Consider the following 54318-nt stretch of genomic DNA (forward strand, 5'->3'; position numbering starts at 1 on the left):
GTTTTTTCTACAGCCTTTATTTCTCCAGAGATAACTATTTGACCTGGACTATTATAATTGGCTATTTCAACTTCTCCGAAATTTTTACCTAATTCTAGTGCTTCTACTATTTTCTCCTCTTTTAGAGCCAATATAGCAGCCATTCCTCCTATGCCTATTGGTATAGCTTCTTGCATAAATTTAGCCCTTTTTACTACTACTTTTAGAGCATCTTCAAAGTCTAAAGCTCCTCCATATACTAAAGCAGTATACTCTCCTAAACTCAATCCTGCTGTATAATCTGCTTTTATACCATGTTTTTCTATTATTTTAAGCATAGCAATACTAGTTGCCAGTATTGCTGGTTGTGTATTTTCAGTTTTTGTCAAATCTTCTTTGGTTCCATTAAAACACAGCCCACTTAAATCCATAGAAAGTATACGATTTGCCTCTTTATAGACTTCCCTTGATTCTTTAAAATTTTCATGAAAGTCTTTTCCCATGCCAACATACTGAGAACCTTGACCTGGAAATATAAAGGCTATTTTATTCATCTACTCCACCTGCTTTGAGTAATGACAGCCTATCTAAGGTATCTATACCTGATTTTACCATGGATTTTAAAATATCTTCACAGGATTCCATCTCTTTTATAAGTCCTGCAATTTGTCCTGCCATAAGGGATCCATTGTCTATATCTCCCTTTGTAACTGCCAATTTAAGCCTTCCAACATTTAATCTTTCCAAAGTCATTTTATCTTCATTGCTTTTTTCCAGATCTATAAATTCTTTAGAAAATTTATTTTTTAAAACCCTAGATGGGAATCCCAAAGTTCTTCCTGTTACTACAGAATCTCTATCCTTTGCCTTTATTATTTTTTCTTTATAGTTTATATGGACTGTAGAATCTGTAGAGCATACAAATCTAGTTCCCATTTGAACAGCTTCAGCTCCTAGAGCTAAGGCGGCAACCAAACCTCTCCCATCAGCTATACCACCTGCCGCTATAACAGGTATATTAACAGCATCTACAACTTGAGGTATCAGGGCCATAGTAGTAAGTTCTCCTATATGACCTCCTGCCTCTGTTCCCTCTGCTATGATCGCATCTACTCCTTGCCTTTCTAATCTAAGGGCTAAGGACACAGTAGGTACTACAGGTATGACTTTTACATTATGTTTTTTAAACTTTTCAATGTATTTACCTGGATTTCCTGCACCTGTAGTTACAACAGAAACTCCTTCGTCACATACTATATCTACAATATCCTCAGCATAGGGAGACAATAACATTATATTTACTCCAAATGGCTTATCTGTTAATTCTTTTGTCTTTTTTATTTCTTCTCGTATTACATCTCCAGGAAGACTTCCTCCTGCTATTATTCCTAATCCTCCTGCATTTGAAACTGCAGCAGCAAGTTCATGTGTTGCTACCCAAGCCATGCCACCTTGTATGATTGGATACTTTATATTTAGTAATTTTGTTATCTTAGTATCAAACATCCTATTCCTCCCTGTTCCATTTTATGATAAGTGATCCCCAAGTTAGACCTGCACCAAAGGCTACTAATAAAACATTGTCCCCTTTTTGGATCATTTTATTTTTTAATGCCTCATCTAAGGCTACTGGTACAGAGGCGGAAGACATATTTCCATATTTATCTAAATTCACATATGCTTTTTCCCCTGGAAGTTTTAATCTTTTTCTAGCTGAATCTATTATTCTCTTATTTGCCTGATGTGGAACTAAAAAATCCAAGTCTTCTATATCCATATTTGCAAGTTTTAAAGCTTCAAGGGATGAATTTTCCATTGCTCTTACAGCAAATTTAAATACTTCTTTTCCATCCATTCTTAGATAATGTAGTCTATCCTCTAGACTCTTTAAACTTGCAGGGGTTCTAGAACCTCCACCTGGTTGTATCAAATTATGAGCTCCAGCTCCATCAGAACCCAATTGAGAAGAAAGTATACCTAAACCATCTTCACACCTTTCTAATACACAGGCTCCAGCTCCATCTCCAAATAATATACAAGTACTTCTATCTTCCCAGTCTATAACTTTTGATAATACTTCACTACCTATTATCAACACTCTTTTATACATTCCTGACTGGATAAATTTAGCTCCTGTTACCATCCCATATACAAATCCTGTACATCCAGCACCTAAGTCAAAGGCTGCTGCTTTTGTAGCCTTTATCCTATCTTGTATGATACAGGCTGTAGAAGGAAATGCATAGTCTGGGGTTATTGTAGCTACGATAATAAGGTCTATATCATCTGGATTTAAGTTTGCATCTTTCAAAGCCCGCTTAGCAGCAATAGTTCCTAAATCTGCAGTTGACTCTTCTTCTTTTGCAATCCTTCTCTCTCTTATACCAGTTCTCTCCACTATCCACTCATCTGAAGTATCTACCATTGTAGATAAATCTTCATTGGTCAATATCTTTTCTGGGACATAGCTACCTATTCCAGAGATTCCTACAGAATATCCTCTCAATATTCCACCTCCATATTTTAAAATAGTTTTTATCCTTCATAAATCACCACCTAAATAAAATTTATTGCAAAATAAGCTTATTTAGATTATCATTATAATATGATAAAGGAACTTATGAATTAGTATATATTATTCTCAAAAAATAATCAATCATAAGAGTTCTTTTTAAAATTTAAGGAGGTGTTTAAATTGAAAAAAACTTTAAATATAGAAGAGATAATGGTCATTATACCACATAGACCCCCATTTTTATTTGTAGATAAAATTGAAATCTTAGAAGATGGAGTTAAGGGAATTGGATATAAAAATGTCACTATAAATGAATATTATTTTAAAGGTCATTATCCAAATATGCCAGTTATGCCTGGGGTTATAATCGTTGAAACCCTTGCTCAAGTCGGTGCTGTTATTTTATTGTCTCAAGAAGAGTTAAAAGGAAAAACTCCCTACTTTGCAGGTATAAATAAATTCCGATTTAAAAAGAAAGTTAAGCCTGGAGACACCCTTAGAATGGAAGTAGAAATTATTAAATCTAGAGGCTCAATAGGTATAGGAGCAGCAAAGGCATATGTAGATGACAATGTAGTTGCCCAAGGTGAATTGATGTTTGCAATAAGTTAAAAGGAAAGGTGATGTAATGGATCTACCACAAATTAAAATAGGAGATAAGATAACTAAAGTCCCTATTATACAAGGTGGTATGGGAGTAGGAGTGTCTCTATCTAAACTTGCCTCTGCAGTTGCAAACGCAGGAGGTATAGGCGTTATATCTGGTGTACAAATAGGATTTAGAGAAGATGACTTTGAAACCAATACAAAAGAGGCTAATTTAAGAGCTTTAAAAGAGGAAATAAGAAAAGCAAGAAAATTAAGTCCCAATGGTATATTAGGTGTAAACTTAATGGTGGCCATTAAAGAATACAAAGAAATGGTTAAAATTGCAGTAAAAGAAAATATAGACTTGATAATTTCTGGAGCAGGTTTACCTAAAGAATTGCCTGGACTAGTTGAGAGTAGTCAAACTAAAATTGCCCCTATTGTCTCATCAGGAAAAGCTGCTGCAGTAATTACCAAGCTGTGGGAAAAAAGATATGACTATATACCTGATTTAATCATAATTGAGGGACCAGAAGCAGGTGGCCATTTAGGTTTTTCTCAAGAAGAGTTAAATAAGGATAATATGCCAAATTTAAAAGATATATTCTTGGAAGTATTAGAGATTATAAAGCCTATAAGAAAAAGAACTGGTAAGGAGATACCCCTTATTGCAGCTGGTGGTATATACGATGGAAAAGATATAGCTGAATTTTTAAAACTAGGAGCAACAGGTGTGCAAATGGGTACTCGATTTGTAACTACAAAAGAATGTGATGCCTCTTTAGAGTTTAAGAATGAATACATTAAAGCCCAAGAGGAAGATATTGACTTTATCTTAAGTCCTGTAGGCATGCCTGGTCAGGCTATTATAAATCCATTTATGAAAAGAGTTAAAATAAATGGTGAGAAGATAGATAAATGTTATAATTGTCTAACTCCTTGTAATCCAGCAAAATCTCCCTATTGTATCTCAACAGCCCTTATTAATTCTGTTAAAGGTGATGTTGATAATGGACTTATATTCATTGGCAAAAAGGGATATAAATTAAATGAAATAACTACTGTAAATAATTTAATAAATGAATTAATAGAAGATACAAAAAAAGTTAGGTTTTAAAACCTAACTTTTTTCTTATTTTACTCTTAATCCAACAGTTATAAACTTAGGAGATATATCTTCTAATATGGCTCCTTCTATTTCTTCAACCTGAATTTCAACCCTATGATTTCCTTCTTCTAATCCATTCAAATCTATATATTTTACTATATTTTCTTCTGTTATTTCGTCTAGTACATTTTTAGTTCCCTTTAAAGTTATCTTGATATTATCAATTTCCTCTATAGATTCTACTGTGAAGTTTGTATCTATATTTCTAATATCTATATCTTCTGAGCTTACAGTATATTCTTTTTTAATTAATTCCTCTACATTGTAGGATATCCTTACCTTTTGATTTGGATCTAATAATTCTACTCCTTGTGGCAAGCTTAATTCTGCCTCTATACTAGATTTATCTAGAAGTATATTTATATCTATAGGTTTAGTCTTTATATTGGTTAAATTTAATATTGAGCTATCTCCCTTTATTCCTACTGTACTTGGGAATACTTTCATTTCAGTTATTATATAATTATCTGGCAATTCATTTTCTGTTTGTATTTCTACTGGTAAAGATATACTTCGCTTTATAGGTAAATGAACATCTATTACACCTGGTTCTTTATCAATTCCTCTTATGTCCCTGCCTTTATCGTCTAGTAATTTTACTGGAACAGTTACATCTGAAGTATAATTTCTATTGCTTATATCCACTATGCCTACTACTTCAGAAACTTGATTTACCCAAGACCTAGGTCCCCTTATTAGTATAGTGCTTGGCTTTGAGCTTATATCCTCAATTATAAAGTCTTCTGAAATATTTCCTGCTGTTTTTATAGTTACAGTCTTTTCTTTTGTTATATATTTATCTATATTAAATAATATATTTGTAGGTTCGTAGCTTACAACATCAATACTTGAAAGTTCATCAAACAACTCTACTTTTACAGGTATTTTCACATTTCCCTCTTGATAACCATTTAAATCTACACTTGCTTGTATATTTTTTGAAGAAAATCTATCACTATCCATATCAGATTTTTTTCCTCTGACCTTTACATCTATACTAGCTTCTTTAGGATCCATTACTACTAGATTTTCTCTCTCCAAAGATTCTATATTAGTTAAATCCACCTTTATATTTTTATATTCTCTAGTTATCACAGGGTTTTCTCTCCCCATTACATAACTCCACATAATTATGGCTATTAATAGAGAAAGAACTTTTAATGTAAAATTATTCTTTATTCTGTCCATTTTTTAGCCTCCATTTTGTCAATAATGATTGCTTATCATCGCTTGGTTTATACATATCTGTCAATATAGTCTTCAAGGTCTTTATATCTAAATGTCTTGCAATACTACCATTTTCAGCTATTGATATACCTCCCGTTTCTTCAGATACTACTATGGAAATACTATCTGATCTTTCTGATATGCCAAGGGCTGCCCTATGTCTAGTTCCAAGTTCTTTACTTAGACCTGAATTTTCTGTAAGAGGTAAAAAACAAGCTGCAGCTTTTATCTTGTTTTCTTTTATTATGACTGCTCCATCATGAAGAGGGGTATTAGGTATAAATATATTTATAAGTAAATCACTTGATACAAAGCCATCAATACTTGTGCCTGTCTGAGCGACTTCATTTAATCCAGTTTGCCTTTCAAGTACAATCAAAGCCCCTATCTTTTGTCTAGATAAAGATGCTACAGCCTCTAAGAGTTCTTCTACTACTTCAGTCAAACTCTCCCCTTTTATTTCTATTAAGGATTTACTTAAGAGTCTACTTCTTCCAATATATTCTAGACCTCTCCTAAGTTCTGGTTGAAATACTATGAGGAGGGCTAAAGTACCAACTGTCATAGCATTGTTTAGAATCCAGTTTATAGTAAATAGCTGTAACCATTCACTTATCTTAGTAAGCACTAATAATACCACTATACCCTTCGTAAGCTGTTCTGCTCTAGTTTCTTTTATAAGTGTAAACAATTTATAAAATACCAATGCTACTATTACAATATCTATTACATCTCTCATTCTCACATTTGATAAAATTCCACCTAATTGCAAAGACATCACACCTTAAATTTATTTTAGTAATTAATCCTTTTCTACCCTTTCTAAAGTATCTTTAAATGACTTTTCTACCCTAGAAAGATCTTTTTGGTTTAGTTCCAATTCTAAATCTCCATTTACTACTTCCCTGGCAGGAAGTATTCTATATTCATATCTATTATCTTTAAAATATCTATAAACCCATGTTGGAGTATATGATATCTCCTTTATAATAGTTTCATTTTTTTCAAAATCTTTTTCAATGTTTAAATTCACCATTACTCCATCTTCTGTATAGGAATTCCCCATTGTCTCTAATCTTTGATTAGATAAAAAGTTTCCAATTGAATAAATTATAAAATTATCTTTTCCATTCCTTTGTACTATTTCTGACTTTTGAATTACATGGGGATGGCTACCAAATATAATATTTGCTCCCCAATCTACCATTTTATGTCCAAGATCAATTTGAAACTCAGAAGGTTCTAATTGATACTCAACTCCCCAATGTATAAACACTACTACTAAATCTACTTGTGTCTTTATATTTTCTATATCTTGTTTTATCTTATCTTCATCTATTAAATTTACCATATAGGACAGTTCTTCTTTTGTAAGCTTATAGTCCATTCCATTTAGTCCATATGTATATGATAAAAATCCTAGTTTTATATCATTTTTTTCTTCTATTAGTATTTTCCAATCTTTAGTCCTAGATGTCCCTATAGACTTTAAGTTTAACTCCTCTATTTTGTTTAAAGTGGATATAATTCCAGTTTTCCCTTTATCTAAAAAATGATTATTTGCGGTAGATAAAATATCAAATCCTGCATTCTTTAAAGCTTCCAAACTAGATTCAGGACTATTAAATTCAGGATATCCTGAAAATCCCAAATGATCACCAGCCGTTACAGTTTCAAAATTGGCAAGGGATATATCTGCATCATCTATATAGGGCTTTACATATTTAAACACAGAGTTAAAGTCATATACTCCATTTCCTACATAGGCAGATCTAATTTGCGGCATATGAAACATTATATCTCCACAAGCCAGTATATCTATATTTTCTATCCTTGGTTCCTCTTTTATAGTATCTATGTCTTTAGGTTCTTCTATAAAATTCTCTGTATTATCCTTGTTTTTACTGGATTCTCCCATTATATCCTTTACTTCATAAATATTAAATAAAACAATACTAAGAGAAAATAAAAGTATTATAATAATTATAGATTTTTTTATCATAAACACTCCCTTAACAATAAAAGCATGTCCCACCTTACTACATTCTATTTTACACCTTATCCCTAATTACTGCAATAAAATACAAGTATTATTATTTTTATTTCTCCTTATCTATTTTTATCCTATTTTTAGAATCAAAAATAAAAGTAGATAGCTTTCTTTCATTTAACCACCATAAAAATACCACATAAGGTACAAACAATAAAGTAAGCTCTGGTATGCCTGCCATCAATATAAAGTCAAATAGACCATGAAGTATTATTGGCATTATTAAAGATTTTCTTAGATTTTTCTTTTTTCTTGATTTATCCTTATCAAATCTGGCTAAAGATATATAATAACCCATGGTGATACCAAAGATTCCATGAGCAGGTACAGAAAAAATCCCTCTATATAATCCTATAAATGGATTGTTTGTATATGTAAATACTACATACATTATATTTTCCACAGTTGCAAAACCTAAAGCCGCAAAAACTGCATATACTATACCATCAAGCTTTTCATTGAAATAACTAGTTTTAAATGGAAACTTTAAAACAACTAATCTCTTAAAGAACTCCTCAGTTAAAGCCGCTACAATAAAAGCATTGTAGAATGCTTGTAGTACTCCTGTAAATACATTAAATTTAATAAGTATTTCTTCTACTATGATTGAGGGAATGACAGCCACTGCTCCTAATATATAGGTTAAAATCAATAGCTTTGTAGGTTCCTTATCTACTCTATCACTTAAATATATTGCAAATAATCCTATAATAGCTGGTGTAATTGCAATAATAAAAAGACGTATATTCAAAATTAACTCCTCCTAAATAGACTGTCTCTTTATTATTCCACTTAAGCAAAAAAATAACCCTATGAAAACTAGGGTTATTTAAAATCTAATATATTTCTATTTATAAAACCTTCCACATCTTCTGAAGTAGAAAAATTTAAAATTTCATCAAGGTTTTTCTCTACTTCTTTCTTTGAAGTGTTTCTTATTAAATATCTAGATTTCAATATGGATGAAGCACTCATACTAAATTCATCTAATCCCATTGCAAGTAATATTGGTATTAGTTTTTGATCTCCTGCTACTTCTCCACACATTCCAACCCAAATTCCCTCTTCATGTCCATTTTCTATTGTCATTTTTATAAGTCTTAAAACTGCTGGGTGATATTGACTATATAGATAGGATATATTTTGATTCCCCCTATCTACAGCTACAGTATATTGAATTAGATCGTTTGTTCCTATACTAAAGAAATCTACCTCTTTAGCGAATGCCTTTGAGTGTATTGCAACTGATGGGATTTCAACCATTATTCCAATTTCTAAGTCCTCTTTATAAGGAATTTCTTCAGACTTTAATTCTCCTTTTACCTCTTCAACTATAGATTTAGCTCTTCTCAATTCTTCTATACTAGATATCATAGGAAACATTATTTTTATATTTCCATAGTAACTAGCTCTTAATATTGCTCGAATTTGAGTTTTAAATATATCTAGTCTATCCAAACAAAGTCTAATTGCCCTATATCCTAAGAATGGATTCATTTCCTTAGGAAGATTAAGATATGGAATTTCTTTATCCCCACCTACATCTAGTGTCCTTATAACTAATGGTCTATCTCCAAGTTTTTCTGCTACAGTTTTATAAGCTTCAAACTGTTCATCTTCTGTAGGAAGTCTATCTCTATCCATGTATAAAAACTCTGTTCTAAATAAGCCTACTCCTTCTCCATCATTCTCAATAACACTGTCAATATCTTTTGGTGTTCCAATATTTCCTGCTATTTCAACTTTATGTCCATCTTTAGATACACTGTCTTTTCCAATCATATCCTGGAGTTTCTTTTTAAAATCTCCCATCTCTTCTTGTTTTCTTATATATTCTTCTTTTTGTTTTTCACTAGGATTTACTATTATCTCTCCAGTATCTCCATCCATAATCAAAGATTCTCCAGAGTTTACTGAATTTAAAATATCTTTAACTCCTGATATAGCTGGTATTTCCATAGTTCTAGCTATTATAGATGTATGAGAAGTCTTGCCTCCTAATTCAGTTATTATCCCTTGTACATTTGCTTTATTCATTTGTGCTGTATCCGATGGGGTCAAATCTTCTGCAATAATAATTGTATTTTTATCGATTGATAATAGATCAACTGGTTCAATATCTAGAAGTATTCTCAAGACTCTTTTAGAAACATCTTTCAAATCTGCTCCTCGAGCTTTTAGATATTCATCTTCTATATTTTCAAATAGTGATATAAATTTATCTGCTATTTGGCTTACTGCCAACTCTGCATTTATACTTTCTTCTGTGATCTTCTTTTCTACTCCTCCAATAAACTCTGGATCCTCTAACATCATCTTATGAGCAGAAAATATTTCCGATTCTTTTTCTCCAACTGCTTTTAAAGTAATCTCATAAAGAGCATCTATTTCAGATTTAGCTTTTTCTATAGCCTTATTAAATCTACTGATTTCTTCCTCTACAGATTTTATATCCTTCTTATTTACTTCAATAACTGGTTCCCTATATAAAAATGCTTTTCCTATTCCAATTCCTGATGAAGTAGCTATTCCTTTCATTGGGAATCCTCCTATTATTTTAAATTCTTTAGTATTTCTATCAAATCCTTCACTGCTTTTTCTTCATCTTCCCCTTCAGCTTTTAAGGTCAAATTATCTCCCTTTACTGCACCCATACTAAGAATATTCATTATACTTTTGGCATTATATTCATTATCTTCTTTTATAATTTTTATCTCTGAAATATATTTTGATGCTTCTTTTACAAAAATAGATGCAGGCCTTGCATGGAGTCCTGTTTCATTTTCTAATACTATTGATTCTTTATACATAAAAACCCCTCCCATTTTTTGCCTATTGAAAAAATTAGACACCTTAAGGTGTCTAATTTTAATATTCTATAAATACAGATCTCTTTGCATTACATAGAGGACAAACTTCTTCTTCTCCAGTTAATGATACATATCCACATACAGGGCATAATAACACAGTTTTAACATCTAAATCCTTATTACTATCTACTGCCTCTTTAGCCTCTATGAATAGTTTCGCATGGACCTTTTCTGCTTCAATGGCAAATTGCATAGCCCTTACTGCAGTTTTTTCTCCTTGCATTTTTGCTACCTCTATGTATGCTGGATACATTTGAGTGAATTCAAATGTTTCTCCATCTATAGCTCCTTGTAGGTTTTCAGAAGTAGTAGTCAAACCAAATCCTGCCATAGATGTCACTGGATAGTCTCCCTTTATATCTTTTAAAGCTCTAAAGTGTAATGTAGCATGAACCTCTTCTGCATCAGAAGTCGCCATAAAAAGCCTATTTACATTTGGAAAACCATCTTTTTTAGCTTGCTCTCCCCATATTCTATATCTCATATGAGCTTGGCTTTCTCCTCCAAAAGCTGATCTTAAATTTTCTTGTGTCATTGCATTCATATATACATCCCCCTTATTATATTTTAACATTAATTATTAATTACCCTATTTGTAATTTTTTACACATATTTAATAAATAATATAGGATATTGATTTTATTTAAAGAGTTTTACCACTCTTTTTAAAACTTAAAAATTATACCTATAATGGCTGCACCACTTAAATATATTATTGGATGTTTTTTATATTTATAAATCAAATATAAAACTACTACAAATAACAAAGTCTCTTTTAAATTAAATAAAGCTAAAATATTTTTACTAATACCATTTTCGAAATTTATTATTGAAAGCTTTACTATCTCAAATCCAACTGCACCTATTAAACCTGTAACTGCAGGTCTTATACCTAAAAAAGCACCTTGAACTAATGGAGTCTCATGGAATTTATTAAAATAATGGGCTATAAAAGCTATTATGATAATCGAAGGACTTACAAGTCCCAATGTTGTAGTTATACCACCTAAAAAACCTGCTGCTTCATAACCTACAAATGTAGCTGTATTTATTCCTATAGCTCCAGGTGTTGATTCAGAAATGGCTATCATATCTACTAGTTCTTGTGATGTAAGCCAATGGTATTTCTCTACTAAATCCTGTAAAAATGGAAGTGTTGCAAGTCCTCCCCCTATTGAAAATAATCCTATTTTAAAAAAGATAAAAAATAAATTTAGATATATCATATTATATTTACTCCTTATATATGTATACTTTTAAATCTAATTATACCTATTATTGCCGAAAAAATTATTATAACTATTGGTGTAATATCTAAAAATGTAATCATAATAAAAGACATTAAAAATATAATTATTCCTATCCAATCCCTTACAGAACTCTTATACATCTTTATAACAGTATTCAATATAAGAGCTGCTACTGCTACTCTGATTCCTCCAAAGGCATGTTGAACTAATCTATAGTCTTGAAAATTCTTAAAAAATGCTGCAATAGTAGAGATTATAATTATAGATGGGCTTATTATTCCTAAAGTAGCAGCTATACCACCTATTATTCCCTTTTTATTGTAACCTATAAAAGTTGCTGTATTTACTGCAATTATACCTGGAGTAGATTGCCCAATGGCATAATAGTCTAATATCTCCTTATCTGTAGCCCATTTTCTATTATTGACAATCTCTTCTTGAATAATTGGAAGCATTGCATATCCTCCGCCAAATGTAAAACTTCCCATTTTAAAAAAGATAAAAAATAACTCAAGTAAGTCTTTCAAAATATCCCCCCTAGCTAATCTATACATAAATCATGACATATATTATTTTATCTCTTCACATACTCTTTTACATCTTTTATAAGCTGTTCTATTGAAGAATATATCCCCCCCTTTGTTTGTTTAATTAAACCAATTACAAATAAATTTCTATACATAAATTGATTTTCAGCTCCATCATGAATCAATGCTTGAATCTTTTTATCATTATCCCTTCCCTGTTGCCTTACATCTGAATATAGGGCAAAAATAGGTTTATCCATCATATAGAAAGCCCCTATTTCCGCTGCAACTCCGCTATCTATCTCTACTCCATCTATCACTGCAATTAAAAAATCACTTTCTTTAAGTCTATCCATATCTGCTTTTGCAATAGTAATAGAGTCAGCATAGGAATTTTTATCATTTATAGCATTATTTTCTTGTGGAAGATATAGATCAATTCCTTCTACCCGTTCTCTTAATTCTGATGCTAATAACGAATTTAATAGTCTATCTCCCATCCCAAATAATCCATTTGCTAAATATGCTTTCATAAAGTCTCCTCCATTTTATTATAATAGTTTAATTATATATTAGTTTTTGAAATAAAAAAAGCTTATCTAATTTAATAAATATAAACCCTAACTATATGTTAATTTAGTAGTATTATAGTCAGGGTTTTTTTGTTAATAATATTTTTTTCTTTCCATTTCTTCTTGAACTATTCTCAAAGCTTCTCCAAATCTTTGGAAATGAACGATTTCTCTTTGTCTTAAAAACCTTAAAGTATCATTTACCCCTGGATCATCACTTACTCTTATCAAGTATTCATAAGTTGTCCTAGCTTTTTCTTCAGCTGCCATATCTTCATGAAGATCTGTTACTGGATCAGCCTTTGATTGAATATATCCAGCTGTCCAAGCTTCACCTGCAGCATTATGAGGAAAAGGACTCTTTCCATGACTTACATAATGTGCTTCAAAAGGGGTTCCTTTAATTTGTTCTACTGGTGCATTTTTTACAAGCTTATAAACTAAAGTACCTATCATTTCCCAATGTGCTAATTCTTCAGTGCCTATATCTGTTAATATTGCCTTCCCTGTATCAGTTGGCATTGTCCATCTTTGAGTCAAATACCTTATACCAGCTGAGAGTTCTCCATCTGATCCTCCAAATTGCTCTAAAATCATTTGTGCCAGAGCTGGATTTGTACTATCTACCCTAACAGGATATTGTAATTTTTTTTCATATACCCACATAATAATCCTCCTTTAATAATTTGTAAAATCTATATCCCATGGCCAAGGTGAATCTATATATGACCAATAATCTTGACTTGCTCCAGTGTATGTCAGTGGGCTATATCTTGTCTCATATAGATTTACAAGCTGAGTATATTTTCTTGAATAATCATTGTGAAGACTTAAAGCTATTTGATCATAGGGATGAGTATCTAAATATAGGCTTGTTTCCACCAATACAAAGGATACCTGCATTATTTGAAGTAATAATTCTTTTTGTTGTCTATCCACGATATCTACCTCCTGAATTAGAATTTTTATAAACCTCATATGGTTTATATAATTCTGGAAATAATGTCCCCTTTTTTAAAGCTTCACTACTGCTGTAAACTTGATTTATCCTCTGAAATGGAACATATGCTTTTGCTAGTTCCAATTTATCCATCTCACTATTGCTATATCCTCTATTCATTTTATCATCTCCTAAAAAATACTTTCTCTATATCCTATTCTTTAAGATTTAAATAGTTCGTCCAATTTTAATTAAATTTGAGATTTTGGTAAAAAAATCTATATATGAAAATAAATTCTTTTATTTGATTTTTTTACATGATTATTAATAAAACTTTTACACATAATACTAGTAGACAAAATTATTTACAAAAATTGAAAGGAGCAAATAAAATGAACCCAAATAATACAAATACAGGTAGCACAAGTAACAAGTTAGTAGTACCTCAAGCTCGTCAAGCTTTAGATCAAATGAAATTAGAAATTGCTAATGAATTAGGAATGGCAAATTACAACTCTCTAGATAAAGGTAATCTTCCATCTAGACAAAATGGTTATGTTGGCGGATATATGACTAAAAAATTAGTTGAAATGGCTCAACAAAACTTAAGTGGTAAATAAATAAGCATAAAAAAAATAGGTCATATGACCTATTTTTTTTATGCTTATTTATCTTCTTCCTAATTCTTTGTCTAATAGATAAAGTCCTTGGAATTTACCATCTATACCTTTTAGTTTAAATATTATATCCTTCATAGAATTTTCTTCTTCTAATTGTTCTTCTATAAACCATTGTAAAAATTGTATTGTTTGATAGTTATTTTCTTCTTTAGCCATATCTAAAAGATTTTCTATCTTAGATGTAACTAATTGCTCATGTTCTAAAGCCTTTTCAAATACTTCTACAAATGAATTGTAGTCATTTGTAGGCTCATCCATAGCTTGAGTTCTTACTCTACCATCCATATCGTTTATAAATTCATAAAACTTCATAGCATGTTCATATTCTTCTTTTGCCTGCTCTATTAGAAAATGTGCAAATCCATTCATATTTTCAGCGGAACAATATGCTGCCATTCCCATATAATAATATCCTGAAAGTAATTCAAAGTTAAATTGATCATTTAATGCATTTAATAGTTTTTCTGATGCCATGTAAATACCTCCTAAATTTTCTTTATATATTTTAATTTTATTTGTCGTCAAATCATTATTACCCTAAAATTTAATTTTAAATCATTAATTATTAATCCATTAAAATTATTCCAAGTTTTTCATATATATCAAAGGTAATCTTATCTGTAATTTCCATGTTTTCTCCTTCTAAAAATCTTATCAAACTTCTTTTCATATTTTCTCCATATATTCCATCTAAGGATAAATTAAAATCTCCCTTTTGATTTAATCTCTTTTGTACCTCTAGTACATCAGCTCCTCTATCACCTGGTCTTAAATTTCTAAAATTATTCCCAAAAGGACCAAATTCTCCATTTACTATTAATACATCAGTTTCATAATCGATTAAATCAAATAATTCTTCTACATCTTTATTTCTCATTCTAATACAACCAGCAGATAAATTATACCCTATAGACCCTGGTTTATTTGTACCATGTATCCCATATTTTCCCCAAGGTACATTTAGCCCTATCCATCTAGATCCAAATCCTTCTCCCCAAGAAGCCTTGTTTGTTATATTGAAGTTTCCCAAAGGTGTAGGAGAAGATGGTTTCCCTGTAGCAATAGTAAAAGTCTTTATAGGTTCTTCCTTTTCTCTATCTATTAATGATAATTTCTTTTTATCAACTTCTATAAAAATTAAAAGTTTATTTGGTTTATCTTTAGAAAAAGTATTTAAATGATCCTGATTATTTTTATCTACTAAAAATAGATTGATTAGGACTATAAATAAAAACAGTAAAATTACAATATAAAAAAACTTTGAATTTTTCTTCAAAATATCCCTCCTCACATATTAATATGCTGGAGGATTTTAAATTAAGACTTATTTAAACCTGATAACTACATTTTTAAAATTCATTTCTTCTAATAATGATAAAAGTATCTCTTCTGCATTATCTTGAGATTCATTTAATAAACCTTTTTCTATAGCTTGATTTTTAGCTTTTTCTTTTTCTCCAATCAATACACTATATAAATCTTTGAAACTCAATTTATTAAACAATCCATCTTTTTCATCAAAAAATTTTATTTCTTCGTCTATAATTATATTTTCCAATACTTCTGCTTTTTTCATATCTATATGCACAGTATCTTCATTTTTTATATTTATTTCAATTGTAGATAAATCTACTCCAGCCTTTATATACCCACTATATTGAACAATAAACTTTTTTTCTGTAAATGGAAGTTTGATTCCACTTAATTCTTGTGAATTTTTATATGAAACTATATCGGTATAATTATATTTTACAGTAGAGAGTTCTACAATTTTACTTACCTTCTCTTCTATTGTACTTGAAATAATTTCTCTTTCATTATTTCCTCTAACATTAAAAAATATTATAAATCCAACAATTATAGCTATAATTACTAAAGAAATTATTCCGTATTTTTTAATCTTTTCCCAAGTCATCACATCACTCCTTTATACTCCTGGATTATATATTTCAAATACGCTATAAATTTCAATATTCTCTTGAGTTAATATTTCTATTATTTTAGGTATTTGTTCAATCTTTATATTTAATTCTACTCCATTATACTTATATAGTATATCAGTTTTTTCCAATATATCTATTTTATTTAATGTTTTAATTATTTTTTCTTTTTCAGATGATAAGTTCAATCTCCCCATTAGAAAAAAAATTTTTCTTTTATCATTAGAACAATTATGTGGATCTATTCGGTTTATTAATAAATTTTTATTCAATTTGTCACCCTCTTTAAATAAATATTATCCATAATGAATCTTTACCCATTATAAATATTTAAAAAACAAAATTATTATAAATTGTAGATTATGATAATATATGATAATCTATTGATGAATCCTTTTGATGGAGGTATCAAATTGAAATATAATATAGATAGTTTAAGTAAATGTGTATTGTTTAAATCTATGGAAAAAGATGAGATATTAAGTGTATTAAAATCTATTAATTATACTATTTTATCCTATGAAAAAGATGAGATTATAGCAGTCCAAGACAGTGATTGCTCTAGTATAGGTATAATTTTAGAGGGAAATATTGAAATTCATAAACCTTTTATTTCTGGTAAAATAGTAACTATAAATAATTTTAATGTAGGAAATATCTTTGGAGAAGCTTTAGTATTTACTGATAGACACACTTATCCTGCAACTATTTTATCTTCAAATAAATCAAATATAATGTATATAAGAAAGCAAGATATAGTAAAGATGATGAGTCTTAACTCTAAAATAATAGATAATTTCATGGGTGTTTTATCAAATAGAATACTTATGCTAAATGATAGAATTACTAATTTATCTTATGATACCCTTAGAAAAAAGATTATAAATATATTACTTTCAGAGTACAACAGACAAAAAAGTTATACTTTGACTCTTCCATATAGCAGGAAAAAAATGGCTCAACTCTTAAATGCACCTAGACCTTCTCTCTCTAGAGAGTTAGTAAATATGAAAAAAGAAGGATTGATTGACTTTTATAAAAACAAATTTAAAATCCTTGATCTAGAAGCTTTGAGAGATTCACTTTTATAAAAATATAGGAGGTACTAATATGAATTATGATGTAATTATTATAGGAGCTGGCCCATGTGGTATTTTTACCGCTTTAGAAATGAAAAAAATAAATCCAAATAAATCTATTTTAATCCTTGAAAAGGGTAATTCTATAGAGAGGAGAGTTTGTCCTAAGCGTAAGACTGGTATATGTGTAGGTTGTAAACCTTGTAATATAACTACAGGTTTTGCAGGAGCAGGGGCTTATAGTGATGGGAAATTATCCCTGTCACCTGATGTAGGTGGAAATCTACCTAAGTATTTAGGTTATGAAACTACACAAAATTTAATAAATTATGTTGATGATATATATTTGAAATTTGGAGCAGATGAAAATATATTTGGAATTGATAAGCAAGATGAGATAAGAAAGATAAGAAAAAAAGCCATATCTGGAGATTTAAAATTAATAGAATGTCCTATTCGCCATATGGGAACTGAAGAAGGATATAATATTTATTCTAGAATACAAAAACATCTTGAGAGTTTAGGTGTAGATTTGAAATTTAGAACTCCTGTTAAAGATCTTTTGTTTGATGATAAAAACAATTTAATAGGTGTTTTAGCTGATGAAGAATACTATAGCAAAAAAGTAGTGTCCACAGTAGGTAGAGAAGGCTCTGATTGGTTTAGAAAAGTATGTATAAAGCATAATATAAATATAGACAGTGGAGATATAGATATTGGAGTTAGAGTTGAAACTAGAAATGAAATTATGGAAGAATTAAATGAAGCTATGTATGAGAGTAAATTAATATATTATTCCTCTACTTTTGATGATAAAGTTCGTACATTTTGTGCAAATCCAGGAGGCGAAGTATCAACTGAATACTACGAAAACGACTTAGCAGTTGTGAATGGACACAGTTATAAATCAGATGATTTAAAGTCTGATAATACTAATTTTGCTCTACTTGTGACTAAACACTTTACTGAACCCTTTAACTCTCCTATAGAGTATGGAATGCATATTGCAAAGCTTGGAAATATGCTTTCAGGTAATAAGGTCTTAGTTCAAAGATATGGGGATTATAAGCGTGGAAGAAGAACCACACATGAAAGACTATATAGAAATAATATAATCCCTACTTTAAAAGACTCTGTACCAGGAGATTTAAGCTTAGTATTACCCCATAGAATATTAGTCAGTATTGATGAGATGATAATTGCCCTTGATAATGTAGTCCCTGGTATTGCCAGTGATGAAACTCTTCTTTATGGAGTAGAAGTTAAATTTTATTCAAATAAAGTTATAGTAGAAAAAGACTTTCAAACAAATATTGAAAATTTATACGTAGGTGGAGATGGAGCAGGTATTACAAGGGGACTTATGCAAGCAAGTGTTAATGGAGTAGCATTGGCAAGGATATTATGTGAAAAAGATAAAAATAAAAGCTAGTCAATTGGCTAGCTTTTATTTTTAGAAAGTATAGTTTTCTACACTTATATTTGTCCCATAAACATTTGAACTCCAAATGAAACTAATACTACTAAGGATGATATTATAAATCCATGTATCATAGGAAGTATTCCTGATTTTGCTACTTCTTTAAAATTAGTTTGAAGTCCTATAGCTCCTAAAGCCATTACCATAAAAAACTTACTTATACTTGAAACTTCATTGCTCAAACCATCAGATATAAATCCCATACTCTTGATCCCAACTACAATTAAAAATAAAATTATAAACCATGGGAATATCTTTTTTATATTTACCTTTTCCTTTTTTATTTCTCCATCTTTATTTTTTTTAACATTTAATCTTTCATTTATATAGGAAAAAAGCAATACAACTGGAACTATAGAAAGGGTACGAGTTAATTTAACTATTATTGCAAAATTACCAGCTGCATCTGAAAAGGCATAACCTGCTGCAACTACTGAAGATGTATCATTTACAGCAGTACCTGTCCAAAGTCCAAATCCCAGATCACTCATTCCAAAATACCTACCTGCTATTGGAAATAATATTACCATGATTATATCAAATATAAATGTAGCAGATATAGAATAAGCTACATCATTAGCTTCTGCATCTATAGTCGGGGCTATTGCTGCTATAGCACTCCCTCCACATATACCAGTACCTGCTGATATAAGTCCTGATAGTTTCCAATTCATCTTAAATAATTTACCTAGATAATATCCTCCACCAAAGGCTGTGGCTAGAGTAAACATCATTACAAATAGAGAATATTTTCCAACCTCGAATACTTGAGTAAAGCTTAATGTTGCACCCATTAATATAATTGCTAATTTTAATACTTTCTTAGAGACAAATCTCATTCCATCATTGAATCTAGAACAATTTGAAATAATTGGATTTATTACCATTCCTATTAAGAGAGCAAATACTCCTGGACTTATTAAATTTCCAGGTATAGTTTGACTAATCATTGTTCCAATATAAGCTAGTAATATTGTAATAATTACTCCTGGTACATATTTCTTAATTAAATTCATCTTTTCACTTCCTCTTATTGTTTATATTACCTTTAAAGCTTTCTTATTGATTTTAACCTGATTGTATTATAAAATCAAATTATGATTTATTATGTATCTATAAGTAAAATTTATAGGAGGAAGTATGATTGATTTTAGAATAAATACATTTTTAACCCTATCTCGAGTTTTAAATTATACAAAAACTGCCCAGTTGCTTCATATTACTCAACCTGCTGTAACTCAACATATCAAATTTTTAGAAGATAAATATGGGGTGAAGCTATTTAAATACAATGGGAGAAATTTAACTTTAACAAAAGCAGGAGTAACCTTATATGATTTTTCTTTGGCAATGAAGTCTAGCTCAGATAAGATTTTAAAATCTCTCCCCCTACTAGAAATAGAAAATTATAGTTTGAAGTTTGGGACCACACTTACAATTGGAGAGTATATTATGTCTCCTCTGTTAAAAAATATAATCTTAAAATATCCAAGTATAAGACTTACTATGGATGTAGGAAATACTAAAAATCTCCTTGAAAAATTAAAATCAGAAAAATTGACTTTGCCATATTAGAAGGACATTTTGATAAGTCTAAGTATAGTTCTAAGATATTTTCTAAAGAAAATTTCATAGGAATTTGTGCTCCAAATAATATCCTGGCAAATAAAAATATAGATTTCGATGAGATATTTACTCAAAGATTTATATCTAGAGAATCGGGTTCTGGTACAAGGGAAATTTTTGAAAAGATATTATACGAGCAAAATAATACTATGGATAGTTTCAAAGATATTTTAGAGATTGGGAATATTTCTGTAATCAAAAATCTTGTAAAAAATAATTTTGGAATTACATTTTTATATGAAAAAGCTGTAGAAAAAGAATTAATAAATAAAAAGCTTTCCAAGATAAATATTAAAGATTTCAATATAAAAAGAGAGTTTAATTTTGTATATCTAAAAGATAGTCTCCACGAGGATGAGTATTTGAACTGGTTTAACTACTTTAAAGATTTAAACCCATCTATTTAGATGGGTTTAAACAAGTCTCTATATCAAAAATATACCTACTATAGTTGTGACTACTAAGCCTATTACTACAGGTTTGAAATTCCTTCTGGTTAGTTCAAATGGATCCACACCACATATTGCAGCTGCCGGTATTACTGCCCAAGGTATCAAAGTTCCTCCTCCTACCCATATAGAACCTAATTGTCCTAAAGTTGCAAGTGTAGCTGTCCCCCTTCCTAAAGCTATACCAAAGAGTCGTGCTACAGAACCTGATAGAGATAACCCAGAGAAACCTGAGCCATCTAATCCAGTGATTGACCCTACTGATGTCAAAGTAACTGCCCCTACGGCTTCATTTAATGGAACTGAATTGGCAAGTTTAAGACCTAGATCATTTACTATACCTTGAGAGCCTTCAGGTAAAAATTGTCCAATTACACTAGTAAATCCATTTCCACCTAAATAAAAAAATGCTGCTACTGGTATTACTGGACCAAAGATTTCAAATCCAAATTTTAAACCTGAAACTATATATTTAGTTATCTCTTCCAACGCCTTATTTTTATATACTGGTATTGAAACCAACACTAATATAAATATAGCTGTACCTCCTATTAATGCTGTAGCATCTCCGCCTCTTAAATTTGCTATCATCATTAGCCCTACATCAATAGCAAAAAGCATTGGTACTAATATGGCAAATGCTTTTTTAGTACTTAACTTTAATACATCTTTTAATTCTTCTTGTTTTTTAGTTTCTTTTATCTCTCTATTTTTTTCTTCAACTTTTAATTTACCACTCTTTAAATCTTTCTTTAAAAATATAAAGGCAGCTACAGTAGTTACTATACCCATTACAAATACTAATGGTACACTTGCAGATACAAGCTCTCCAACTTCTATACCTGCTGCATCTGCTGTTAATTTAGGAGCTCCTTGGATTATAAAGTCTCCAGATAATGCTATACCATGGCCAAATATATTCATTATCATAGCTACTGCCAAAGCAGGTAAACCTACTTTTATTGCAACTGGAAGCATAACTGCACCTATTAAAGCTACTGCTGGTGATGGCCAGAAAAACCAAGATATAACCATCATCAAAATACCAATTACCCAATATGCTAATGTAGGTGTCTTAATAAATTTAGTAAAGGGTGATATCATTATCTCACTAATTCCAGTTTCACTTAAAATATTACTCATAGAAACTATTACTGAAATAATGAGTATAGTTCCTATTAGCTCTACAATAGCAAATATAAAACTATTAAATACCCCCATTACTCCCTGGTACATTGAGCCTGTTGCTATTAATCCAAGTAAAAAAATTCCCAGTATACATACAAGTGTAGTGTCTCTTTTCCTTATCATTACAATCAAAATACATAAAGTAAACACCATGAAAATATAATGTAGTATATTTAAATCAACATTCATAAAACCCCTCCTTAAAATTCTAGTTGTACTCTAGAATATGCTGTGAGGGGATTTAAGGTGTAAAATTTAATTATCTTTTATAGTATTTATTATTACCCTATATAGTAAATAGCCCATTATATAACCACCTATAATATCTGTAGGCCAATGAACTCCTAAAAACAATCTACTAATTCCCATGAGAAGAATTACCGTTATTGCAATAGAATAAATAATCCAAGCTTTATATTTAAATTTATTTGAAATAATATATGCTATTGTAAGATACATACTTGTGGCAACCATAGAATGACCACTTGGAAAACTAAGCCCACCTTGTTCTACTAGGAAAAAATCTAGAGGCCTTGTTCTGTTTATAAAAGCTTTTAAAGTAAAATTTAAAATATAGCTTCCTAATGTAGAAGCTAATAAAAGCTTATTTACATAGTAATTTTTTTTAATTAAATTATAAATTACTATTACAGCCATAAGAGTAATTAAGAAACTTCCTGATCCTAAAAAAGATATAGCTCTCATAAACATAAACATATGATAATTTTGACTACTGTGTATATTATCCATAATGGTTTTATCAAACAATATTCCCTCTGATGAGTTTCTAACCATAAATCCTAAAGTAGAAAATATTATTATGAATAGAATAAAAATTATTACTCTAAATCTTTTTTTCATATCTATCTCCTTTAAATGTAAAAGAGATAGCCTAGGCTATCTCTTTTTTCTCTTTGGTGCTATATGAATAGCTTTATCCTCCAAGCCATGTATAGCTTCTATAAAGGTTTCACTTAAAGTTGGATGGGCATGTATAGTTCTAGATATATAGTCAATATCTAAGCCATTTGATATAGCTAATGCCCCCTCATGTATTAGATCATTTGCATGAGGTCCTATTATTGTAACCCCTAATAATTTATTGTCTTCTGATGCAAAGACCTTAATAAATCCATCAGTGTCTCCTAAGGATAATGCTTTTCCATTTGCTGCAAATAAAAATTTACTCGATTTATATTCTATGCCTTTTTCTTTTAATTCATTTTCTGTAAGCCCTACAGTTGCAACTTCTGGAAGTGTAAATACACAATTTGGCCATACTTCTAAGTTTATATCTGGATTTAGCCCCATTATTTTTTCTACTACAAATATACCTTGGCTAGATGCCACATGGGCAAGTTGTATGCCATTACTATTTACATCTCCAATTGCATATATGTTTTTTACAGATGTTTCAAATTCCTTATTTGTATGAATTCCACTTTTGTCAAAATCAATACCTATTTTTTCTAAGTTTAAATCTCCTACTAAAGGATATCTTCCTGCTGCAATTAAAACTTTATCTCCTATAGCTTCTACTTCTTTATCTTTTTCTTTATATTTGGCAATTACTTTTAGTTTATTTCCTTCTTTTACGATTTCTTTAGCTCTAATATCAGTAAAAACCTTCATACCTTGTTTTTTAAAAAACATTGGTAATCTTCTAGAGATTTCTTTATCTATATCTTTTAGTATTCTAGAGGCTAATAGAGTGACATTTGAACCCAATTCTTGATAGATACTTGCAAATTCTAAACCAATAACTCCTCCACCTACTACTATTAAATCCTCTGGTATTTCTTCTAATTCTAAAAGCTCATCTGATGTAATAACTCCTTCTAAATCTACCCCTTTTGTTTCAGTCATCTGTGGATTTGAACCTGTGGCAATTATAATATTGTCTACAGTAACTTCCCTCTCTCCTCCTGATAAAAGGTCTATATTAATAGTATTTTTATCTTTTAAAGAAGCTTTTCCTGGTATAAATTCTATATTTTTATATGATGAAATAAGTTTTTCTATTCCAGATACCAATGTATTAACTACTTTGTTTTTTCTCTCTTGTAGTTTTTTTCCATCCATCTTAAATCCATCTACTTCTATACCAAATTCATCTGCTCTTTTAAAAGAGTTCATCACTTCAGCATTTTTAAAATATGTCTTAGTAGGAATACATCCTCTATTTAAGCATGTCCCTCCCACTTCTCTATTTTCTATAAGAAATACTTGTGCATCTAATTGAGCCGCCCTTATGGCGGCTACATAGCCGCCAGGACCTGCCCCAATTATTCCAATAGTTTTAGTCAATATTATCCCTGCCTTCGTACTTTAGTATCGGATTTCTAGCAGCCATAGTCTCATCTGGTCTTCTAACCAATGTATTATGTGGAGCTTCTTTTAATATTTGTGAATCCTCTTTTGCTTCTTTTGCAATCTTTTTCATTGTATCTATAAAACCATCTAAGGTCTCTTTACTTTCTGTTTCAGTAGGCTCTATCATCATAGCCTCTGGTATAATTAATGGGAAATATACTGTTGGTGGATGATAACCATAATCAAGCAATCTCTTAGCTACATCTAAAGTAGTTGCTTCTGGTAATTCTCCTTTTAGTCCACCAAATACAAATTCATGTTTATATATTGTATCAATAGGTATATAGTAATCATCTTTTAATTGACTCAATACATAGTTTGCATTTAAAACTGCCATTTCAGATGCCTTTTTAAGACCATCTCTACCCATTGTTAGTATATAAGTATATGCCCTTACTAAAATGGCAAAGTGACCATAAAAATCCTTTACTTTACCTATAGAGTTTGGATAGTCATAATCTAAGAAATATCTTTCCCCTTCTTTTCCAACAGTAGGTACAGGTAAGAATTCTACTAGATGTTTTTTAACTCCTACTGGTCCTGATCCTGGACCTCCACCACCATGTGGTGTAGAAAATGTTTTGTGTATATTAAAATGCACTGCATCAAATCCCATATCACCTGGTCTTGCTTTACCTAATATAGCATTTGCATTTGCTCCATCATAATATAATTGTCCACCTGCATTATGAACTATATCTGCTATTTCTTTGATCTCTGCTTCAAATAATCCAAGAGTGTTTGGATTAGTAAGCATTAAGCCAGCAGTGTCATCCCCTACTATTTCTTTTAGAGCTTTGATATCTACTAAGCCTTTTTCATTAGATTTTACTTCTACTATTTTATAACCAGCCATAGCTGCCGTAGCTGGATTTGTACCATGAGCTGAGTCTGGAACTATTATCTTATTTCTCTTTGTATCCCCATTTCTTTCATGATATGCTTTTATAATCATAATAGCTGTTAGCTCACCATGGGCTCCTGCTGCAGGTTGAAGAGTCATTTTATCCATACCTGATATCTCACATAGAGCCTCATCTAATTCATGCATAAGTTGTAGTGATCCTTGTATACAATCCTCGTCTTGATAAGGATGTATTTTAGCAAATCCATCTATTCTCGATGTATCTTCATTTATCTTTGGATTGTATTTCATAGTACAGGACCCTAGTGGATAAAAACCTGTATCAACACCATAATTTTTATTACTTAAATTAGTAAAATGCCTTATTACTTCTACTTCATTTACCTCTGGTAAATTTAATTCATCTTTATTTATAAATTTTTGTGGAATATAATCTTCTATATTAGAATCTTCTATATCTAATGGAGGAAGTCTATAGCCTTTTCTCCCTGATTTAGATAATTCAAATATTAATTTATCATAAACTTTCATCTATATCCCCTCCAATACATGACTAAGTTTATCTATTTCTTCCTTAGTCCTCTTTTCTGTAACTGCATATAGGATACTGTCTTTATATTCCTCAAAATCATTTTTAAGTCTATAGCCACCTATTATATCTGCTTTTCTTAAATTTTTATTGATTTCATCTACATCTATATCTGATGAAACTACAAATTCTTTAAAGAAAGGTTTATCAAATACTCCTTTGTACTTTCCTGATTTAGTAATTTTATCAAAGGCATAATGGGCTTTTTTAGCACTTTGAAGAGCTACTTCTCTAAGGCCTTCTTTACCTAAAGTTATCATATATACTGCTGCAGCTAAGGTATTTAATCCTTGATTGGAACATATATTGGATGTAGCCTTTTCCCTTCTTATATGCTGTTCTCTAGCAGATAAAGTAAGTACAAATGACCTTTTGCCATCTACATCTTGTGTTTGTCCTACTATTCTACCAGGCATCTTTCTCATAAACTTAGACTTAGCTGCTATAAATCCTAAATAAGGACCTCCAAAAGATAGAGGGATTCCCATAGCTTGACCTTCTCCAACTACAATGTCTACATTTAAGTCTCCAGGTCTTTTAAGAATTCCCAGAGATATAGGATCTACTGAAGCTATAAAAGAAGCTTTTTTATTTTTATGAACTATTTTTTCTGTAGCCTCTAAATCTTCGATAATACCAAAGAAGTTTGGACTCTGTACTATAACAGCTCCTGTTTTATCACTTGAAAGCTCTTCTAGTTTTTCTAAGTCAGTTACACCATCTTTCATATCTACTTCTATTACCTCTAAACCTTGAACATGAGCATAAGTCTTAAGTATCTTTATAGACTCAGGTCTAATTGTCTTTGATACAAGTATTTCTTTCTTTCTACTTACACTACATGCCATAAGAGCTGCCTCTGCTATAGCTGTACCCCCATCATAAAGAGAGGCATTTGCTAAATCCATACCAGTTAATTCACATATAAGTGTTTGATATTCAAATAGATATTGCAATGTTCCTTGGCTAATCTCAGGCTGATATGGTGTATATGATGTATAAAACTCACTTCTTGATATAATATGATCTATTATAGAAGGTATATAGTGATCATATGCTCCTGCTCCTAAAAAACAAGTTAATTTATCTAAGGAACAGTTTTTTTCAGCTATTTTACTTAAATATCTATTTACTTCTAGCTCTGACATAGAAGGCTTTAAATCTAAAGGACGATTCAAAGCAACTTCCTCAGAAACATCTGCAAATAATTCATCAACAGAACTAAGGCCTATAGCCTCTAACATCTGTTTTTCATCTTCAGGTGTATGTGGAATATAAGGAAACATATTATACCTCCTTAGCAATATACTCTTCGTATTCCTCACTACTCATCAATTCATCTAATTGAGATTTATCACTTAATTCAACTTTTATAATCCAGCTATCATATGGATCAGAATTTAAAAGTTCTGGACTATCTAAAAGTTCTTCATTTACTTCTATAACCTTTCCATCTACTGGAATATATGAATCAGAAGCAGCTTTTACAGATTCTAATGCTGAGAAACTATCTTCTTTTTCTAGTTCATCATCAATTTCTGGAAGCTCTACATATACTATATCTCCAAGTTGATGTTGTGCAAAATCAGTAATACCTATATATGCTTCATCACCTTCAACCTTAACCCACTCATGATCATTTGAATAATATAAATCTTTTATAACTTTCATCTTTATTCCTCCTAATTATTATTTATTTTTTAAAAAAGCCTTTTTGATTATTTTAGCTTTAGCAGGCTTATTTCTTATCATTATATCTATTTCTTCTCCAAGCTCTGTATACTCCATATCAATAAGAGCATTACCTATGCTTTTGCCTAAAGTAGGGCTCATATATCCTGTAGTTACATGACCTATTTTTTTATCATCTTTATATATTTCATACCCAGCTCTTGGAATTCCCCTACCTATCAATTCAAATCCTACTAATTTTCTTTTTATTCCATCTTCCCATTGCTTAGCAAGTGCATCTTTTCCTATAAAATCAGAATCTTTTTTAAGTTTTACAAAATATTTAAATCCTGCTTCCAAAGGATTTATTTCTTTAGATATTTCTTGTCCATAAAGTGGTAATCCTGCTTCAAACCTAAGAGTATCTCTACTTCCAAGTCCTGTAGGCTTTATCCCTTTTTCTTTTCCTTGTTGTAGTATTTCATTCCATAATTTTGGAGCGTCTTCTGGCTTTGCATATATTTCAAACCCATCTTCCCCTGTATATCCAGTTCTAGATATCATAACACTTACTCCAGAGATCTTAACATCTTCTTTAAAGTAAAAGAACTTTATACTAGATAAATCTTCATCAGTCATCTTTTGAAGTATCTCCTGTGCTAATGGTCCTTGAACTGCCAGTATACTAGTATTATCAGAAACATTTTCTAATTTTAGATCAAAATCTTTGCTGTGTTGTTTCATCCATTCAAAATCTTTATCTACATTTGCTGCATTTACAACTAAAAAGAACTTTTCATTATTATACTTATATACTAAAAGATCATCTACTACTCCACCATCTTCATAGCACATAAAGGTATAAGCGACTTGATGCTCTTCTAATTTACTTATATCATTAGTCATCAAATAGTCTATAAACTTCTCAGCATCTTTACCTGTGATATCCACTGCACCCATGTGGGATACATCAAAAATCCCTGCCTCATTTCTAACAGCATGATGCTCAGGTACGAGCCCCTCATATTGTATAGGAAGTAACCAACCAGCATAGTCTACAACTTTTCCACCTAAATCTACATGCTCATTATACAGTGGAGTCTTCTTTTCTGCCATTATACCACTCCTTTCATAATTTTAACATACATACTAATACTACAATACCCTAATTTAAAACAATTAATCTCTTAATATAAATATTAAGATTGTATAATTGTTAACAATATTGTATATCAATTTTTTCAATTTTACAATATGTTTAGTTAAATAAATTCAACTTAGAAATTTTATGTCTCTTGGTTTAGATATTTCATTATACCTACATATATAGACCAAGCAATTTTCTCTTGATATTCATCTTTAAGTAATAATATCTCTTCTCTAGTATTTGATAAGAACCCAGCTTCCACCAGTACTGATGGCATTTTCATATCTTTTAAAAGATATATATCCTCAGTATAAGCAGGGGCTCTCCTATTATCTTTATCCAATACATTTCTAAGTTCATCTTGGATTATAGAAGCTAATTTATATCCCTCATCAGAGTCTTTCATATAAAATGTCTGCGCTCCTGAATACCTTGAACTTGTAAAGCTGTTCATATGTATACTTACAAATAGTTCACAATCTGCCTGCTCTATGAGTTTTTTTCTATTTATCAAATCTTCTGTTTTTTTCTCTCTTAAAGTTTTAGATTTTTCTGTGTAAAGCCCTGTATCTGTAGTTCTAGTCATTATGGGAATACCCCCACTTTGTTCTATATATCGTTTAAGTTTTAAGGCTATTTTTAAGTTTATATCATCTTCTTCTACATCATTTCTACTTACAGCACCTGGATCTACTCCTCCATGGCCTGGATCTATACCTATTATCTTGTTTGTTATAGGTAAAAAACTAACTTCTTTTACTCTATATTTCCTATATAATATTATACCAGAAATTGCAGTAAATAAAATTATTCCTATTGAAAAATATAATATCCTTTTTCTTATAAAGAGTATCTTCACCATTATCACCTCTATAAGAATATATTTTAAAGAACATATATATATTACATAGAAATAAAAACATTTTAAAAAACGCCAAAGGTAAATAACCTTCGACGTCTTGATTTTTCTATCTTTTTGAGAATTGTGGGCTCTTTCTTGCTTTTTTATAGCTCCTGCTTGTTCTGTGATTATTAAATATTTTCTTCTAAATTTTCCACGACTTCTTCAGCTCTTTGACTAAGACCAAGGTAATCTCCAATTCTTTCTATGGCTACTTTTGTTTCTTCTAAATTATCAAGGGGAAAGTACCATACCCCTAGATGTAGATTATTTTCATCTGGATGACTCTCATAGTCAATGCTTGCCTCAGTAAAAAATACTTTGGGTTCTACCTGTTTTACTATGTCATAGTCTGGACTCTCCATAGGCCCAAATTCAACTGCATCCTTATAGATTGTATCTTCTATATCAGAAGGAATGCCTACTACATTTTCATAGCCAAGGAGTTCGAGTATTTTAACCATCTTTGGAGAACCTGCAACCACATTGAATGTCTTCATTGCATCCACATCTTCATCCTCTATTTCATTTACATTTTCTTCATCTGTCTTTGGGTTTTGATTGGATGGCACTTCACTTATGTCTTTATTTCCACAAGCAACCAAAACTAGAGATATCGTCACAATTAGTAACAAATTAAGTTTTTTCTTCATTCTTATCCCCCTTCTTTAAATCTAACATTGTCCAATTGTTTTTAAAAAACAAAATTATCAGAAAACTCTTGCAATTAATTTAATAATATGTTACCATAGGATTGTAAGGATGTCAAATGCTACTATATTATCAGATCCTAAGAGGGATACTTATGAAAAAGATGGCTTTGTTGTTATCAATTTTATTGGTGTTTATTGCAATGGTTCCTACTTATGCACACGCTAATTTAGTAGAACCTACAGGATTCGATGACGATACTATTTATTACAGTAATTATGCGCATTATCAATCTCACAATTCTTTTCCTAGAACCATTAGAGTTTCAGAAGTTCATAATGGATTTATTTATTCAGGGACTTTGAACTTTACTGGTGAATATCATTGTTATGAAAGTAACTGTGTTGGATATTACAGCGGTACTTTATATTATGCAAGACCAGCGAAATGAAATATGGGGTGTATTGCCCCCCAATTATAAACTGATGAAAAGGTAGTGAAAATAAAAATCACTACCTTTTTTTGTTTAAATAATCAAATCAATCTATCCTGCTTCGTCTACTAAATGCCTTATAAGATAAATTGGATAGTTGAAGAAATGGATAAATGCTAAAAAACGCCAAAGGTAAATAACCTTCGACGTCTTGATTTTTCTATCTTTTTGAGAATTGTGGGCTCTTTCTTGCTTTTTTGAATCCGTATTTCTTTCTCTCTTTCATTCTTGGATCTCTAGTTAAATGGCCTGCTTTCTTTAGTATAGGTCTTAACTCTTCATCTGATTCGATTAGAGCTCTTGCTATACCATGTCTAATAGCGCCTGCCTGTCCTGTAAATCCTCCACCATCTACATTTACTAATACATCAAATTTATCTAAAGTATCAGTGATAACTAATGGTTCTCTTACTATGGTTCTTAGTGTCTCATAGTTGAAATAATCATCCATAGTTGTTTTATTTATTGTAATATTTCCATTTCCTGGAATTAATCTAACTCTTGCAACAGAAGTCTTTCTTCTTCCTGTTCCGTAATATTGTACTACAGCCATTTACAGTCCTCCCCTCTCTATAAATTAAAATTCGTATACTTCTGGTTTTTGAGCTTCATGATCGTGCTCTGCTCCACCATATACTTTCATTTTCTTTATCATTTTTCTACCTAATTTATTTTTAGGTAACATTCCTTTTACTGCAAGTTCAATTATCTTTTCTGGTTTCTCTTGTATTAATTGCTTATATGCAACTTGTTTTAATCCACCTGGGTAACCTGTGTGATAAGTATAATTGTTTTGATTTAATTTATTACCAGTTAATTTTATTTTTCCTGCATTTATTATTATTACATAGTCACCAGTGTCAACATGTGGTGTATAGATAGCCTTATTTTTACCACTTAATATGGTAGCTACTTCAGTAGCTAATCTACCTAAAACTTTATCTTCTGCATCTATTATATGCCATTTTCTTTCAACTTCATTTGTTTTAGCCATATAGCTTTTCATAGATTTCCCTCCTCATACTAAATACTATTTATAATTATGAAGTATAAAAAAAGTTTCCGGGCCTTTTTTAAACACTCTAATATATTCTAATACATGTGTTTATCAATGTCAAGGTCATTTTAATCATAATATACCTTTTCTAAAAATAATCCTCGGGCAGGTGCTGTAGGTCCTGCTAGAATTCTATTTCTACCTTGGATTATATTGGGTAAATTTTCCTTATCTATTCTACCTATACCTATATACACTAATGTACCTACCATTATTCTGATCATATTTCTTAAAAAACTTTTACCTTCTACAGTTATCTCTATTAATTCTCCACACTTTTTTATATCCATATTGTATATAGTTCGTTCTGTAGTATGAACATCTGATCTTCGACCCATAAAGCTTTTAAAATCATGATTCCCTATGAAATATTGTAAGCTATCTCTCATTTCTTGTATATCTATATCTCTATCTACATGATAGGAAAAATTTCTGTATATAGGTCTAGGCATTTTACCATTATATATTATATATTTATACCTCTTTTTCTTTGCAGAAAATCTAGAGTGAAATTCACTCCTAACTTCATAAGATTCAAGGATTTTTATATCTTCTGGTAGTTCTATATTCAAGGCATATTTATATCTTTCCCCTGAAATACCCATGCTAGTAAAAAAATTTGCAACTTGACCTATAGCATGTACACCTCTATCTGTTCTACCTGAACCTATTAAATCTATCTTTTCTCCAGTAACTTTTTCTATAGCCTTCTCTATTTCCTCTTGAACTGTAGCCCTTCTTGCTTGTTTTTGCCATCCTGAGTAATTTGTACCTTCATACTCAATTAATAGTCTTATGTTTTTCATTTTAACTCCTATATAAATCTTGTAGTTATTATCAATCCAAAGAATACTGTCATAATTGCTAATGCTCCAATATCCTTTTTATCTAGATTTAATTCATTTAATCTAGTTCTATTTTCTCCACCTCTATAGCATCTTGCTTCCATTGCAATAGCTAATTCATCTGCTCTTTTAAAAGCATTTATAAATAGTGGTACTAATAGTGGTACTAAGTTCTTAGCTCTTCTTAATACATTTCCTGACTCAAAATCTGCCCCTCTTGCCATTTGAGCCTTCATAATCTTATCTGTTTCTTCTAATAGAGTGGGAATAAATCTTAAAGCAATAGTCATCATCATCGCCAATTCATGAGCTGGTAGTCCAATCCTTTTAAATGGGCTTAAAAGGCTCTCTATTCCATCTGTAAGGGATATCGGGGATGTTGTAAGGGTTAACAGAGAAGTTCCTGTAATTAAAAATATAAGTCTTAGAGCCATAAATGCAGCTTGCTTAAGTCCTTCCACTGTTACTGCTAGGGGACCTATCTCAAATATAACTTCACCTTTAGTCATAAATATATTTATAAAAAAGGTTATTAAAATAATAAATAATAGTGGTCTTAAGCCTTTTAAAATAAATTTAACAGGAATTTTAGAAATAGTTATCGACCCAAATATAAAAATTATTATAGGTATATATGGATAAAAGCTGTCAATAAAAAATAGGGAAATAATAAAAAACATTGTAATTATTAATTTTATTCTAGGATCCAATCTATGGATTATAGTCTTTCCAGGAAAATATTGTCCTATAGTTATATCTTTAAGCATCTTCTTTGCTCCTTAAATATCTTATAATTTCTTCCTTTGCTTCTTCTACTGTTAATATATCTTCTCTTACATTGTTGCCCTTAGCTTTAAAAATCCTCATAAATTTAGTTATTTGAGGTATACCAAGTCCTATTTTCTCTAATTCATCTGCTCTTTTAAATATTTCTCTTGGGACATCATCCATAACTATCTGACTATTGTCCATTACAAGTATCCTATCTACAAATCTGGCTATATCTTCCATACTATGAGATACAAGTATTATTGTAATAGCCTCTTTTTTAAATAACTCATAAATTTCTCCTAATATTTCATCCCTACCTCGTGGATCTAATCCTGCTGTAGGTTCATCTAATACTAATACTTTGGGCTTCATAGCTATAACTCCTGCTATGGCTACTCTACGCTTTTGCCCCCCACTTAATTCAAAAGGCGATCTATCTTTTAATTCTTCGTAATCTAAACCTACTACTTCCATAGATTCCTTTACTCTTTTATCTACTTCTTCTTCTAAAAGTCCTAAATTTTTAGGCCCAAAGGCTATATCCTTATATATTGTCTCTTCAAACAATTGATACTCTGGATATTGAAATACTAATCCTACCTTCTGCCTTATACTTTTTAAATTTACATTTTTTTTACTTATATTTGTACCTTCTATTATAATATCTCCACTTGTGGGACTTATTAGTCCATTTAAATGTTGTACTAGAGTTGATTTTCCCGATCCAGTATGTCCTATTAATCCTATGAATTCCCCTTGATTTATCTCTAAATTTATATCCTTCAATGCAGTTTTTTCAAAGGGAGTTTCAGGATTATATACAAAGTTTAAGTTTTTAATATTTATAATCATAGTACTTTTAGCAACTCCTCTATAGAAATTACATCATCTCTTATTTGAAATCCATCTTTTTTTAATTCATAAGCTAATTCTGTTACTTGAGGTACATCTAATCCTAGCTCTTTAATCTTTTCTACTTGTTTAAATACATCCTTTGGAGTCCCTTCCATTGCAATTTGTCCTTTTTCCATTATTATTACTCTATCAGCCTCTACTGCTTCATCCATATAATGGGTAATCAATACAATAGTCTTGTTTTCCTCTTTATTTAACTTTTTTATTGTATTCATTACTTCAATTCTACCTGTAGGGTCTAGCATGGCTGTAGGCTCGTCTAAAATTATACAATCAGGATTCATAGCAAGTATACCTGCTATGGCTATTCTCTGTTTTTGACCTCCTGAAAGGAGATGTGGTGCATGTTTTTTGTATTCACTCATTTCTACTATATCTAAAGCTTCATCTACTCTTTTTCTAATTTCTGCTTGGGGCAAGCCTTGATTTTCTGGACCAAAGGCAACATCTTCTTCTACTATAGTTGCTACTATTTGATTATCTGGATTCTGAAAAACTATCCCAGCTTTTTCCCTGATATTCCAAATATTCTCTTCATCCTTAGTATCCATTCCTAGGACTTCTACATTACCATAGGTAGGAAGTAACAGACCATTTAACATCTTAGCTAAGGTAGATTTCCCAGAGCCATTATGTCCTAATATGGCTAAGAATTCTCCCCTTTTTATATCTATATTAAGATCCTTAACAGCTGCGACTACTTCGTCATCTATATAGGATTTGTATTCATAGGTTATATTTTTAATACTAATCATTGTATCCTTCATATTTTTATCCCTCAAATTGTATTTATTTCATTACTAAATATAACATAATCTCTTATTTTATACAATTAATTCTACAAAAACAAACCAAAAAGGGACTAAGCTTTAACTTAATCCCTACCCTTTATACTAGTTCTAATATAGCAACTTCTGCTCCGTCTCCACGGCGAGGACCTACTCTTAAAATCCTTGTGTATCCACCATTTCTTTCAGCGTATTTAGGTGCTATTTCATCAAAAAGTTTATTAACTACTTCTTTGTCATATATATAAGCTAAAACTTGTCTTCTTGAATGTAAATCTCCCTTTTTACCTAGGGTGATCATCTTTTGAGCCATTCTTTGAGTTTCTTTTGCCCTTGTAACAGTTGTCTCTATCTTACCTTCTCTTAATAGAGATGTTACTTGATTTCTTAACATCGCTTTTCTATGGGGCGTATTACGGCCAAGTTTTCTTAATGTTGTCACATCTATCCCTCCTTCATACCATTACTCATCACTTTTTTTAAGACCGAATCCTAATTCTTCAAGCTTTTTTTCTACTTCTTCAAGGGATTTCTTACCTAAATTTCTTACTTTCATCATATCTTCTTCAGTTTTTTGTGTTAGTTCATCTACAGTATTTATACCTGCCCTCTTCAAGCAATTATAAGATCTAACAGAAAGATCCAACTCTTCTACTGACATTTCTAAAACTTTTTCTTTTTTATCTTCTTCTTTTTCTACCATGATTTCTACATCATTTACATGGTCAGTTAATCCTATGAAAAGATTTAAATGTTCTGTAAGTATTTTAGCTCCTAAAGAAGTTGCTTCGTCAGCATCCATAGTTCCATTGGTCCATACTTCTAATTCTAGTTTATCGTAGTCAGTTATCTGACCTACTCTAGTGTTTTTAACATTGTAGTTTACCTTTGTTACAGGTGTAAAAGAAGAATCAACAGGTATTGTACCTATTGTTTGTTCTTCTTTTTTATTCTTCTCAGAAGATACATATCCTCTGCCCTTTTCTAGTTCTAATTCCATATATAGTTTTCCTTCTTCGTTTATGGTAGCTATATAATGATCCTTATTTACTATTTCTACATCTAGGCCAGTTATTATATCTCCTGCTGTTAATACTTTAGGTCCTTCTACATCTATTAAAAGATTTACAGGCTCATCTGTGTATATTTTAGCTACTATTCCCTTAATATTCAAGATGATTTCAGGGACATCTTCCAAAACTCCAGGTACTGTAGCAAATTCATGAAGTACATCTCGGATTCTAATAGATGACACTGCAGCTCCAGGTAATGAAGATAGTAGTACTCTTCTAAGCGAATTCCCAAGAGTAGTTCCATATCCTCTTTCTAAAGGCTCTACCACAAATTTGCCATAACTTCCATCATCGCTCAGTTCTAAGATTTCAATCCTTGGTTTTTCAATTTCTAACATTAAATGAACCCTCCTTTAAATTTTATTTTATATAAGGACGAGGGCGGTCGACTCTGTTATATATTATTTAGAATACAACTCAACTATTAAGTGTTCTTCTACTGGAATATCTAGATCTTCTCTTGCTGGTTCAGCTACGATAGTTCCCTTTAGGTTTTCTAAATCTACATTTACCCATGATACAGTATTTGTATTTGAGCTTTCATTTAAACCTTTAAGTTTTTCGCTCTTTTTACTTCTATCTTTTACTGTTATTACATCTCCAACTTTCATATTCATTGAAGGTATACTAGCTTTAGCGCCATTTACTAGGAAATGACCATGAGTTACTAATTGTCTAGCTTCTGCTCTAGAATTAGCAAATCCCATTCTATATACAACATTATCTAATCTAAGTTCAAGTAGTTTAAACAGATTTTCACCTGTTACACCCTTCATTGTATCAGCAGTATCAAAATATCTTCTCATTTGAGATTCATTTATTCCATAAAATCTTCTGACCTTTTGCTTTTCTCTCAACTGCATACCATATTCAGTAACTTTCTTTCTTCCTTGACCATGTTGTCCTGGAGCATAGTTTCTACTATTTATAGCACATTTCTCGCTGAAGCATCTATCTCCTTTAAGGTATAATTTCATACCTTCTCTACGACATAATCTACATACTGGTCCTGTATATCTTGACATCTATATTACACCTCCTAAATTAAACTCTTCTACGTTTTGGTGGTCTACAACCATTATGTGGTATTGGTGTGACATCCTTTATCATGTTAACTTCTAATCCTGTAGCTTGTAGTGATCTTATTGCTGCTTCCCTACCAGAACCTGGTCCTTTTACAAATACTTCTACGCTTTTAAGTCCATGTTCCATTGCTTTTTTTGCTGCTTCCTCTGCAGCTTGTTGTGCGGCAAAAGGAGTAGATTTTCTTGATCCTCTAAATCCTAATTGTCCAGCACTTGCCCATGAAATTACATTTCCCTTTACATCAGTAAGTGTTACCATTGTATTGTTAAATGTTGAGGATATATGAGCTTGACCTCTTTCTATATTTTTACGTACTCTTTTTCTACTACGAGTAACTTTTCCTTTTTTAGCCAATTTATTCCCTCCTTTACTTCTTGCCTTTAGAAACTAATTTCTTAGGTCCTTTTCTTGTTCTTGCATTTGTCTTAGTCTTTTGACCTCTAACTGGAAGACCTCTTCTATGTCTTATACCTCTATAACAATTTATCTCCCTAAGTCTCTTTATATTCATTGCAATTTCTCGTCTAAGGTCTCCTTCGACAATATATTCATCTATTAATTCTCTGATTTTAGCTACTTCAGTTTCTGTCAAATCTTTTATTTTAGTGTCTTCATCTACACCAGCATTTTCTAATATTTCAGCCGCTCTAGATTTACCTACACCATAGATATATGTTAAACCAATTACTGATCTTTTATCTCTTGGTAAGTCAACGCCTGCTATTCTAGCCATTAAAGTTTGCACCTCCCCAAATTTACATATTAACCTTGTTTTTGTTTGTGTTTTGGATTTTCACAGATTACCATTACTCTTCCATTTCTCTTTATAATCTTACATTTTTCACACATTTTTTTTACTGATGGTCTTACTTTCATTATAAATCCCTCCTATGCTACTACTTATTTCGCCAGGTTATTCTGCCCTTAGTCAAATCATAAGGTGATAATTCCACTGTTACCTTATCTCCAGGAAGTATCCTGATATAGTGCATTCTCAACTTTCCTGAAATATGGGCTAAAATTTCGTGACCATTTTCAAGCTCTACTTTGAATATTGCATTTGGTAAAGCATCGGTTACTGTACCTTCTACCTCTATTACATCTTTTTTAGCCATCGAGTTTTGAACCTCCTGTCCAAATAAATTTAGAAACTCTTATTAAAGGGTTCTAAAAGTTTTCTTATATACGCATTATTGATCTTGATATTATTATCTAATTTAAACTTAATCTCTGACAATAAAGTCTTGTATACAATCAAATGTTTTATCTTCTTTTTCTTTGGATTATCAAGCTTTCTTAGATCACCATCTACTACAGTGACAAATTGATCATCTATTATATCTAAAACCAAGAAAATTCTTCCTTTATCTCGACCTGCTCTAGATTTAACCACTTGTCCGATGGCTATATCATTAGTTGAATCCATTAAAAATCCACCTCTTTAATTTTTCCTGTTTGAGCTATGGTCCTCAAAAGAAAATTTTATTTCTCTTTACTATCTTCTAAAGCTTCTACTATAGTTTGAAAAATCTCATCTATAGGTCTAATTCCATCTATATCTAAAATTAATTCTTTTTGTCTATAATAATCTATCAAAGGTTGAGTTTGAGCCAAATATACTCCAATTCTTGTAGCTACAGTTTCTTTTTTATCATCATCTCTTTGATATAGATCTCCTCCGTCTATATCACATTTGCCTTCTTGCTTTGGAGGTTTATTTTTAATATGATAAGTCGCTCCACAAGTTTTGCAAATTCTTCTTCCTGTTGCCCTTTGAATTAAAGTTTCCTTATCTGCATCAATATTGACAACTTTATCAAGTTTTATACCCATATCTTCTAATTCAGAATCTAAAGCTTCTGCTTGAGCTACTGTTCTTGGAAATCCATCTAGTAAAAAACCTTCCTTACAGTCTTGCTTTGTAAGTCTGTCTTTCACTATGGAAATCACAAGTTCATCAGGAACTAAAAGACCTTTATTCATATACTCTTTTGCCTTTTTTCCTAATTCAGTACCTTCTTTTATATTAGCTCTAAATATGTCTCCAGTAGAGATATGGGGTATATTATATTTATTTACTATAGCTGATGCTTGAGTGCCTTTGCCAACACCTGGTGGTCCTAACAGTATAAGTCTCATTAAAAATCATCTCCTATAGTTTATTTTAAAAATCCTTTGTAATGTCTCATTATCATTTGTGACTCTATTTGTTTAACTGTCTCTAAAGCTACCCCTACAACAATTATTATAGCTGTACCACCAAAGCTTACATTCATATTAAATATAGCAGATAATATGATAGGTAGTGAAGCTAATATTGCTAGAGATATACCTCCTACAAATGTAATTCTTGTAACTACTCTATTTAAATAATCAGATGTAGGTCTTCCCGGTCTTATACCTGGGATAAATCCACCGTTTTGTTGTAAGTTCTTTGAATACTCAACAGTGTTAAATTGAATAGCTGTATAAAAGTATGTGAAGAACATAATCAATATTATATTCATTATAGAATATATCCAAATACCTACTGAACCTTGTGGTGTTAAGTATTTAGTTATCCAATCTGATACTCCACCTTTAGTAAGTAGGGTAATAGTCTGAGGTAGTGCCAATAATGATGATGCAAATATTACTGGTAATACTCCTGCCATAGATACCTTTACAGGTATATGTGTACTTTGCCCACCATACATCTTTCTTCCTACTACTCTCTTAGCATACTGTACCGGAATTTTTCTTTCTCCCTCTTGAAGAGCTACTACTAAAGCAATAATTATTAAGAATACTATTCCAAATACTAAAACTTTAATAATACTTAATTGTCCCAGCCTTACTAATTTAAATGTTCTTATTAATTCTGCTGGTAATCTTGAGATTATACCTACAAATATAAGTAGAGAAATACCGTTTCCTATCCCTTTTTCAGTGATAAGTTCTCCTATCCATATAAGTAATGAAGTACCAGCTATAAGTGAAATAACTACTATAACCTTTTGTAAATCAGAATTAGTTTCTAGTGCACTTTTAAAGAAACCTAAAGTGTATCCAATAGCTTGAATTCCTGCCAATACTATTGCCAAGTATCTAGTATATCTAGTTATTTTTTTCTTTCCTTCTTCTCCTTCTTTAGCTAATTCTTCTAATTTAGGAATAGCTATTGTTAAGAGTTGAATTACGATAGATGCTGTTATATATGGATATATATTAGTAGCAAATATACTAAAATTACTAAATGTACCTCCAGCCATTAAATCTAGAAACTGTAATATTCCGCCTTGTGATGATTCAAAAATGCTTCTAATAACCTCTTTATTCATATATGGAACTGGGATATTAGAACCTAATCTAAATATTAATAACATCAATAGTGTAAAGTTTATCTTTTTTCTAATATCCGGGATCTTCCATGCATTTTTCAAGGTAGAGAGCATTTATATCACCTCCACCTTTCCTCCTGCAGATTCAATCTTTTCTGCAGCTGTTTTACTAAACTTTTGAGCTTTAACTGTTAGTTTAACATTTAAGTCACCATTTCCAAGGATTTTCACTCCATCCTTTGACTTTGCCTTTTTAACTAGTCCTTCACTAATAAGCAATTCAGGTGTTATAACAGTATCATTTTCAAATCTATTTAAATCCTCTATATTTACAATTGCATATTGTTTTTCAAATATGTTTGTAAATCCACGTTTGGGAAGTCTTCTAAATAGAGGCATTTGTCCTCCTTCAAAACCTGGTCTAACTCCTCCGCCAGATCTTGCGTTTTGACCTTTATGACCTTTACCAGAAGTTTTACCAAGTCCAGAACCAGTACCTCTACCTAGTCTCTTTCTAGCTTTACTTCCTCCACCAACATTTGGTCTTAAATCATTTAATTTCATCCCTACACCTCCTTACGCTTAGTCTATTACTTTAACCATATAGTCTACTTGATGTATCATTCCTCTGATTTGAGGGGTATCATTTTTTTCTAATACCTGGTTAACCTTTTTAAATCCTAAAGCTTTGACAACTTTTCTATGGTTCTCAGGTTTTCCAATTAGGCTTTTTGTTAATTTTATCTTAATTGTACTCACTATAGTTCACCCCTAACCTAATAATTCTTCTACAGTTTTACCTCTTAGCTTAGCAACTTCTTCAACTCTTTTAAGTTCTGATAGAGCTTGCATAGTTGCATTAACCATATTTCTAGGGTTACTACTACCAAGAGATTTCGTTCTTATATCTCTAATACCAGCTAATTCACATACAGCACGAACTGGTCCACCAGCAATAACTCCTGTACCTTCCTTAGATGGTTTTAGTAATACTCTTCCTGCTCCAAAAATTCCTGTGATTTCATGAGGTATTGAAGTTCCAACTAATGGTACCTCAATTAAATGCTTTTTAGCGTCTTGAATAGCCTTTCTTATAGCTTCAGGTACTTCTAAAGCTTTAGCCATTCCTACTCCTACATGACCATTTTCATCCCCAACAACTACTAATGCACTAAATCTAAAGTTTCTACCACCTTTTACAACTTTAGTTACACGATTTATATTTACAACTCTTTCTTGTAAGTCTAATTCATTTGGATTGATAAATGAACGTTCCATTATTTCCCCTCCTTCTCTTAGAATTTCAGCCCTGCTTCTCTTGCTCCTTCAGCAAGCTCTTTAATTCTTCCGTGGTATATATATCCACCTCTGTCAAATACTATATTCTCTATATTTTTTTCTAAGGCTCTTTCACCAACTAGTTTTCCTACCATTTTAGCAGCTTCTTCTTTTTTAGTATTAGTAAGGTCTAGACTCTTGTCTAAAGTAGAAGCTGATACTAATGTGGAACCTGTTGTATCATCAATGATTTGAGCATATATATGTTTCCCACTTCTGTAAACATTTAGCCTTGGCATTTCAGGAGTTCCAGAAATTTTCTTTCTTACTCTTGAATGTCTGGCTTTTCTGTTTTCATTTTTATTTATCTTTTTTAGCATCTTTTTCACCCCTCCTACTTACCAGTCTTACCAACCTTACGTCTAATTCTTTCATCAGTATATTTAACACCTTTACCTTTATATGGTTCAGGTTTTCTATATCCTCTTATTACTGCTGCATAGTTTCCTACTTGTTGCTTATTAATTCCTTTAACTATTATCTTATTAGCTGCAGGTACTTCTACTTCTATTCCTTCAGGATCTTCAACCTCTATAGGATTAGAATATCCTAAGTTTAGAATTAATTTTTTCCCTTGCTTTTGAGCTCTATAACCTGTACCTACAATCTCTAAACTCTTTGTATAACCTTCTGTTACACCTATTATCATATTTGAAATTAAAGTTCTATATAAGCCATGTAGTGATTTATATCTTTTTGTTTCAGATGGTCTAGCTACTGTAATAACATTATCTTCTATACTTATATCCATATTCGGATCAATTTTTTCTGCTAAACTTCCCTTTGGTCCTTTAACTTCCACAAGATTCTTATCGCTTACTTTTATTTCAACTCCACTAGGGATATCAATTGGTTTTAAACCTATCCTTGACATCAGAGCACCTCCCGTTCCTTAATTTTACATTTAATTACCAGATATAACAAACAACTTCTCCGCCTACACCATTTTTTCTAGCGTCTTTATCAGTCATTACACCATTTGATGTAGATAGAATTGCTACTCCTAAACCACCTAATACCTTTGGCACTTCATCTTTTTTTGCATATACTCTTAGCCCAGGTTTAGAGATTCTTTTTATTCCGCTTATGATTTTTTCATTATTTTGACCATATTTTAGATCTACTCTAATAATTCCTTGTTTACCGTCATCTATAACATCATAGCCTTTTATAAAACCTTCATTTAGAAGAATTTCTGCCAATTGCTTTTTTATATTCGAAGCAGGAATATCCACAGTATTATGCTTAGCATTGTTACTGTTTCTTATTCTAGTTAACATATCTGCGATTGGATCTGTCATCATAATTAGTTACCTCCTTTCATAGCCTTATAACTACCAACTTGCTTTTTTCACTCCAGGGATTTGACCTTTATGAGCCAATTCTCTAAAACAAATACGGCATACTCCATATTTTCTTAAATATGCATGTGGTCTTCCACAAATTTTACATCTACTATATTCTCTCGTACTAAATTTTTGTTTTCTTTTTTGTTTAGCAACCATAGATTTCTTTGCCAATGTTTTTGCCTCCTTTTTTACTTTTTAAAGGGCATTCCCATTTCTTGTAAGAATACTCTAGCTTCCTCATCAGTATTAGCTGTAGTAACTACAATTATGTCTAATCCTCTTAAAGCATCAACCATATCGTATTCTATTTCAGGAAATATCAATTGTTCTTTAATACCTAAAGCATAGTTTCCTCTACCATCAAATGACGTAGAACTAACTCCTCTAAAGTCTCTTACTCTAGGCAAAGCAATATTCATTAACTTATCTAAGAAGTTATACATTTTTTCTCCTCTTAGAGTAACTTTAGTTCCTATATTCATGCCTTCACGAAGTTTGAAATTAGATATTGATTTTTTAGCTTTAGTTATAACTGGTTTTTGACCAGCGATAATTTCTAATTCCTTTACAGCTGATTCTAATTTTTTAGGATTTTCTTTTGCTTCTCCAACCCCTATATTAATTACAACTTTTTCAAGCTTTGGTACTTCCATTATATTTTTATATTGAAATCTTTCCATTAAAGACTTAACTACTTCATTTTCATACTTTTCCTTTAATCTGGAAGTCATTTTTTATTACCTCCTCTCACTCTTTATCTTATTTATCTAAGACTTCGCCGCATTTAGCGCAAGCTCTTACTTTTTTTCCATTTTCTAATATATTATGAGAAATCCTAACACCTTTTTGGTCTTTTTCACAGTAATACATTACTTTAGAAGAATCCATAGCACCTTCATATTTAACTATTCCACCAGGTTTAGTAGGTCCCATAGGTTTATTATGCTTAGTAATCATATTTACGCCTTCAACTACAACTTTATTTTCTCTAGGTAAAACTTTTAATACATTTCCAATTTTACCTTTATCTTTACCAGAAATTACTACTACTTTATCTCCACTTTTAACATGCATACTTTACACCTCCTCTTATAACACTTCCGGTGCTAAGGATATTATTTTCATAAATTTTTCGCCTCTTAACTCTCTAGTTACAGGTCCAAATATACGAGTACCTACTGGGTTTTTATCATCTTTTATAATTACTGCAGCATTGTCATCGAATTTTATATAAGAACCATCCGGCCTTCTAACTCCATGTTTTGTTCTTACTACTACTGCTTTTATAACTTCACCTTTTTTAACAACCCCACCAGGTGTTGCACTTTTGACACTACATATCACAACATCTCCGATTTGTGCGTATCTTTTATTAGTGCCTCCTAGTACTCTTATTACTAAGAGTTCTCTTGCCCCAGAGTTGTCAGCTACAGCCATACGACTTTCTGTTTGGATCATTAAAATACCTCCTTTTTAAGTAAAAAAATTTACTTAGCTTTTTCTATAATGCCTGTTACTCTCCATCTTTTATCTTTACTAAGGGGTCTAGTTTCCATAAGTTTAACCTTATCACCTATACCACATTCGTTATTTTCATCATGCGCTTTAAATTTTGTAGTCTTTTTTAATTTCTTTTTATATAAAGGATGTGTAGTAAGCGTTTCAACTGCAACTACTACTGTTTTATCCATTTTATCGCTTATTACTGTTCCAGTTCTAACTTTTCTATTTCCTCTTTCCATTTGAGATTAAACCTCCTTTCTTATACCTAATTCTCGTTCTCTAATGATAGTCTTTACACGAGCTATATCTTTTCTAACAATATTTATTCTAAAGGGGTTATCTAATTGACCCGTAGCCAATTGAAATCTCAAGTTGAACAATTCTGTTTTTAATTCTAATACTTTACTATTTAATTCTTTATCTGACATTTGACGTATTTCCTTAGCTTTCATTAGCTTCACCACCCTTTTCTTGCCCTTCATCACGAGTGACGAATTTAGTTTTAATAGGTAACTTTTGAGCCGCTAGTCTCATAGCCTCTCTTGCATCTTCTTCAGACACACCACCCATTTCAAACAAAATTCTACCAGGTTTAACAACTGCTACCCAATATTCTGGTGCACCTTTTCCAGAACCCATACGAGTTTCAGCAGGTTTTTCAGTTACAGGTTTATCTGGGAACACTTTTATCCAGATATTTCCACCTCTTTTTACATATCTAGTCATCGCACGTCTTGCAGCTTCTATTTGATTAGAGGTAATCCAAGTTGGCTCTAATGCTTGTAAGCCGAATTCGCCATATGTTATTGTATTGCCACGTTGTGCTTTACCTTTCATTCTTCCTCTGTGAACTCTACGATATTTAACTCTTTTAGGCATTAACATATTATATTTCCTCCTTCCTACAGTTTACTTAACTGTTCTTTTTTTTTCTTCTTTTTCTACTTTTTTAGTAGGAAGAACTTCACCTTTATACAACCATACCTTTACACCAAGCTTACCATAAGTAGTATCAGCTTCTGCAAATCCATAATCTATGTCTGCTCTTAGGGTTTGTAGAGGTATAGTTCCTTCACTATATCCTTCTGTTCTAGCCATATCAGCTCCGCCTAATCTTCCAGATACCATAGCTTTTATTCCCTTTGCACCAGATCTCATAGTTCTTTGCATAGATTGTTTCATAGCTCTTCTAAAAGATACTCTTCTCTCTAATTGCCCAGCAATATTTTCAGCAACTAATTGAGCGTCAAGTTCAGCTACTTTTATTTCTTCCACATTTATAACTGCGCTTTTTCCTGTCATTTTTTCGACTTCTAATCTTAACTCTTCTACACCAGATCCACCTCTACCTATTACCATTCCAGGCTTAGAAGTGTAGATGTTAATTTTAACTCTATTTGCAGCTCTTTCTATTTCAATTCTAGATATTCCAGAAATAAATAATTTTTTCTTTATATATTTACGAATTTCATGGTCTTCAACTAAAAGATCTCCAAAATTTTCTTTATCTGCATACCATTTAGATTCCCAATCTTTAATTACTCCGACTCTAAAACCATGTGGGTTTACTTTTTGACCCATTAACTATCCCTCCTTCTCTAATCTCTCTCTTCAACTATTACTCCAATGTGACTAGTTCTCTTTAGTATCGGATATGCCATTCCTCTAGCTTTAGGTCTAAACCTCTTCATATGAGGACCATCATTAGCATATGCCCTTTTAACATATAAGTTTTCTCTATCTAAATCTAAGTTGTTTTCCGCATTTGCAATTGCAGAATTCAAAACTTTCTCAAGAACTTTAGCACCTTTTTTAGGTGTAAACTTCAGCATAGATAGAGCTTCGTCTACTTGTTTGCCTTGAATTTCACTACATATATAATTTACCTTTAGTGGTGAAATACGCACATATTTTGCTATAGCTTTTGCTTCCACTATAATCCCTCCTTACTCTATCTAACTGTAGATGTTTGTTCGCTTTTTCTTGAATGACTTCTAAACGTTCTTGTTGTTACAAACTCGCCTAATTTATGTCCTACCATATCTTCAGTAATATATATTGGCACATGTTTTCTACCATCATGTATAGCTATAGTGTGACCCACTAATTCTGGGAATATAGTAGAACGACGAGACCAAGTTTTTATTACTTGTTTTTTATTATCTTTATTTAATTCTTCTATTTTTTTCATAAGATGATCGTCTATAAAAGGTCCTTTTTTCAGAGATCTACCCATCAATATTCCTCCTTTCGGATATTAATCTATTTCTTTCTTCTTCTTACTATATATTTATCAGATTTTTTACCTTTTTTTCTAGTCTTAAGTCCAAGTGCAGGTTTTCCCCATGGAGTTAATGGCGCAGGCATACCTACAGGTGTTCTACCTTCTCCACCACCGTGAGGGTGATCTACAGGGTTCATGGCACTACCTCTAACAGTAGGTCTGATTCCTTTATGTCTAGATTTACCAGCTTTACCTATAACTAGGTTTTCATGATCTACATTTCCAACTTGACCAATAGTAGCTCTACACTCTAAATGTACAAGTCTAAATTCTCCAGATGGTAATCTAAGTTGTGCAAATTTGCCTTCCTTAGCCATCAATTGTGCTTCCGCACCAGCAGATCTTACCATTTGAGCACCTTTACCAGGTTTTAATTCCACATTGTGTACAGTTGTACCTACTGGAATATCCTTAAGTTGAAGTGCATTTCCTACTTTGATATCTGCCCCTTCTCCTGATTCTATTACATCTCCAACCTTCATGCTATTTGGTGCAAGTATATATCTTTTTTCACCATCTACATAATTGATTAGAGCTATATTTGCAGTTCTATTTGGATCATATTCTATAGAAGCTACTTTTCCAGGAATTCCATCTTTATTTCTTTTAAAATCTATTATTCTGTATTTTCTCTTAGCTCCACCACCTCTATGACGAAGCGTAATTATACCACGAGCATTTCTTCCTCCGCTTTTTTTCAAACTCACAGTCAATGACTTTTCAGGTTCTTTTTTTGTTATTTCTTCAAAAGACGAAACTGTCATTTTCCTAAGAGCAGGGGAAGTTGGTTTGTATTTTTTCATAGCCATTTTATTTACCTCCTTCTATAAAACTTTTACTCCATACCCTCAAAGAATTCGATAGTCTTAGAGTCATCAGTTAATTTTATTATAGCTTTTTTCCAGCTTGGTCTTCTACCAGAGTGCATACCTTGTCTCTTAATCTTACCCAAGACATTCATAGTGTTTACATTTTTCACTTTTACATCAAATACGCTTTCTACAGCTTTTTTAATTTCACTTTTATTAGCTCTTTTATCTACCATAAAAGTATATTTACCCTCTGCCATATCTTCCATGCTTTTCTCAGTTATTATCGGTTTAATGATAATATCGTGTGGAATACGCATTATGCATACACCTCCTCAACTTTTGTTAAGGCTTCTTTAGTAATAATAAACGAATTGTATTTTAAAATATCATATACATTTAAATTGTTAACTACCGTTGTAGCTACACTAGGAATATTGCTAGCTGATTTTATAGTGTTAAAATCATTATTAGCAGTTACTATTAAAGCTTTTTTATCTGCATTTAAATTAGATAATACTTTAACCATTTCCTTTGTTTTAGGCGTGTCAAAATTTAATTCATCTACTACTATTAATTCACCATTTTCTACCTTCGAACTCAATACTGATTTCATAGCAAGTCTTCTAACTTTTTTAGGCACTTTGTAGCTATAATCTCTTGGTTTTGGTGCAAATGATACTCCACCACCTGTCCAATGAGGTGCTCTTATACTACCTTGTCTTGCTCTACCAGTTCCCTTTTGTCTCCAAGGCTTCCTACCTCCGCCTCTTACTTCAGCTCTAGTTTTTACTGATTGAGTTCCTTGTCTTTTATTTGCAAGTTGATTTTTAACAACTTCATATACTACATGTTGGTTTATTTCTATACCAAATATACCTTCGTTTAATTCTATCTCTTCAACTTGTTCTCCTGACATATTATAAACATTTACTTTAGGCATTTTAATCCTCCTTTCAGCCTGAATTATTTATTGTTAATTGTTGTTGGCTTTATACTTACTAATCCTTTTTTAGGTCCTGGGATAGCTCCCTTTATAAGTATTAGATTGTTGTCTACATCTACCTTAACTATTTCTAGGTTTTGAACAGTAACTTTTCTATTTCCCATTCTTCCAGCCATTTTATGACCTTTAAATACTCTTCCTGGGTCAGTTCCTGCAGACATACCACCTGGAGCTCTATGGAATTTAGAACCATGTGTTTCACGACCTCTAGCAAAGCCATGTCTCTTTATAACACCTTGTGTTCCTTTTCCTTTAGAATTCCCTGTTACATCTACCATATCTCCCATTTCAAATATATCGACTTTAATTTCTTGTCCTATTTCAAATTGCTCTGGATCTTCAACAGCGAACTCTCTTAAATATTTTTTATATCCAACTTCACTTTTATCAAATTGTCCTTTTAAAGGCTTTATTGTCTTGCTTTCTTTTATATCTTCAAATCCAATTTGGATTGCATTATATCCATTTTTTTCTACAGTTCTCTTTTGGATTACCACAAGAGGGCCTGCTTGTATAACTGTTACTGGAGTAACACTTCCATCTTCTTGGAATATTTGTGTCATTCCTACTTTTCTCCCTAAAATACTTTTCATAATTGCACCTCCTATTATTTTACAGCGGATTACTACAAGTAATCTTATAAAGTAATTATAACTTTATCTCTATATCTACTCCTGCAGGTAAATTTAATTTCATAAGTGAATCTACAGTTTTTTGGTTTGGATTCAATATATCTATAAGTCTTTTATGAGTTCTTTGCTCAAATTGCTCTCTAGAATCCTTGTATTTATGAACCGCTCTCAATATTGTAACCACTTCTTTTTCAGTTGGTAGTGGTACCGGTCCCGAAACATCAGCTCCAGTTCTTTTAGCAGTTTCAACAATTCTTTCAGCTGATGAATCTAAAAGTTCATGATCATAAGCTTTTAATCTAATTCTTATTTTTTGTTTACCATTCTTTGACATTTAATTCCCTCCTCCTATCGCATGTTTTACTTACATGCGACTTAGAACCGCCAACACACTCTCCCGGGTGTGTTGTATTTTTATTAAAACAGCAATTCCAGTCGCCCGATTTTTAACCGGACATTCTCAGCAAAAATTCCCTGGTTTAACAGCCACCTTTTGCGTCATCGCAATGTCGAAAATTAAGCACTACTATAGTGTATCCTAATTCGGGCAAAAACTCAAGGTTTTTTTACTAAAAACTTATATTTATTTATAAATTAAAAATAGGAAATGAAGGAGAAAAAACTCCTTCATCCATATTTAAAATTATCCAATAATCTTAGTTACAACTCCTGAACCTACTGTTCTTCCACCTTCACGTATTGAAAATCTTAGTCCTTCTTCTATTGCTATTGGTGTTATAAGTTCTATAGTGAATTTGGAGTTATCTCCTGGCATTACCATTTCTACTCCTTCTTCTAATTGGATATCTCCTGTTACATCTGTTGTTCTGAAGTAGAATTGTGGTCTATATCCGTTGAAGAATGGTGTATGTCTTCCACCTTCATCTTTTGATAGTACATATACTTCTGATTCGAATTTTGTAAAAGGTTGTATTGATTTTGGCTTTGCTAATACTTGACCTCTTTCAATTTCTTCTCTTTGTACTCCTCTTAGTAATGCTCCTATATTATCTCCTGCTTGTGCTTCATCTAGTAGTTTTCTAAACATTTCTACTCCTGTTACTACTACTGTTCTTGGAGCTTCTGCTAATCCTACTATCTCTACATTGTCTCCTGTTTTTACTACTCCTCTTTCTACTCTTCCTGTTGCTACTGTTCCTCTTCCTGTTATTGAGAATACGTCTTCTACTGGCATTAGGAATGGTTTATCTGTATCTCTTTCTGGTGCTGGGATGTACTCATCTACTGTCTTCATTAATGCTACTATCTTATCTCCCCATGGTCCTTCTGGTTCTTCAATTGCTTTTAAAGCTGACCCTACTGTGATTGGTGTTCCATCTCCATCAAAGTCATATTCAGATAGTAATTCTCTTACTTCCATTTCTACTAATTCGATTAGTTCTTCGTCATCTACCATATCTTCTTTGTTTAAGAATACTACTATTTTAGGCACTCCTACGTTTCTTGATAGTAAGATATGCTCTCTTGTTTGTGGCATTGGACCATCTGCTGCTGATACTACTAGAATTGCTCCATCCATTTGTGCTGCTCCTGTGATCATGTTCTTTACATAGTCAGCATGGCCTGGGCAGTCTACGTGTGCATAGTGACGAGCATCTGTTTCGTATTCTACGTGAGATGTCGAAATTGTAATTCCTCTTTCTCTTTCTTCTGGAGCTTTATCTATATTGTCATAGCTTACTCCTTCTCCTGAACCAAATCTGTTGTTTAATACTATTGTGATTGCTGCTGTTAGTGTTGTTTTACCGTGGTCTACGTGTCCTATTGTTCCTATGTTTACGTGGGGTTTATTTCTTTCAAATTTTGCCTTACCCATTTTTACTCCTCCTCAATAATTAAAATTTATATTTTTATAATTTATTATTCTTTACCTATTACTTCTTCAGCAATACTATTAGGTACTGGTTCATAATGGTCAAACTGCATAGAATATACTCCTCTACCTTGAGTATTAGAACGAAGATCTGTTGCATAACCAAACATTTCAGAAAGAGGTACATATGCATTTATTACTTGAGCACCACTTCTTAGTTCCATTCCTTCTATTCTTCCTCTTCTTGAGCTTACATCTCCCATTACATCTCCCATGTACTCTTCAGGCACAACTACTTCTACCTTCATCATAGGTTCAAGTAATACAGGATCTGCTTTTGCCATAGCTTGTTTAATAGCCATAGATCCAGCTATTTTAAATGCCATCTCTGACGAGTCTACATCATGATACGAACCATCATAAAGAGTTACTTTTACATCTAAAACTGGATATCCACCAACAATACCTGATTGTAAAGCTTCTTGTATACCAGCATCTACTGATCCAATATATTCTTTAGGGATTGCTCCACCTACTATTTTGTTTTCAAACTCATAGCCTTTTCCTGGTTCTTGAGGTGCAATTCTAATTTTTACATGACCATATTGACCACGTCCACCAGATTGTCTTGCATATTTAGTGTCTGCTTCAGATTCTTTACGAATTGATTCTTTATATGCAACTTGAGGATTTCCTATATTTGCTTCAACTTTGAATTCTCTTAAAAGTCTATCAACGATAATCTCAAGATGTAATTCACCCATACCAGCAATTATAGTTTGACCAGTTTCTTCATCTGTGTATGTTCTAAAAGTAGGATCTTCTTCTGCTAATTTAGCCAAAGCCGCACCTAATTTATCTTGACTTGCCTTAGATTTTGGCTCTATAGCTACACGAATTACTGGCTCTGGGAATTCCATTTTTTCTAGAATGATAGGATTGTCTTCATCACATAGAGTTTCCCCTGTACCAGTATCTTTAAGACCAACTGCTGCAGCTATATCTCCTGCATATACTTCGTCTACTTCTTCTCTCTTGTTTGCATGCATTAAAAGAATTCTACCTATTCTCTCTTTTTTACCTTTAGAAGAGTTTAATACATAACTACCTGACTTTAAACTACCTGAATAAACTCTAAAGTAAGCAACTTTTCCTACATAAGGATCTGATACTATTTTAAATGCTAAAGCTGAAAATGGCTCATCATCATCTGAGTGTCTAGCTTCTTCTTCTTCAGTATTTAAGTTTATCCCCTTAATAGCTGCTATATCAGTTGGTGCAGGTAGATAATCTATTATAGAGTCTAATAGAGGTTGAACCCCTTTATTTTTATAAGAAGATCCACATAATACAGGAGTTATTTCTACTTGTAAAGTAGCATTTCTAATTCCCCTAATTATTTCCTCAGTAGTAAGCTCTTCTCCTTCAAGATATTTCATCATTAATTCTTCATCAAATTCAGCAATAACCTCTACAAGCTTTTCTCTGTGTTCTGCTGCTAATTCTCTCATGTCTTCAGGAATATCAGTTACTTCTATATCCTGTCCTAAATCGTCATTATATATCCTGGCATTCATATTAACTAAGTCAACTACACCTCTGAAGTTATCCTCTTTACCTATAGGTAATTGTATCGCTATGGGATTTGCCTTAAGTCTTGTTCTAATCATATTTACTGCATTAAAAAAGTCTGCTCCAACAATATCCATTTTGTTAACGAAAGCTAAACGAGGCACGTCGTATTTATCAGCTTGCCTCCAAACAGTTTCAGATTGAGGTTCTACCCCACCCTTAGCGCAAAATACTGCTACTGCACCGTCTAAGACTCTAAGAGATCTTTCAACTTCTACTGTGAAATCCACATGGCCTGGTGTATCAATTACATTTATTCTGTAATCATTCCACATACAAGTAGTTGCAGCAGAAGTAATTGTAATACCTCTTTCCTGCTCTTGTTCCATCCAGTCCATTTGAGCTCCACCCTCGTGTGTCTCACCTATCTTGTGTATTTTACCAGTGTAAAATAGTATTCTTTCTGTGGTGGTTGTCTTTCCTGCATCAATATGAGCCATTATGCCTATATTTCTTGTTTTTTCTAATGAAACTTTTCTTGGCACAATTTTTCCTCCTTCATAATTGTTTCTTAGATCTTGCACTTAAAAAGAGATTTACTAGAATCTATAATGTGCGAAAGCTTTATTAGCTTCTGCCATTTTGTGTACTTCTTCTCTCTTCTTAACGCTAGCCCCTATTCCATTAGATGCATCTAGGATTTCTTTATATAGTCTTTCAACCATAGTTTTTTCTCCTCTTCCTCTAGAATATTTAACTAACCATCTAAGTCCTAATGTTTCTCTTCTATCACTTCTTACTTCCATTGGTACTTGGTAAGTTGCTCCACCTATTCTTCTAGCTTTTACTTCTAAAACAGGCATTATATTGTTCATAGCTTTGTTGAATACTTCAAGTGAATCTTCACCAGTCTTTTCTCCAACTTGCTTTAAAGCATCATATACAATATTTTGAGCTATACCTTTTTTACCATCTAACATTATATTATTTATCAATTTAGTTATAACCACATCATCATATATAGGATCTGGCATAACTTCTCTTTTTGGTATATGTCCTTTTCTTGGCACTATACTTCCCTCCTTAACTATAATAAAGTAAATTCATTGGTACTCGACAAAATTTTGCCGTGTGCGCCAAAATGCATCTATATAAACGGAAATTTTATTTCCTGCACTTTGTCGTTTGTTATTTTTTAGGTTTTTTAGCACCATATTTAGATCTTGCTTGCATTCTACCATCTACACCAGCAGTATCTAATGCACCTCTAACAATATGATATCTAACACCTGGAAGGTCTTTAACTCTTCCACCTCTA

Annotated in this window: 79 protein-coding genes (2 of these 79 running past the window's edge); 8 read left to right on the forward strand and 71 right to left on the reverse strand. The window is 31.6% G+C overall.

Annotated features, from left to right (window positions below; translation table 11 throughout):
- The 3 genes in view from fabD to AC4PG3_RS10845 are tightly spaced (at most 1 nt apart) and all read right to left on the reverse strand, a layout consistent with a single transcriptional unit that may run on beyond the window.
- Window positions 1-533, reverse strand: partial view of an ACP S-malonyltransferase gene (fabD, locus tag AC4PG3_RS10835; protein WP_492196641.1) — the 5' portion only. It extends 424 nt beyond the left edge of the window; 533 of the gene's 957 nt are visible here — the first part of the coding sequence; its start codon is at window positions 531-533; the stop codon falls past the left edge of the window.
- On the reverse strand, window positions 526-1485 hold the full coding sequence (fabK, locus tag AC4PG3_RS10840) for an enoyl-[acyl-carrier-protein] reductase FabK (protein ID WP_492196642.1): 960 nt from the start codon (window positions 1483-1485) through the stop codon (window positions 526-528). The genes fabD and fabK overlap by 8 nt, the downstream gene beginning before the upstream one ends.
- Window position 1486: 1 nt before the next feature.
- Window positions 1487-2485, reverse strand: coding sequence for a beta-ketoacyl-ACP synthase III (locus tag AC4PG3_RS10845; RefSeq protein WP_492196643.1), 999 nt, complete (start codon window positions 2483-2485; stop codon window positions 1487-1489).
- A gap of 189 nt (window positions 2486-2674) precedes the next feature.
- Here AC4PG3_RS10845 and fabZ point away from each other — a divergent pair, with 189 nt between their 5' ends.
- The gene (fabZ, locus tag AC4PG3_RS10850; protein ID WP_492196644.1) at window positions 2675-3106 is read left to right on the forward strand and encodes a 3-hydroxyacyl-ACP dehydratase FabZ; all 432 of its coding nucleotides are present in this window, start codon (window positions 2675-2677) and stop codon (window positions 3104-3106) included.
- Between the two features lie 16 nt (window positions 3107-3122).
- A complete protein-coding gene (locus tag AC4PG3_RS10855) occupies window positions 3123-4199 on the forward strand; it encodes an NAD(P)H-dependent flavin oxidoreductase (protein ID WP_492196645.1) in 1077 nt (358 codons plus the stop codon).
- Between the two features lie 15 nt (window positions 4200-4214).
- Here AC4PG3_RS10855 and AC4PG3_RS10860 read toward each other — a convergent pair whose 3' ends face one another.
- The 13 genes from AC4PG3_RS10860 to AC4PG3_RS10920 all read right to left on the reverse strand — a co-directional run bounded on the left by AC4PG3_RS10860 (window position 4215) and on the right by AC4PG3_RS10920 (window position 13866).
- Window positions 4215-5438, reverse strand: coding sequence for a CdaR family protein (locus tag AC4PG3_RS10860; protein ID WP_492196646.1), 1224 nt, complete (start codon window positions 5436-5438; stop codon window positions 4215-4217).
- Window positions 5419-6216 carry a diadenylate cyclase CdaA gene (gene cdaA, locus AC4PG3_RS10865; protein ID WP_492198227.1) on the reverse strand — a complete coding sequence of 266 codons (798 nt, stop codon included), beginning with the start codon at window positions 6214-6216 and terminating at the stop codon, window positions 5419-5421. Before cdaA ends, AC4PG3_RS10860 begins: the two co-directional genes overlap by 20 nt.
- A 63-nt stretch (window positions 6217-6279) precedes the next feature.
- Window positions 6280-7479, reverse strand: coding sequence for a CapA family protein (locus AC4PG3_RS10870; protein ID WP_492196647.1), 1200 nt, complete (start codon window positions 7477-7479; stop codon window positions 6280-6282).
- 97 nt (window positions 7480-7576) lie between these two features.
- Window positions 7577-8278 carry a PrsW family intramembrane metalloprotease gene (locus tag AC4PG3_RS10875; RefSeq protein WP_492196648.1) on the reverse strand — a complete coding sequence of 234 codons (702 nt, stop codon included), beginning with the start codon at window positions 8276-8278 and terminating at the stop codon, window positions 7577-7579.
- 74 nt (window positions 8279-8352) lie between these two features.
- A complete protein-coding gene (gene ptsP, locus AC4PG3_RS10880; protein ID WP_492196649.1) occupies window positions 8353-10065 on the reverse strand; it encodes a phosphoenolpyruvate--protein phosphotransferase in 1713 nt (570 codons plus the stop codon).
- Between the two features lie 14 nt (window positions 10066-10079).
- On the reverse strand, window positions 10080-10337 hold the full coding sequence (locus tag AC4PG3_RS10885) for an HPr family phosphocarrier protein (RefSeq protein ID WP_492196650.1): 258 nt from the start codon (window positions 10335-10337) through the stop codon (window positions 10080-10082).
- 58 nt (window positions 10338-10395) lie between these two features.
- Window positions 10396-10941, reverse strand: coding sequence for a rubrerythrin family protein (locus tag AC4PG3_RS10890; protein WP_492196651.1), 546 nt, complete (start codon window positions 10939-10941; stop codon window positions 10396-10398).
- Window positions 10942-11062: 121 nt separating this feature from the next.
- Window positions 11063-11623, reverse strand: coding sequence for a chromate transporter (locus AC4PG3_RS10895; protein ID WP_492196652.1), 561 nt, complete (start codon window positions 11621-11623; stop codon window positions 11063-11065).
- A gap of 14 nt (window positions 11624-11637) precedes the next feature.
- Window positions 11638-12174, reverse strand: a complete 537-nt coding sequence (locus tag AC4PG3_RS10900; protein WP_492196653.1) for a chromate transporter — start codon at window positions 12172-12174, stop codon at window positions 11638-11640.
- Window positions 12175-12221: 47 nt separating this feature from the next.
- Window positions 12222-12707 carry a nucleoside 2-deoxyribosyltransferase gene (locus AC4PG3_RS10905; protein ID WP_492196654.1) on the reverse strand — a complete coding sequence of 162 codons (486 nt, stop codon included), beginning with the start codon at window positions 12705-12707 and terminating at the stop codon, window positions 12222-12224.
- 132 nt (window positions 12708-12839) lie between these two features.
- Complete coding sequence (locus AC4PG3_RS10910; protein WP_492196655.1) at window positions 12840-13412, reverse strand: manganese catalase family protein; 573 nt, start codon at window positions 13410-13412, stop codon at window positions 12840-12842.
- Window positions 13413-13424: 12 nt separating this feature from the next.
- Window positions 13425-13685 (reverse strand): spore coat protein CotJB, encoded by a 261-nt coding sequence (locus AC4PG3_RS10915; protein ID WP_492196656.1) that lies wholly within the window; start codon window positions 13683-13685, stop codon window positions 13425-13427.
- Window positions 13678-13866, reverse strand: coding sequence for a spore coat associated protein CotJA (locus AC4PG3_RS10920; RefSeq protein WP_492196657.1), 189 nt, complete (start codon window positions 13864-13866; stop codon window positions 13678-13680). Before AC4PG3_RS10920 ends, AC4PG3_RS10915 begins: the two co-directional genes overlap by 8 nt.
- A gap of 212 nt (window positions 13867-14078) precedes the next feature.
- Between AC4PG3_RS10920 and AC4PG3_RS10925 the strand changes: the two genes are divergently transcribed.
- Window positions 14079-14306 (forward strand): alpha/beta-type small acid-soluble spore protein, encoded by a 228-nt coding sequence (locus tag AC4PG3_RS10925; RefSeq protein WP_492196658.1) that lies wholly within the window; start codon window positions 14079-14081, stop codon window positions 14304-14306.
- A 48-nt stretch (window positions 14307-14354) separates the two neighbouring features.
- Here AC4PG3_RS10925 and AC4PG3_RS10930 read toward each other — a convergent pair whose 3' ends face one another.
- From AC4PG3_RS10930 to AC4PG3_RS10945, 4 genes are all read right to left on the reverse strand, one after another.
- Window positions 14355-14840, reverse strand: a complete 486-nt coding sequence (locus AC4PG3_RS10930) for a ferritin (protein WP_492196659.1) — start codon at window positions 14838-14840, stop codon at window positions 14355-14357.
- 91 nt (window positions 14841-14931) lie between these two features.
- Window positions 14932-15642, reverse strand: a complete 711-nt coding sequence (locus AC4PG3_RS10935; protein WP_492196660.1) for a L,D-transpeptidase family protein — start codon at window positions 15640-15642, stop codon at window positions 14932-14934.
- A 48-nt stretch (window positions 15643-15690) separates the two neighbouring features.
- Entirely contained in the window at window positions 15691-16281 is a 591-nt protein-coding gene (locus AC4PG3_RS10940) for a DUF4230 domain-containing protein (RefSeq protein ID WP_492196661.1), read from the reverse strand.
- 12 nt (window positions 16282-16293) lie between these two features.
- Window positions 16294-16578, reverse strand: a complete 285-nt coding sequence (locus tag AC4PG3_RS10945) for a hypothetical protein (RefSeq protein ID WP_492196662.1) — start codon at window positions 16576-16578, stop codon at window positions 16294-16296.
- Between the two features lie 141 nt (window positions 16579-16719).
- Between AC4PG3_RS10945 and AC4PG3_RS10950 the strand changes: the two genes are divergently transcribed.
- Both AC4PG3_RS10950 and AC4PG3_RS10955 read left to right on the forward strand, forming a co-directional pair.
- A complete protein-coding gene (locus AC4PG3_RS10950) occupies window positions 16720-17397 on the forward strand; it encodes a Crp/Fnr family transcriptional regulator (RefSeq protein WP_492196663.1) in 678 nt (225 codons plus the stop codon).
- A 19-nt stretch (window positions 17398-17416) separates the two neighbouring features.
- Window positions 17417-18817, forward strand: coding sequence for an NAD(P)/FAD-dependent oxidoreductase (locus AC4PG3_RS10955; RefSeq protein WP_492196664.1), 1401 nt, complete (start codon window positions 17417-17419; stop codon window positions 18815-18817).
- A 44-nt stretch (window positions 18818-18861) separates the two neighbouring features.
- On the opposite strand, the gene AC4PG3_RS10960 is transcribed toward AC4PG3_RS10955, so the two are convergent.
- Window positions 18862-19881 (reverse strand): YeiH family protein, encoded by a 1020-nt coding sequence (locus AC4PG3_RS10960; protein ID WP_492196665.1) that lies wholly within the window; start codon window positions 19879-19881, stop codon window positions 18862-18864.
- Between the two features lie 124 nt (window positions 19882-20005).
- Between AC4PG3_RS10960 and AC4PG3_RS10965 the strand changes: the two genes are divergently transcribed.
- Together AC4PG3_RS10965 and AC4PG3_RS10970 are read left to right on the forward strand one after the other, a co-directional pair.
- Window positions 20006-20440: a LysR family transcriptional regulator gene (locus AC4PG3_RS10965; RefSeq protein WP_492196666.1), complete on the forward strand. Its 435-nt coding sequence runs from the start codon at window positions 20006-20008 to the stop codon at window positions 20438-20440.
- Between the two features lie 35 nt (window positions 20441-20475).
- Entirely contained in the window at window positions 20476-20898 is a 423-nt protein-coding gene (locus tag AC4PG3_RS10970; RefSeq protein WP_492198228.1) for a LysR substrate-binding domain-containing protein, read from the forward strand.
- 18 nt (window positions 20899-20916) lie between these two features.
- Here the strand turns inward: AC4PG3_RS10970 and AC4PG3_RS10975 are convergent, their stop codons facing one another.
- The 9 genes from AC4PG3_RS10975 to AC4PG3_RS11015 all read right to left on the reverse strand — a co-directional run bounded on the left by AC4PG3_RS10975 (window position 20917) and on the right by AC4PG3_RS11015 (window position 30327).
- The gene (locus AC4PG3_RS10975) at window positions 20917-22317 is read right to left on the reverse strand and encodes a hypothetical protein (RefSeq protein ID WP_492196667.1); all 1401 of its coding nucleotides are present in this window, start codon (window positions 22315-22317) and stop codon (window positions 20917-20919) included.
- A gap of 66 nt (window positions 22318-22383) precedes the next feature.
- Window positions 22384-22989 carry a phosphatase PAP2 family protein gene (locus tag AC4PG3_RS10980; RefSeq protein WP_492196668.1) on the reverse strand — a complete coding sequence of 202 codons (606 nt, stop codon included), beginning with the start codon at window positions 22987-22989 and terminating at the stop codon, window positions 22384-22386.
- Between the two features lie 36 nt (window positions 22990-23025).
- The gene (gene lpdA, locus AC4PG3_RS10985) at window positions 23026-24435 is read right to left on the reverse strand and encodes a dihydrolipoyl dehydrogenase (protein ID WP_492196669.1); all 1410 of its coding nucleotides are present in this window, start codon (window positions 24433-24435) and stop codon (window positions 23026-23028) included.
- Window positions 24428-25897 carry an aminomethyl-transferring glycine dehydrogenase subunit GcvPB gene (gcvPB, locus tag AC4PG3_RS10990; protein WP_492196670.1) on the reverse strand — a complete coding sequence of 490 codons (1470 nt, stop codon included), beginning with the start codon at window positions 25895-25897 and terminating at the stop codon, window positions 24428-24430. Before gcvPB ends, lpdA begins: the two co-directional genes overlap by 8 nt.
- Window positions 25898-27241, reverse strand: a complete 1344-nt coding sequence (gene gcvPA / locus AC4PG3_RS10995) for an aminomethyl-transferring glycine dehydrogenase subunit GcvPA (RefSeq protein ID WP_492196671.1) — start codon at window positions 27239-27241, stop codon at window positions 25898-25900. It lies immediately after the preceding gene.
- Between the two features lies 1 nt (window position 27242).
- Entirely contained in the window at window positions 27243-27626 is a 384-nt protein-coding gene (gene gcvH, locus AC4PG3_RS11000) for a glycine cleavage system protein GcvH (RefSeq protein ID WP_492196672.1), read from the reverse strand.
- A gap of 18 nt (window positions 27627-27644) precedes the next feature.
- Window positions 27645-28742 carry a glycine cleavage system aminomethyltransferase GcvT gene (gene gcvT / locus AC4PG3_RS11005; protein WP_492196673.1) on the reverse strand — a complete coding sequence of 366 codons (1098 nt, stop codon included), beginning with the start codon at window positions 28740-28742 and terminating at the stop codon, window positions 27645-27647.
- Window positions 28743-28912: 170 nt separating this feature from the next.
- Window positions 28913-29635: an N-acetylmuramoyl-L-alanine amidase CwlD gene (cwlD, locus tag AC4PG3_RS11010; protein WP_492196674.1), complete on the reverse strand. Its 723-nt coding sequence runs from the start codon at window positions 29633-29635 to the stop codon at window positions 28913-28915.
- Between the two features lie 170 nt (window positions 29636-29805).
- Window positions 29806-30327 (reverse strand): substrate-binding domain-containing protein, encoded by a 522-nt coding sequence (locus AC4PG3_RS11015; protein ID WP_492196675.1) that lies wholly within the window; start codon window positions 30325-30327, stop codon window positions 29806-29808.
- A 116-nt stretch (window positions 30328-30443) separates the two neighbouring features.
- On the opposite strand from AC4PG3_RS11015, the gene AC4PG3_RS11020 reads away from it, so the two are divergent.
- The gene (locus tag AC4PG3_RS11020; protein WP_492196676.1) at window positions 30444-30776 is read left to right on the forward strand and encodes a hypothetical protein; all 333 of its coding nucleotides are present in this window, start codon (window positions 30444-30446) and stop codon (window positions 30774-30776) included.
- Window positions 30777-30978: 202 nt separating this feature from the next.
- Here AC4PG3_RS11020 and rpsI read toward each other — a convergent pair whose 3' ends face one another.
- The 41 genes from rpsI to rpsL all read right to left on the reverse strand — a co-directional run.
- Window positions 30979-31371: a 30S ribosomal protein S9 gene (gene rpsI / locus AC4PG3_RS11025; RefSeq protein WP_492196677.1), complete on the reverse strand. Its 393-nt coding sequence runs from the start codon at window positions 31369-31371 to the stop codon at window positions 30979-30981.
- Window positions 31372-31395: 24 nt separating this feature from the next.
- Complete coding sequence (gene rplM, locus AC4PG3_RS11030) at window positions 31396-31824, reverse strand: 50S ribosomal protein L13 (RefSeq protein WP_492196678.1); 429 nt, start codon at window positions 31822-31824, stop codon at window positions 31396-31398.
- Window positions 31825-31943: 119 nt separating this feature from the next.
- Window positions 31944-32681 carry a tRNA pseudouridine(38-40) synthase TruA gene (truA, locus tag AC4PG3_RS11035; protein WP_492196679.1) on the reverse strand — a complete coding sequence of 246 codons (738 nt, stop codon included), beginning with the start codon at window positions 32679-32681 and terminating at the stop codon, window positions 31944-31946.
- 8 nt (window positions 32682-32689) lie between these two features.
- Window positions 32690-33487 (reverse strand): energy-coupling factor transporter transmembrane component T family protein, encoded by a 798-nt coding sequence (locus AC4PG3_RS11040; protein ID WP_492196680.1) that lies wholly within the window; start codon window positions 33485-33487, stop codon window positions 32690-32692.
- The gene (locus AC4PG3_RS11045) at window positions 33480-34343 is read right to left on the reverse strand and encodes an energy-coupling factor transporter ATPase (protein WP_492196681.1); all 864 of its coding nucleotides are present in this window, start codon (window positions 34341-34343) and stop codon (window positions 33480-33482) included. The genes AC4PG3_RS11040 and AC4PG3_RS11045 overlap by 8 nt, the downstream gene beginning before the upstream one ends.
- On the reverse strand, window positions 34340-35173 hold the full coding sequence (locus tag AC4PG3_RS11050) for an energy-coupling factor transporter ATPase (RefSeq protein ID WP_492196682.1): 834 nt from the start codon (window positions 35171-35173) through the stop codon (window positions 34340-34342). The genes AC4PG3_RS11045 and AC4PG3_RS11050 overlap by 4 nt, the downstream gene beginning before the upstream one ends.
- Before the next feature lie 121 nt (window positions 35174-35294).
- Window positions 35295-35636 carry a 50S ribosomal protein L17 gene (gene rplQ / locus AC4PG3_RS11055; protein WP_492196683.1) on the reverse strand — a complete coding sequence of 114 codons (342 nt, stop codon included), beginning with the start codon at window positions 35634-35636 and terminating at the stop codon, window positions 35295-35297.
- Between the two features lie 21 nt (window positions 35637-35657).
- Window positions 35658-36605, reverse strand: coding sequence for a DNA-directed RNA polymerase subunit alpha (locus tag AC4PG3_RS11060; RefSeq protein ID WP_492196684.1), 948 nt, complete (start codon window positions 36603-36605; stop codon window positions 35658-35660).
- A gap of 63 nt (window positions 36606-36668) precedes the next feature.
- Window positions 36669-37292: a 30S ribosomal protein S4 gene (gene rpsD / locus AC4PG3_RS11065; protein WP_492196685.1), complete on the reverse strand. Its 624-nt coding sequence runs from the start codon at window positions 37290-37292 to the stop codon at window positions 36669-36671.
- Between the two features lie 19 nt (window positions 37293-37311).
- Entirely contained in the window at window positions 37312-37707 is a 396-nt protein-coding gene (gene rpsK / locus AC4PG3_RS11070; RefSeq protein ID WP_492196686.1) for a 30S ribosomal protein S11, read from the reverse strand.
- A gap of 13 nt (window positions 37708-37720) precedes the next feature.
- Window positions 37721-38086, reverse strand: coding sequence for a 30S ribosomal protein S13 (rpsM, locus tag AC4PG3_RS11075; RefSeq protein ID WP_492196687.1), 366 nt, complete (start codon window positions 38084-38086; stop codon window positions 37721-37723).
- Between the two features lie 29 nt (window positions 38087-38115).
- Window positions 38116-38229: a 50S ribosomal protein L36 gene (gene rpmJ / locus AC4PG3_RS11080; protein WP_045078242.1), complete on the reverse strand. Its 114-nt coding sequence runs from the start codon at window positions 38227-38229 to the stop codon at window positions 38116-38118.
- Window positions 38230-38249: 20 nt separating this feature from the next.
- Window positions 38250-38468 carry a translation initiation factor IF-1 gene (infA, locus tag AC4PG3_RS11085; protein WP_492196688.1) on the reverse strand — a complete coding sequence of 73 codons (219 nt, stop codon included), beginning with the start codon at window positions 38466-38468 and terminating at the stop codon, window positions 38250-38252.
- A gap of 29 nt (window positions 38469-38497) precedes the next feature.
- Window positions 38498-38779, reverse strand: a complete 282-nt coding sequence (locus AC4PG3_RS11090) for a KOW domain-containing RNA-binding protein (protein WP_492196689.1) — start codon at window positions 38777-38779, stop codon at window positions 38498-38500.
- A 56-nt stretch (window positions 38780-38835) separates the two neighbouring features.
- Window positions 38836-39492: an adenylate kinase gene (locus tag AC4PG3_RS11095; protein ID WP_492196690.1), complete on the reverse strand. Its 657-nt coding sequence runs from the start codon at window positions 39490-39492 to the stop codon at window positions 38836-38838.
- 20 nt (window positions 39493-39512) lie between these two features.
- The gene (gene secY, locus AC4PG3_RS11100) at window positions 39513-40787 is read right to left on the reverse strand and encodes a preprotein translocase subunit SecY (protein ID WP_492196691.1); all 1275 of its coding nucleotides are present in this window, start codon (window positions 40785-40787) and stop codon (window positions 39513-39515) included.
- Window positions 40788-41237, reverse strand: coding sequence for a 50S ribosomal protein L15 (gene rplO, locus AC4PG3_RS11105; protein WP_492196692.1), 450 nt, complete (start codon window positions 41235-41237; stop codon window positions 40788-40790). It abuts the gene before it with no gap.
- An 18-nt stretch (window positions 41238-41255) separates the two neighbouring features.
- On the reverse strand, window positions 41256-41432 hold the full coding sequence (rpmD, locus tag AC4PG3_RS11110) for a 50S ribosomal protein L30 (RefSeq protein WP_492196693.1): 177 nt from the start codon (window positions 41430-41432) through the stop codon (window positions 41256-41258).
- A gap of 12 nt (window positions 41433-41444) precedes the next feature.
- Window positions 41445-41951, reverse strand: coding sequence for a 30S ribosomal protein S5 (gene rpsE / locus AC4PG3_RS11115; RefSeq protein WP_492196694.1), 507 nt, complete (start codon window positions 41949-41951; stop codon window positions 41445-41447).
- A 17-nt stretch (window positions 41952-41968) separates the two neighbouring features.
- Entirely contained in the window at window positions 41969-42331 is a 363-nt protein-coding gene (gene rplR / locus AC4PG3_RS11120; protein WP_492196695.1) for a 50S ribosomal protein L18, read from the reverse strand.
- Window positions 42332-42345: 14 nt separating this feature from the next.
- Entirely contained in the window at window positions 42346-42885 is a 540-nt protein-coding gene (rplF, locus tag AC4PG3_RS11125; protein WP_492196696.1) for a 50S ribosomal protein L6, read from the reverse strand.
- A gap of 34 nt (window positions 42886-42919) precedes the next feature.
- Window positions 42920-43315 (reverse strand): 30S ribosomal protein S8, encoded by a 396-nt coding sequence (gene rpsH / locus AC4PG3_RS11130; RefSeq protein ID WP_492196697.1) that lies wholly within the window; start codon window positions 43313-43315, stop codon window positions 42920-42922.
- A 30-nt stretch (window positions 43316-43345) separates the two neighbouring features.
- Window positions 43346-43531: a type Z 30S ribosomal protein S14 gene (locus AC4PG3_RS11135; protein WP_492196698.1), complete on the reverse strand. Its 186-nt coding sequence runs from the start codon at window positions 43529-43531 to the stop codon at window positions 43346-43348.
- Window positions 43532-43548: 17 nt separating this feature from the next.
- Window positions 43549-44091, reverse strand: coding sequence for a 50S ribosomal protein L5 (rplE, locus tag AC4PG3_RS11140; protein WP_492196699.1), 543 nt, complete (start codon window positions 44089-44091; stop codon window positions 43549-43551).
- A gap of 28 nt (window positions 44092-44119) precedes the next feature.
- Window positions 44120-44434 carry a 50S ribosomal protein L24 gene (gene rplX, locus AC4PG3_RS11145; protein ID WP_492196700.1) on the reverse strand — a complete coding sequence of 105 codons (315 nt, stop codon included), beginning with the start codon at window positions 44432-44434 and terminating at the stop codon, window positions 44120-44122.
- Window positions 44435-44449: 15 nt separating this feature from the next.
- Window positions 44450-44818, reverse strand: a complete 369-nt coding sequence (gene rplN, locus AC4PG3_RS11150) for a 50S ribosomal protein L14 (protein ID WP_492196701.1) — start codon at window positions 44816-44818, stop codon at window positions 44450-44452.
- Window positions 44819-44847: 29 nt separating this feature from the next.
- Window positions 44848-45102, reverse strand: a complete 255-nt coding sequence (rpsQ, locus tag AC4PG3_RS11155; RefSeq protein ID WP_492196702.1) for a 30S ribosomal protein S17 — start codon at window positions 45100-45102, stop codon at window positions 44848-44850.
- Between the two features lie 6 nt (window positions 45103-45108).
- Window positions 45109-45315 (reverse strand): 50S ribosomal protein L29, encoded by a 207-nt coding sequence (gene rpmC, locus AC4PG3_RS11160; protein WP_492196703.1) that lies wholly within the window; start codon window positions 45313-45315, stop codon window positions 45109-45111.
- Entirely contained in the window at window positions 45305-45748 is a 444-nt protein-coding gene (gene rplP / locus AC4PG3_RS11165) for a 50S ribosomal protein L16 (RefSeq protein ID WP_492196704.1), read from the reverse strand. The genes rpmC and rplP overlap by 11 nt, the downstream gene beginning before the upstream one ends.
- Window positions 45749-45772: 24 nt before the next feature.
- Window positions 45773-46444, reverse strand: coding sequence for a 30S ribosomal protein S3 (gene rpsC / locus AC4PG3_RS11170; protein WP_492196705.1), 672 nt, complete (start codon window positions 46442-46444; stop codon window positions 45773-45775).
- Window positions 46445-46461: 17 nt separating this feature from the next.
- Entirely contained in the window at window positions 46462-46797 is a 336-nt protein-coding gene (gene rplV / locus AC4PG3_RS11175) for a 50S ribosomal protein L22 (RefSeq protein ID WP_492196706.1), read from the reverse strand.
- Window positions 46798-46814: 17 nt separating this feature from the next.
- Window positions 46815-47099, reverse strand: a complete 285-nt coding sequence (gene rpsS, locus AC4PG3_RS11180; RefSeq protein ID WP_492196707.1) for a 30S ribosomal protein S19 — start codon at window positions 47097-47099, stop codon at window positions 46815-46817.
- 26 nt (window positions 47100-47125) lie between these two features.
- Complete coding sequence (gene rplB / locus AC4PG3_RS11185; protein ID WP_492196708.1) at window positions 47126-47956, reverse strand: 50S ribosomal protein L2; 831 nt, start codon at window positions 47954-47956, stop codon at window positions 47126-47128.
- Between the two features lie 26 nt (window positions 47957-47982).
- Window positions 47983-48276, reverse strand: coding sequence for a 50S ribosomal protein L23 (rplW, locus tag AC4PG3_RS11190; protein WP_492196709.1), 294 nt, complete (start codon window positions 48274-48276; stop codon window positions 47983-47985).
- Entirely contained in the window at window positions 48276-48899 is a 624-nt protein-coding gene (rplD, locus tag AC4PG3_RS11195; RefSeq protein WP_492196710.1) for a 50S ribosomal protein L4, read from the reverse strand. The genes rplW and rplD overlap by 1 nt, the downstream gene beginning before the upstream one ends.
- Before the next feature lie 23 nt (window positions 48900-48922).
- Window positions 48923-49555 carry a 50S ribosomal protein L3 gene (gene rplC, locus AC4PG3_RS11200; protein WP_492196711.1) on the reverse strand — a complete coding sequence of 211 codons (633 nt, stop codon included), beginning with the start codon at window positions 49553-49555 and terminating at the stop codon, window positions 48923-48925.
- 55 nt (window positions 49556-49610) lie between these two features.
- Window positions 49611-49928, reverse strand: coding sequence for a 30S ribosomal protein S10 (rpsJ, locus tag AC4PG3_RS11205; protein WP_492196712.1), 318 nt, complete (start codon window positions 49926-49928; stop codon window positions 49611-49613).
- Window positions 49929-50237: 309 nt separating this feature from the next.
- Window positions 50238-51431: an elongation factor Tu gene (tuf, locus tag AC4PG3_RS11210; protein WP_492196713.1), complete on the reverse strand. Its 1194-nt coding sequence runs from the start codon at window positions 51429-51431 to the stop codon at window positions 50238-50240.
- A 44-nt stretch (window positions 51432-51475) separates the two neighbouring features.
- Window positions 51476-53545: an elongation factor G gene (gene fusA, locus AC4PG3_RS11215; RefSeq protein ID WP_492196714.1), complete on the reverse strand. Its 2070-nt coding sequence runs from the start codon at window positions 53543-53545 to the stop codon at window positions 51476-51478.
- Between the two features lie 54 nt (window positions 53546-53599).
- Window positions 53600-54070 (reverse strand): 30S ribosomal protein S7, encoded by a 471-nt coding sequence (rpsG, locus tag AC4PG3_RS11220; RefSeq protein WP_492196715.1) that lies wholly within the window; start codon window positions 54068-54070, stop codon window positions 53600-53602.
- A gap of 118 nt (window positions 54071-54188) precedes the next feature.
- Window positions 54189-54318 carry the final stretch of a 30S ribosomal protein S12 gene (rpsL, locus tag AC4PG3_RS11225; protein WP_492196716.1) on the reverse strand. The gene runs 284 nt beyond the window's last position, so only the last 130 of its 414 coding nucleotides appear in the window; the start codon falls outside the window, past its right edge; it ends in the stop codon at window positions 54189-54191.

Source organism: Tissierella sp. QWL-11 (assembly GCF_058683765.1).

What these genes read in the sequence shown, in the direction of transcription:
- AC4PG3_RS11060 (WP_492196684.1), bottom strand. Translation starts at nt 36,605, where the DNA reads ATGTTAGAAATTGAAAAACCAAGGATTGAAATCTTAGAACTGAGCGAT.
- rplP (WP_492196704.1), bottom strand. Translation starts at nt 45,748, where the DNA reads ATGTTAATGCCTAAAAGAGTTAAATATCGTAGAGTTCACAGAGGAAGA.
- AC4PG3_RS10980 (WP_492196668.1), bottom strand. Translation starts at nt 22,989, where the DNA reads ATGAAAAAAAGATTTAGAGTAATAATTTTTATTCTATTCATAATAATA.
- AC4PG3_RS11090 (WP_492196689.1), bottom strand. Translation starts at nt 38,779, where the DNA reads ATGGATTCAACTAATGATATAGCCATCGGACAAGTGGTTAAATCTAGA.
- gcvPB (WP_492196670.1), bottom strand. Translation starts at nt 25,897, where the DNA reads ATGAAAGTTTATGATAAATTAATATTTGAATTATCTAAATCAGGGAGA.
- ptsP (WP_492196649.1), bottom strand. Translation starts at nt 10,065, where the DNA reads ATGAAAGGAATAGCTACTTCATCAGGAATTGGAATAGGAAAAGCATTT.
- fabK (WP_492196642.1), bottom strand. Translation starts at nt 1,485, where the DNA reads ATGTTTGATACTAAGATAACAAAATTACTAAATATAAAGTATCCAATC.
- cdaA (WP_492198227.1), bottom strand. Translation starts at nt 6,216, where the DNA reads ATGAGAGATGTAATAGATATTGTAATAGTAGCATTGGTATTTTATAAA.
- secY (WP_492196691.1), bottom strand. Translation starts at nt 40,787, where the DNA reads ATGCTCTCTACCTTGAAAAATGCATGGAAGATCCCGGATATTAGAAAA.
- AC4PG3_RS10975 (WP_492196667.1), bottom strand. Translation starts at nt 22,317, where the DNA reads ATGAATGTTGATTTAAATATACTACATTATATTTTCATGGTGTTTACT.
- infA (WP_492196688.1), bottom strand. Translation starts at nt 38,468, where the DNA reads ATGGCTAAAAAAGATGTAATAGAGGTAGAAGGTACAGTAACCGATGCT.
- AC4PG3_RS10910 (WP_492196655.1), bottom strand. Translation starts at nt 13,412, where the DNA reads ATGTGGGTATATGAAAAAAAATTACAATATCCTGTTAGGGTAGATAGT.
- rpsJ (WP_492196712.1), bottom strand. Translation starts at nt 49,928, where the DNA reads ATGTCAAAGAATGGTAAACAAAAAATAAGAATTAGATTAAAAGCTTAT.
- rplO (WP_492196692.1), bottom strand. Translation starts at nt 41,237, where the DNA reads ATGAAATTAAATGATTTAAGACCAAATGTTGGTGGAGGAAGTAAAGCT.
- AC4PG3_RS10885 (WP_492196650.1), bottom strand. Translation starts at nt 10,337, where the DNA reads ATGTATAAAGAATCAATAGTATTAGAAAATGAAACAGGACTCCATGCA.
- rpsM (WP_492196687.1), bottom strand. Translation starts at nt 38,086, where the DNA reads ATGGCTAGAATAGCAGGCGTTGACTTACCAAGAGATAAAAGATCAGTA.
- AC4PG3_RS10955 (WP_492196664.1), top strand. Translation starts at nt 17,417, where the DNA reads ATGAATTATGATGTAATTATTATAGGAGCTGGCCCATGTGGTATTTTT.
- AC4PG3_RS10890 (WP_492196651.1), bottom strand. Translation starts at nt 10,941, where the DNA reads ATGAATGCAATGACACAAGAAAATTTAAGATCAGCTTTTGGAGGAGAA.
- rpsE (WP_492196694.1), bottom strand. Translation starts at nt 41,951, where the DNA reads ATGGAACGTTCATTTATCAATCCAAATGAATTAGACTTACAAGAAAGA.
- cwlD (WP_492196674.1), bottom strand. Translation starts at nt 29,635, where the DNA reads ATGGTGAAGATACTCTTTATAAGAAAAAGGATATTATATTTTTCAATA.
- rplW (WP_492196709.1), bottom strand. Translation starts at nt 48,276, where the DNA reads ATGCGTATTCCACACGATATTATCATTAAACCGATAATAACTGAGAAA.
- rplR (WP_492196695.1), bottom strand. Translation starts at nt 42,331, where the DNA reads ATGCTAAAAAAGATAAATAAAAATGAAAACAGAAAAGCCAGACATTCA.
- rplN (WP_492196701.1), bottom strand. Translation starts at nt 44,818, where the DNA reads ATGATCCAAACAGAAAGTCGTATGGCTGTAGCTGACAACTCTGGGGCA.
- rplD (WP_492196710.1), bottom strand. Translation starts at nt 48,899, where the DNA reads ATGCCTAAAGTAAATGTTTATAATATGTCAGGAGAACAAGTTGAAGAG.
- AC4PG3_RS10925 (WP_492196658.1), top strand. Translation starts at nt 14,079, where the DNA reads ATGAACCCAAATAATACAAATACAGGTAGCACAAGTAACAAGTTAGTA.
- AC4PG3_RS11050 (WP_492196682.1), bottom strand. Translation starts at nt 35,173, where the DNA reads ATGAAGGATACAATGATTAGTATTAAAAATATAACCTATGAATACAAA.
- AC4PG3_RS10940 (WP_492196661.1), bottom strand. Translation starts at nt 16,281, where the DNA reads ATGACTTGGGAAAAGATTAAAAAATACGGAATAATTTCTTTAGTAATT.
- rplE (WP_492196699.1), bottom strand. Translation starts at nt 44,091, where the DNA reads ATGACTTCCAGATTAAAGGAAAAGTATGAAAATGAAGTAGTTAAGTCT.
- AC4PG3_RS11020 (WP_492196676.1), top strand. Translation starts at nt 30,444, where the DNA reads ATGCTACTATATTATCAGATCCTAAGAGGGATACTTATGAAAAAGATG.
- AC4PG3_RS11045 (WP_492196681.1), bottom strand. Translation starts at nt 34,343, where the DNA reads ATGATTATAAATATTAAAAACTTAAACTTTGTATATAATCCTGAAACT.
- rpsD (WP_492196685.1), bottom strand. Translation starts at nt 37,292, where the DNA reads ATGTCAAGATATACAGGACCAGTATGTAGATTATGTCGTAGAGAAGGT.
- rpsQ (WP_492196702.1), bottom strand. Translation starts at nt 45,102, where the DNA reads ATGGAAAGAGGAAATAGAAAAGTTAGAACTGGAACAGTAATAAGCGAT.
- gcvH (WP_492196672.1), bottom strand. Translation starts at nt 27,626, where the DNA reads ATGAAAGTTATAAAAGATTTATATTATTCAAATGATCATGAGTGGGTT.
- rpmJ (WP_045078242.1), bottom strand. Translation starts at nt 38,229, where the DNA reads ATGAAAGTAAGACCATCAGTAAAAAAAATGTGTGAAAAATGTAAGATT.
- rplF (WP_492196696.1), bottom strand. Translation starts at nt 42,885, where the DNA reads ATGTCAAGGATAGGTTTAAAACCAATTGATATCCCTAGTGGAGTTGAA.
- AC4PG3_RS10920 (WP_492196657.1), bottom strand. Translation starts at nt 13,866, where the DNA reads ATGAATAGAGGATATAGCAATAGTGAGATGGATAAATTGGAACTAGCA.
- AC4PG3_RS10960 (WP_492196665.1), bottom strand. Translation starts at nt 19,881, where the DNA reads ATGAATTTAATTAAGAAATATGTACCAGGAGTAATTATTACAATATTA.
- truA (WP_492196679.1), bottom strand. Translation starts at nt 32,681, where the DNA reads ATGAAAAACATAAGACTATTAATTGAGTATGAAGGTACAAATTACTCA.
- rplM (WP_492196678.1), bottom strand. Translation starts at nt 31,824, where the DNA reads ATGAAAAGCTATATGGCTAAAACAAATGAAGTTGAAAGAAAATGGCAT.
- AC4PG3_RS10895 (WP_492196652.1), bottom strand. Translation starts at nt 11,623, where the DNA reads ATGATATATCTAAATTTATTTTTTATCTTTTTTAAAATAGGATTATTT.
- rplB (WP_492196708.1), bottom strand. Translation starts at nt 47,956, where the DNA reads ATGGCTATGAAAAAATACAAACCAACTTCCCCTGCTCTTAGGAAAATG.
- AC4PG3_RS10905 (WP_492196654.1), bottom strand. Translation starts at nt 12,707, where the DNA reads ATGAAAGCATATTTAGCAAATGGATTATTTGGGATGGGAGATAGACTA.
- tuf (WP_492196713.1), bottom strand. Translation starts at nt 51,431, where the DNA reads ATGGGTAAGGCAAAATTTGAAAGAAATAAACCCCACGTAAACATAGGA.
- AC4PG3_RS10870 (WP_492196647.1), bottom strand. Translation starts at nt 7,479, where the DNA reads ATGATAAAAAAATCTATAATTATTATAATACTTTTATTTTCTCTTAGT.
- rpsI (WP_492196677.1), bottom strand. Translation starts at nt 31,371, where the DNA reads ATGGCTGTAGTACAATATTACGGAACAGGAAGAAGAAAGACTTCTGTT.
- AC4PG3_RS11015 (WP_492196675.1), bottom strand. Translation starts at nt 30,327, where the DNA reads ATGAAGAAAAAACTTAATTTGTTACTAATTGTGACGATATCTCTAGTT.
- rpsH (WP_492196697.1), bottom strand. Translation starts at nt 43,315, where the DNA reads ATGATGACAGATCCAATCGCAGATATGTTAACTAGAATAAGAAACAGT.
- AC4PG3_RS10860 (WP_492196646.1), bottom strand. Translation starts at nt 5,438, where the DNA reads ATGGACAGAATAAAGAATAATTTTACATTAAAAGTTCTTTCTCTATTA.
- AC4PG3_RS10855 (WP_492196645.1), top strand. Translation starts at nt 3,123, where the DNA reads ATGGATCTACCACAAATTAAAATAGGAGATAAGATAACTAAAGTCCCT.
- rplC (WP_492196711.1), bottom strand. Translation starts at nt 49,555, where the DNA reads ATGAAAAGTATTTTAGGGAGAAAAGTAGGAATGACACAAATATTCCAA.
- rpmC (WP_492196703.1), bottom strand. Translation starts at nt 45,315, where the DNA reads ATGAAAGCTAAGGAAATACGTCAAATGTCAGATAAAGAATTAAATAGT.
- rplX (WP_492196700.1), bottom strand. Translation starts at nt 44,434, where the DNA reads ATGCATGTTAAAAGTGGAGATAAAGTAGTAGTAATTTCTGGTAAAGAT.
- AC4PG3_RS10965 (WP_492196666.1), top strand. Translation starts at nt 20,006, where the DNA reads ATGATTGATTTTAGAATAAATACATTTTTAACCCTATCTCGAGTTTTA.
- AC4PG3_RS10930 (WP_492196659.1), bottom strand. Translation starts at nt 14,840, where the DNA reads ATGGCATCAGAAAAACTATTAAATGCATTAAATGATCAATTTAACTTT.
- rpsS (WP_492196707.1), bottom strand. Translation starts at nt 47,099, where the DNA reads ATGGGTAGATCTCTGAAAAAAGGACCTTTTATAGACGATCATCTTATG.
- rpsC (WP_492196705.1), bottom strand. Translation starts at nt 46,444, where the DNA reads ATGGGTCAAAAAGTAAACCCACATGGTTTTAGAGTCGGAGTAATTAAA.
- gcvT (WP_492196673.1), bottom strand. Translation starts at nt 28,742, where the DNA reads ATGGCAGAAAAGAAGACTCCACTGTATAATGAGCATGTAGATTTAGGT.
- gcvPA (WP_492196671.1), bottom strand. Translation starts at nt 27,241, where the DNA reads ATGTTTCCTTATATTCCACATACACCTGAAGATGAAAAACAGATGTTA.
- AC4PG3_RS11040 (WP_492196680.1), bottom strand. Translation starts at nt 33,487, where the DNA reads ATGCTTAAAGATATAACTATAGGACAATATTTTCCTGGAAAGACTATA.
- AC4PG3_RS11095 (WP_492196690.1), bottom strand. Translation starts at nt 39,492, where the DNA reads ATGAGACTTATACTGTTAGGACCACCAGGTGTTGGCAAAGGCACTCAA.